The organism is Scytonema sp. UIC 10036 (genome assembly GCF_009725235.1).
In genome coordinates this window covers 1-43643 of the sequence record NZ_WJFC01000107.1, presented here as the reverse complement: position 1 = coordinate 43643, position 43643 = coordinate 1, and the positions used below count along the sequence as shown (strand labels likewise).

Sequence of the window (43643 nt, the reverse complement as noted above, 5' to 3'; positions counted from 1 at the left end):
TATAAGTCCAGTCACCTTTTTCCGCTTCGCTTGTAGTAGATTACTAGAGAGATTTATTATGCTCTATCATTAAGTTTCAGTCCCGTTACCGGGAATCGCTACGTTTCAAGGTGCCAATCATGGCGTGAAAATCATCTCCTAACCATTTGTTTCAGTCCCGTTACCGGAATCGCTACTTTCAAGATTTGAAAATAACGGGTTAGGCTAGCGGTTAGGTTTCAGTCCCGTTACCGGGAATCGCTACGTTTCAAGACTTTTTGAAAGCATTCTTCCCAGTTATGCTTTGAATCTGTTTCAGTCCCGTTACGGAATCGCTACGTTTCAAGCCTGATGGTAGGTTCAGTTTCACCAGAGATGTTCAGTCCCGTTACCGGGAATCGCTACGTTTCAAGTTTCTATAGGTATATAGACGATAGCGTAACTGCGTGTTTCAGTCCCGTTACCGGGATCGCTACGTTTCAAGTACGATTGCGTCATTTTATAGAACTCTTAAGGAGTCTCTGTTTCAGTCCGTTACCGGAATCGCTACGTTTCAAGACGATATAGAAGCAACTTAAATTGATATATTCCTGTTCAGTCCCGTTACGGAATCGCTACGTTTCAAGTAGCAGCTAAACTAAAGTTTTCAATTTGCATATTAGCTGTTTCAGTCCCGTTACGGAATCGCTACGTTTCAAGGTAAGAAACTATTTGAATCAAATCGCTAATCAGAGTTTCAGTCCCGTACGGGAATCGCTACGTTTTCAAGCTTATGCCTATCACAAACCTAAGAGCGCTTCTAGTTGGTTTCAGTCCCGTTACCGGAATCGCTACGTTTCAAGGACTACTCTAGGTCTGAGGGTGTTTCATTATTGGCTAGGTTTCAGTCCGTTACGGGAATCGCTACGTTTCAGCTGCTGAAGATTTACTGCTAATCCTTTAGTTAAACGTTTCAGTCCCGTTACCGGGAATCGCTACGTTTCAAGTCGCCATCTAAAACCTTACGAACAAGGATTCTACAAGCAGTTTTGGCAGATCGAAAAAATGACCACATTTCGCCTCGCTTATTGATAAAACTATCAATAGTACGAATATCAAAACGCTGTAACTATTAATTTGTCTAGGTTCTGGCTGTTTGGCAGAACCCCCAGGTTTTAGCCCTCGCTTTGATCTGCCAAACAAAAGACTACTAACAACTATATAATAATTGCTTCTTGTTGTCGAGCTTTTCCGAACCATGAGGTAATAGTTCGCTTCACTGCACCTGCATCAAGTACGTACACCCGCACTGAATCTTCCTCTGGTTTGATTAACTTTTCAATCTTGATTTGCATCTCGGTAAATTTTACCGCAGTTAAAAAACATTCAAACACACTGTATTGCGTCCAATTTCCATAACCACTCACATTTTGGTAACCGATTTCGACGCTTGTTTTGCCGCTTTTTGTCGGGTAAATCGTAAATAATCAAATAAAATAGTGTTGTCATTGAGGTTTGGAAATTTAGATATTTTATGTGGTGCGGATACCTTCACTTCGTTTTAGAGCAAGCTTGCTCGCGTTGAGTAGAAAAAAAGAACTTTTCGGCTCCTACAGTCAAAATTGCGATTCGCCAAGCGTGGTTTTGTCCAATTCTAACGTAGGTTTTGCTAAAATCCAATTTAACGTAGGTGGTAGAGCGAAGCGCGAAACCCAACAATGCTGATAAATGTTGGGTTTCGTTCCTCAACCCAACCTACGATTTCCGAGATCCTTGCAGGATTGGGCTTTGTCAATCGCCTATCACTACCGCAAAGCAAGTGGTTTGTAGGGAATCCCCTCTTGTAAATGGCGGCTTAGCAACCTGGCTTGAAGCTCGATCGCTCGTCGTAGGTGCAGCGATAATTAAAGATTGGATGGTAAATTCAGTCATCATTTTTCGCTCGAAAGCTTCTAAAAAGTTTTCTTCCAGTATCGGAAAGGCGGTATGCACCTAAACTTCGGTAAAATCTGGGGTTGAATTTCTCGTTTGCTCAATACTCCCAACACGATATTGTCGCGAAATAAGAGCGCGAAATTCTTCCATCAAATCCAATACCATTGCTGGTTGTCCGTGGTGGACTTCATGTAAATAACCAATATAGGGTCAAGTCCCGCTAGATGAACGCAGCAGTGACTTGGGTTTTCAGCAAAGCATAAGAAAAGCTCAATAAAGCATTGACTGGATCGGGTGGATTGCGATTGCGTCCATTGAATGCCATTGTTTACTACCATTTTTGCCAACAGGCAAAATATTCCCTTGCTGCTAAACCTTCGACTCCCCTCACTTGGTCAATGGTTTTTTGATTTTAACAAGATTTTTCCGTTCTTTGAGGGATTGTCCCGTTGATTGTGGCGATAGAGAACGTTGTACTGATTGTGAATTTTTGTAGTCACTATGGCTTTGACTAGTTCCAAACGCTGGGTAGGTCATGATAAACTCGATATTGTGCTATCGTAATGACCATTACGCGAGTATCCAGGAAGAGCAGAACCTAAGTATTTACCCACAAAAGAAAGATAGTGGACGGCATCCCAATTCTAGAGCGTATACCAGAGCATCTCCCGTCACTTGAGGATTGCCCCATGAGAACAACTTGTTCGCAGTTTGGGCTGGTAATAGTTTTTTCTTCCAAGAACCATCTTCTTGTTTGAGAGAGACGGTGAAGGCTTCGTAGACTTTACTTAAAACTGCTTCAGGTTGAGTAAGTAAATTACAGTCATGCGATTTTGGATTTTGGATTTGGATTTTAGATTGTGACTCAGTATTGGGTGGTGCGGGATCTTGCTTGCATTTGTCTAAATAAAAACAAAACATCTTATGCATGTTACTTAAAGCAAGGTACAGATGCTCCCAATACATAAATAGTAGTAGAAAAAACCGAACTATGTAAAAATATGTAAATATGTTAAAAAACCTTACAAAGACCAATGACAAATAACAAATGACGATCCATCTATTGAGAACGCAATGCTTTGACTTCAAAAGTTAGGCAAATTCTCTGTAAGCTACAGGATTGACACTTTTTTGTATTGTTCAATTGGTATCGGCATTTCTCTCGTAGCAGCAAGTGAGCTAGGGCTATGGCATTCTCTGTGGCTTGTCGTAGTTCTGGGTAAAGGCTACGGTTGTCGTCTGCGATTGGTATGGTAAAAATCTCACCGTAAGTAATACCGCGTCCGGTGCGTTCTTCCAAACATAAAGCAGCACCACAGAGTTGAAAATGATCGTTGAGGTGTTGTGCCATCTTGCCCTTTTTTGTATTCCCACTGCACAAGTTGCCCTTCTGACTCTCCACCGCATCGATAATTCCGGCAATTTTCAAGCGATCGCTCCATACCATTGTTGTTGGCGAATTATGGTATCCCCTTCGCGATCGCTAATTCTCATTAATATTACGGTGTAAATGGCGACCTAGAATAATATGCTCGTTATCTCCATTTCCCCCAGCACATATTCAGGTAAAATCGGGCGGGCAATATCCCAAGCGTTAAGATACGCCAGGGTAAATAATTTCAGTCATGCGATTTCAACCTGTCCATACCCATTGCCATTTTTTCTGCCAATTCCAGCAATATGGCAAAGGGCTAAGATAGTGGCAATTCTGGCTTGTTCGCTGTCTGCAAATTATATCGAACCAATCCCTCAGCCACCGATTTCCCGCTCCGCTTCCATTTTCATGGCGTAGGTTTTCAGTTCGTAGCCGGGAAATATAACATTCATTCGACTTTAGGAATTTAAGGCTTCTGGTGCAAATACATTCCAACGTCGAATAATCCGTTAAAAACCAAGTCGGTAGGGGAAAAGGTTGACGTTTTAACTTGTTTGAAGCTGGTGGGAGAGAAATCGCAAATCGATAGTATTTTGGGCTGTAATTGAGCAATTTCTCGAAGCTATTGTTTGGGTAATGTCAATCCAGCCTTCCATTCTACAAGAATTCCTGCTAGGGTCATTTCCTGCCCTAAGTCTGCATTCATCCCCACAATAAAGAGCGAGTAATTCTTTTTGCAACAAGCTGATTTTGAGGAGGATTTTTTTAGGAGAACAATATTCCCATCCAGTTGTTAGGGGTAGGGTTCTTGTTGGTGTATGATTTCGGCTAATTCTGGGCTGTGTTGGCAAACCAGCGAAAACACAATGCTGGATAGCGCGTGCTACAGGGGAGGAAAGGTTGAACTGAATTAACAGCGATTTGAATTCTGTGAAGGAATCGGAATTAACTTCCACACACTGATTTCATAAAGTCTTTGCGCATTCAACCAGTTACTACGCGGCAATTTGCCTCCACAGCATCCCCATACAATTGTCGTATAAATTTGCGTGTGGCAGACAGGCATAATTTTTGTCACGCCATCGGTTTTGCGTGGGTATCCAGATGGTTAATATCATCATGAATATCTTCCTGTTGTAGCCATTCGCTTAAGTTAACTGGAGCGTGTTTATTTGAGTGGGGCGTAGAATTACACTTAGTCCGGCGAAAGTTGGTTCTGTTTTGTTGATTGAGCCAGAAATTCGTAGTTTTTGGAGTTCAGTCTCTTTGGTAGAAGTCATAACGGCACTGTAGAGCGAAGTTAAGGTAAAAATCCTGGTTTGACTTCTACCAAAGAGACTGATACTCCAAAAACTACGAATTCTGGCTCAATCAACCAAAAACAGAACCAACTTTCGCCGGACTAATTGTAATCTACGCCCCACTCAAATAAACACCGCTCCAGTTAACTTAAGCGAATGCTACAACAGGAAGATATTCATGATGATATTAACCCCATCTGGATACCCCTACGCAAAACGATGCGTGAACAAAAATTATGCCTGTACTGCCACACGCAAATTTATACGACAATTGTATGGGGATGTGTGGAGGCAAATTGCGCGTAGTAATCTGTTGAATGGCAACAAGACTTTATGAAATCAGTGGTGTGAAGTTAATTCCGATTCCCTTCACAGAATTCAAATCGCTGTTAATTCAGTTCAACCCTTTCCTCCCACTGTAGCACGCGCTATCCATGCATTGTGTTTTCGCTGGTTGCCAAACACCAGCCAGAATTAGCCGAAATCATACACCAACAAGAAACCCTACCCCTAACAACTGGATGGAATATTGTTCTCCTAAAAAAATCCTCCTCAAAAATCAGCTTGTTGCAAAAGAATTACTCGCTCCTTTTTATGGGGAATGAATGCAGACTTAGGCAGAAATGACCCTAGCGGAATTCCTTGTAGAATGGAAGGCTGGATTGACATTACCCAAACAACTAGCTTCGAGAAAATTGCCTCAATTACCAGCCCAAAATACTATCGATTTGCGATTCTCTTCCCCCACCAGCTTCAAACAAGTTAAAAACGTCCAACCTTTTCCCCTACCCGACTTGGTTTTTAACGGATTATTACGACGTTGAATGTATTGCACCAGAAGCCTTAAAATTCCCTAAAGTCGAATGGAATGTTATTATTTCCGGCTACGAACTGAAAAACCTACGCCATGAAAATGGAAGGCGGAGCGAAATCGGTGCTGAGGATTGGTTCGATATAAATTTGCAGACAGCGAACAAGCCAGATTCCACTATCTTAGCCCACTTTGCCATATTTGCTGGAATTGCAGAAAAACTGCAATGGGTATGGGACAGGTTGAAATCGCTATGACTTGAAATATTTACCCCTGGCGTATCTTAACGCTTGGGAATATTGCCCGCGCCGATATTTACCTAATATGTGCTGGGGGAATGGAAGATAACGAGCATATTATTCTAGTCGCCATTTACACGTAATATTAATGAGGAATTAGCGATCGCCGAAGGGTACCATATTCGCCAACAACAATGGTATGAGCGATCGCTTGAAAATTGCCGGAAATTATCGATGCGGTGGAAGAGTCAGAAGGGCAACTTGTGCCAGGGAATACAAAAAAGCAAGATGGCACAACACCTCAACGATCATTTTCAACTCTGTGGTGCTGCTTATGTTTGGAAGAACGCACCGGACGCAGTATTACTTACGGTGTGATTTTTACCATACCAATCGCAGACGACAAACCGTAGCCTTTACCCCAGAATACGACAAGCCACAGAGAATGCCATAGCCCTAGCTCAACTTGCTGCTACGAGAGAAATGCCGATACCAATTGACAATACCAAAAAGTGTCAATCTGTAGCTTACAGAGAATTTGCTACCTTTGAGTCAAAGCATGCTTTCTCCAATAGATGAGTCGTCATTTGTTATTTGTCATTGGTCATTTGTAAGGGTTTTAACATATTACATATTTTTACATAGTTCGGTTTTCCTACCTACCTATTTATGTATTGGGAGCATCTTGTACCTTGCTTTAAGTAAAATGCATAAGATGTTTGTTTTTATTTAGACAAATGCAAGCAAATCCCGCACCACCCAATACTGAGTCCACCAATCTAAAATCCAAAATCCAAAATCCAAAAATCGGCAATGACTGTAATTTACTTACTCAACCTGAACAATTTTAAAGTAAAGTCTACGAAGCCTTCACCGCTCTCTCAAACAAGAAGATGGTTCTTGGAAAGAAAAAACTATACCAGCCCAAACTGCCGAACAAGTTGTTCTCATGCAATCCTCAATGAACGGAGATAGCTCTGTATACGCTCTAGAATTGGTATGGTGTTGGTCCGTCCACTATCTTTCTTTTGTGGGGTAAATACTCTAGTTTCTGCTCTTCCTGGATACTCGTAATGTCAATATACATTAGCTATCCGAATATTAGTGCATGACCCTACCCAGCCTTTTGGACACTAGTCAAAGCCATAGTGCTACCAAAAATTCACCAATCAGTACAACGTACTCTATCGCCACAATCAAGGGACAAAACATCTCAAAGAACGCAAAAAATCTTGTTAAAAATCAACAAACCATTGACCAAGTGAGGGAGTCGAAGTTTAGCAGCAAGGAATATTTTGCCTTTGCAAAAAATGTAGGTAATAACAAGGACTTCAATGACGCAATCGCAATCCACCCACCGAATCCAGTAATGCTTTATTGAGCTTTCTTTATGCTTTGCTGAACCCAATCAGCTGCCGTTTCATCTAGCGGGACTTGACCCCTATATTGGTTATTTACATGAAGTCCACGGGACAAACCAGGAATGGTATTGGAATTTGATGGGAAGAATTTCGCGCTCTTATTTCCACAAATCTGTTTCGGAGTATCTGAGCAAACGAGAAATTCAACCCCAAGATTTTTACCGAAAGTTAGGTGCCATTACCGCTTTCGATACTGGAAGAAAAACTTTTTAGAAGCTTTCGAGCGAAACAAATGAATGATGAATTGACCCATCCAATCTTTAAATTATCGCTGACCTAACACGGACGAGCCGATCGAAGCTTTCAAGCCAGCGTTTGCTAAGCCGCATTTACAAGAGGGGATTCCCTACAAACACTTTGCTTTGCGGTAGTAGATAAGCGATTGACAAAGCCCAATCTGCAAGTATCTCGAAATGTAGGTTGGTGGGGAACGAAAACCCAAATTTATCCAGCTTTGTTGGGCGCGGTTTCATTCGCTCTACCCAACCTTTCGTAAATGGAAGGCTTTTTAGCAAAACCACGTTAGAATTGGACAAAACCCACGCTTGCGAGCGCAAATTTTGACTGTAGGAGCCGAAAGTTCTTTGTTCTACTCAACGCGAGCAAGCTTGCTTAAACCGAAGTGAAGGTATCCCGCCACCACTTAAATTAATCTAAATTTCCAAACCTCAATGACACACTATTTTATTTGATTATTTACGATTACCCGACACAAGACGGCAAACAAGCGTCGAAATATCGGTTACACAAAATGCTGGAGGGTTATGGAAATTGGAACGCGAATACAGTGTGTTTTGAATTGTTTTTAAACTGCGTTAAATTACCGAATGCAAATCAAGATTGAAAATAATCCAACAGAGGACATTGCAGTGCGTGTTACTACTTGATGCAGGTGCAGTGAAGCGAACTATTACCTGATGGTTCGAAAAAGCCTCGAGACAAAAGCAAATTATTATATATTGGTTAGTAGCTTTATGTGGCAGATCAAAGCGAGGCTAAACCTGGGGGGTCTGCAAAACAGCAGAATAGACAAAATAATGGTAAGCTTTTGAATATCGACTATTGATAGTTATATATATAAGCGAGGCGTGAATGTGTCATTTTCGTTCTGCCAAACTGCTTGTAGAATTCCTTGTTCTGTTTAGGTGTTTAATGGCGACTTGAAAGTACGATTCACCGTAACGCGGACTGAAACGGTTTAACTAAAGGATTAGCAGATAAATCTTCAGCAGTTGAAACGTAGCGATTCCCGGTAACGGGACTGAAACTAGCCAATAATGAAACACCCATCAGACTAGAGTTGTCCTTGAAACTAGCGATTCCCGGTCAACGGAACTGAAAACCAACTAGAAGCCGTCTGGTAGTTGTATAGCATAAGCTGTGAAACGTAGCGTTCCGCGTAACGGGACTGAAACTCTGATTACGATGATTCAAAATAGAGTCTTCTTACCTTGAAACGTAGCGATTCCCGGTAACGGACTGAAACAGCTAATTGCAAATTGAAAACTTTATTTAGCGTACTTGAACGTAGCGATTCCCGGTAACGGGACTGAAAAGAATATATCAAATTTAGAGTTGCTTCTATATCGTCTTGAAAACGTAGGATTCCCGGTAAGGAATGAAACACAGGAGACTCCTAAGAGTCTATAAATGACGCCAATCGTACTGAAACGTAGCGATTCCGGTAACGGGACTGAAAACACGCAGGTTACGCTAAATCTCTATATACCCCTATAGAAACTTGAAACGGTAGCGATTCGTAACGGGAACTGAAACCATCTTCTGCGGTGGAAACTGAACCTACCATCAGCTATGAAACGTTGCGATTCCGGGTAACGGACTGAAACAGATTCAAAGCATAACTGGGAAGAATGCTTTCAAAAAAGTCCTTGAAACGTAGCGATTCCCGGTAACGGGACTGAAACTCAAACGCTAGCCTAAACCCGTTATTTTCAAATCTTGAAACGTAGCGATTCCGGTAACGGGCTGAAACAAATGGTTAGAGATGATTTTCACGCCATGATTGGGACACTTGAAACGTAGCGATTCGGTAACGGGACTGACACTTATGCTTAGCGCAGGTGCGATTCGCGGCTAGTTTTCTCCTTGAAAACGTAGCGAATTTCCCGGTAACGGGACTGAATAGTGCGGCGTGTTGAGTAAGCTTTTGTAAACTTTTCAGTACTTGAAACGTAGCGGATGTCGCGGTAAACGGACTGAAACCCCGTTAATTATCCCTATCAAGCCAGAATGCAATTTATGCTAGAAACGTAGCGATTTCCGTAACGGGAGAAACCTTGGACGTTCCAAACTGGGGGTTACAGCCGCAACGCTGGGGGCTTGAAACCGTAGCGATTCCCGTAACGGACTGAAACCACATCACACATCTTATTATCATGTAGAATCACTTGAAACGTAGGATTCGGTAACGGGACTGAAACTTTTTCTAAAATAAGCAAAGAGATCTGCAATGACACTTGAAAGTAGCATTCCGGTAAGGGACTGAAACAGTTAAGTTCGGATGTCGGAAGCTACATTTAGCCTTGAAACGTAGCGATTCCGTAACGGGACTGAAACAAAGCTCGATAGTTCGCTTCATCAGTTGAACGCTTTTCTTGAAACGTTGCGATTCCCGTAACGGCTGAAAATTTCAGAAGGGTGGTATAGCGCATCTCAAATTCATCTCAACTTGAAACGTAGCGATTTCCCGTAACGCGACTGAACTTTAAATGGAAAAGAAACTATAGAGTCTTATGAGTTCTGAAGACGTGAGCGATTCGGTCACGGGACTGAACATTAGTTACCTACCATCTCAATGAACTGGGTATGTCTTGAAAACGTAGCGATTCCCGGTAAGGACTGAAAACAAAAGGCTTGCGCTGAGCCGGGCTGAGGCTATTTTTTGAGCCTTGAAACGTACGATTCCCGTTAACGGGACTGAAATGATAACATTGCTACTGCGTGTCGCATCAACAGGAACTTGAAACGTAGCGATTCCCGGTAACGGGACTGAAACCCCACACACCCTTTCCAATGCCGTTTGTTCGGCAACTTGAAACGTAGCGATTCCCGGTAACGGGACTGAAACTTGCCTTGATAGCTTCCGACGATCGCGGTGGAAGACTTGAAACGTAGCGATTCCCGGCAACGGGACTGAAATATAGCGGATTCCTCTTTGATGTATTTATAGCGGTTTTCAATTGGGTGCAATACATAAAAAAGTTGTGAAACTGCAGCCTGTAGCGGGCGAACGCGGATGTATCTGTACTTCATTCAAGTGAAAACTGCTATGGTAGCCGATCGCAATCTTCCATCTAGTAATTCTGCGATCGCCAAATGCCAGTTCTTGTTTGATAGGACAAGGATTTGGGTTCTGCAAAGCAGTAAGCGCCATCGCATTACGAGTCTTATTTGCTATCTCATTTTTAATAGTACATTTGCTCTAAAGAAAATTCAAAACCCCTATTAACCTAATCCCGCTTAACGGCTGAAGCAGTTAAGATTCGCCGAGCGCTTACCTCAAGTAATTGGGAATACTAAGTAATAGTGTCAAAAATAAAGGTACAATGCCAGAAAGTACTAATCAACCAAGAGTCGATGATGCTGTCCTTGGTGGTCAAACAGTATCCCCAGCCCCAGTTAATGGTGCTGTTTTAGGAGGGTTAGAAGGTGTTAGAAGACGGTTGGCAAATCCAGTTGTCGAGCAAAAAGTCGCTGCGCTCAAAGAGGCGCTGAAATATGGCGAAGCAGGTTTGAATTTGGTCATTCAGGCATTGGAAGATAAATTATGGATGGTACGGAATGCTGCTTATTTGCTACTTGCTTCTCGAGAAGAGCCTGTAGTGAAACAGATACTTGAGGAATACACTCAAAAAAGCAATAGGTACGATACTTTTGTCGCTATGGGGCGCACTGGAGCAGCATCCGATGTCGATACACTGATGGAAAGTCTAGAGAATGACCAAAACAGTGCCACTTTTAAGCTTGTTGACTATACTCTAGGTTTAGTCAATACACCACAAGGAAAAGAGCGAATTCAACACTACCTTTTCAACGGTACGCAAAGGCAGAGGAATTACGCAGCACTTTACTTTAAGCGACTTGGTGCTAAAGACATTTTAGCTTCTGCGGTAAAGCAGGGCTGTATTGACCGGGTGCAAGCATTTTCCAAATAAAAGAGGTTGGCGGTTATGGATTGTCAACAAAGTCACTTCTTAGATAAATACCCGTGCGATCGCCTGACTGAGTTTCGCCAATTATATATATGTGTTCCTCTGTCTAAAAAAACTTGCAAGTCTTGCTTATTGGTAATAAAGCTTAAGCCACCATATTCATTGTTTGGATATACCAAGGTACTGCCATCGTTAATTCTTGATGAAAATGGAGAATAGGCTTTTGCCGCCTGAGTGATGCGATCGCCAATTTTTTTAACATAACCCTTACTCCCATGCTGTATAATAGCGATCGCTGTCATCATAAAAGCGATAACTGTCATGAAACTGGGAATCAGCAATGAGTTGACAATTGAGATTAAATAATTGGTCAAGTGCAATTGGAGGCAAACAATTTTCAGAAACGTTGAGAGTGTGTAAGTTCTGGATTGTCGGGCATTTGAGTAAATCTGTAACCCCAGCAAAAGTCAACTTTCCCTTCCCCAAATCTAGCACCTTTAAGCGTTTAATAATCTCCGAGCGAGATATGGATCTAGCAATTGCATTTGTATTTTCACTCCCAATCAATCCTAAATAAACCAAATTAGGACACGATTTACCAGATAGAAGAGGAGCTAAACTTTTAACTATTTTCTCAGTATCTCGTCTGCCCAGCCACAATTCAAGATATTCTAGGGATGGATATTCAATCTGGCAAATTTCAGCAATGTGTTCGTCTGTTAAATCTGCTCCTTCAATAATCAACGTTTTTAATTCTTTGTGTGTTTTTTTAGAAACTACTGGAGAACCATCAGGATTGCGAATTTGTAATATTTCTTGCTTTTGATTGTTTTTTAAAATTGGATTGCTAGAGTGACCAAAGAATCCACAAAGATGCAAGACATGCAAATTAGGAAAGGCTTTAAGAATTGGACTAATATTACTTAGACATATTCGGGAGTATCCACGCTCCCATTGTTCGGAATCGCTTGGATCTCCCATAAATAATGCTTTAAGATGAGGTAGCTTATCGCGAGTAGCAACCAGGATATTGACAAAATCTTGAAATTTTCTTTGATGATATGAGGAATTCTTCTCAATTTCACATACTAAAGCTTCTAACTTGGTTATTTGCGGCTCTTGCAACAGATTTTCTAGTTGTTTTTTTGTTCGCACGGCTGTGTCTTGATTCCAGCCCTCTAATGTTGTGAAAAATAACCATGGATCGCAATCTATTAATATCTGCTTTTCCTTTTGACCTCCTTTCTCTCGTAACAATCGAGCAGCCGTAAGTCGCACTTGCTTTGATTCATCTTTCAGCATTTCAAGTATCAGCTTTAGACCTGCTTCTCCATAATTGAGTGCTTCGCCAAGGGCTGCAAGTCGTGCGTCTACAACTGTACTTTTCAATCGACGCTTAACTCCTTCAATTCCTCCCAAAACGACGTTTCCTATGGGAAGCGGGACTCTTTCACCCAATACTACGTCAAATTCACTGGGTTGATTTTGATTGTCTGGCATTGACCCCTCACTTATGCATTACACTAAGGTTATGATTCCCATAAGAGGTTATTACTCCCTTCTCGGTCTAAAATTACCTATAGTGATTTATCTTCTCTCTGCGTCCTCTGCGCCTCTGCGGTTAATTAAATAGGTATTCTTCTGGTTCAAAGGGAGTACGCGCTTTCGCATTACGAGTCCTATTTGCTTATCTCATTTATAGTACAATTGTTCTTAGCAGAAGTCAAAACCCTCCCTAAGATACCTTGGGGAGGGTTTGCTCTATCCTCTTAACAAACCAAATACAGGTGTAATTAAATACAACTTAAGCGTCTTTTTGCTAATAGCCCAGTGACGACTACTAAACTCAAACCAATAAAGTTAGACGGTTCAGCTACCCGTCTTCGTTCCTCATAGTTATACGCAACTTTCACACTTGCTTTAGCATAAGTAGCAACATAAGATGCTACGTTACCCGACCCGCTGACAGATGACTGTGCTTTTGCTGTAAACAACAGGTCTGTATTTCCTAAACCACTAAAGAATTTTAATAAGCTGCTATCAGTGTAAGTTTTGGTATCAGCCAAGGTAGCCGTCAACCCTTCCAAGGTTTTACCAGAAGCCCCATCATAATCAAATACGCAGTCATATTTGGCAACGTTATAACTGTATTTTTTTTGTGGATTCAACTCAAATACAGAGGTATTGTCTGGTAGTTGCAATTGCAGCAAACCCGAAAGGTCTACTGTAACTGTTGACGGTGTTGCGCTTTTGTTTTCAAAGCCTGCATCTCCTTTGATATCACCCAAAAACTCTATCGTTACACTTTTAAGCATACCCAAAGCCGAGTTAAACTTTTTGATACTTAAAGGCGATTTGATGATGTCTGTAAAACCATATCCAGCGTAGGGTGCAGCCTCATCCACAGACGGTTTGTATTCTGCTTTGTACTCCAATATTGCCGCATTCGCAAATTCAGCCTTAGCAAAGATTCCAGTCAATGCGATCGCAGCCGTTAGAAAAGGGAAAAACTTTCTAGGTAAAAACTCTCTGTTCATATATCGTTTTGACGAACCCCGACAGTATGAGTCTCAGTGTATTTCTAACTCTTTTATTCTTTGATGTAGTCTTGATAAACCCACAGCCATGATATTGTTAATTTTTTATAAAATTTTTATGAAGAAAATACGTAATTTTACTGATGAAAGCTTTCATCTGTCTCCAGAAACTTTTACGTCTCGACCCAATCTTGCAAGGGATCTCAAATTTTTGTGTTTTCGGATTTTTGGGTTCATAGCTCCGCTTATTGTCCGATTATAGTACCAATATACTATAAAGCTACTCCGAAACAGAGCAGTAGCGACAATTAAGATAAGCATCTTCATCTTCTTCTTTTTGCTTACGGGCGATCGCTTGAACTTCTAATTGAGACATGCGTTCGATAGTTTCGTCTGAGAGAAAGTTTTCTGAGACATTGAGGATGTCGAGTTCATTCACAACCGGAGAGTTGAGTAACACTTCAGCCCCTTCATCACTCAAAGTACCCATGGATAAATCCAATACGCTAATGGAATTCATTAAGGGCGATTGCACAACAGCATCAGCAATTTCATTAGCAAACTGGCTATTGCGTAGCCCCAAGTAAGTCAAATTCGGGAATACTAAATCATCAAGAATGGGAGTCAAGCTTTCAACCCAGCAATCTCCACCGTAGTTTTCACTCCCAAACCACAGTTCAAGATGCTCTAGGGCTGGTAGTTTCAAGTTACAAATTTGAGCAACTGTTGTCCGACTTAAACCACCCGTTTCAACAATAAGTGCTTGTAAGCGATCGTGTCGTACAGGCGGACAAAATTCTAAACCATCTCCGCCACGAACTTGTAATATTTCTAGCTGTGGATAAGCCCTTAATATAGGGCTAAGATCGGTCTGTTTAATCCAAGAAATTTCACATTCATCGGAGGGAATATCTCCAATGAAGACTGCTTTGAGATTGGAAAGCTGATTTTTTGCATTCACTAAAGCATTTACAACGCTAGGTGGACTTGCAGTGTAGACTTCCTCACTCCACATCCCAAATATTAAAGCTTCCAATTTTGTTGCTTCGGGGTCTTCTAAAAGACTTGCGAGTTTCGCGATCGCATCTTCCTCCGGCTCGTAAGTCCATCGAATCGCATAAGCTGTCCCAATGGGATCGGTGATGCCAATATTAGGGTCAAACTCTGCTACCTGGCGATTGGCAAATCTTGTAGCGTGCATACCTTGATACCCTGGATACTCAGCTAACCGTTCAACCAAATCCCATGGTGTGTATTGTTGTAAAGCTTGCTTGACTTTTTGTTCTTCCCTGTTCCGCAAGAGTCGATAAGCAAAACGCTGTACTTGCTTGGATTCATCCTTCAAAGCCTGAATCGCCACATCTAATCCTGTATCACCATAATTCAGTGCTTCTTCAACTGCAGCCCTTCTAACTTCAACAACCGGATTCCACAAACGACGTTTAACGCCCTCGATTCCTCCTAAAACTGCTCCTTCTACTGGAGGTGGCGATTGTCCTCCGATTACTGCATCATCTTTTTTGGGTTGTTTGTGATTATCGGGCATGATACTTTCTAACTTCTGTACTTTTTACAGGATTCCCACAACCGCAGCTAAGTTAACACGTGGGATTCCTAAGTATTTATAGCTTGCCGTTGAAATATAATCATCTCAGTACCAACAACAGGATTGCGTGCTACTAACCTACCTTGAGAGTCGATAATTTCTAAATGGCTAAAATCCAAGTCCTTTGAGCGCTGTAATATATCAGCCGCTAGTTTGTCCTGTTGCGATTGTTTTAAATTATACCATTCATCGCTAATTTTGATAGTCAGATCGCTGCTGCGGAAGTTAGCTTGAATGGACTGTATCAATCCAGAGGCGAAGCGATCGCTAATTTCTGCGACTTGATTTTCGATAGCTGCAAGCAAAGTTTGTTCTGGAGTTAGTACGATCTCTGGAGTAGGAGTAGGAGTAGGTTCTGGTTCTGGCAATGGGCTTTCCTCAACCTGTGGCGGAACTTCACCTGTAACTGGTGCAGGTGTTTCTTCTGCTTGCGGTGTTGAAGTCTCCTCAGTTTGTGGAACTGGAACTTCACCTGTAACTGGTGCAGGTGTTTCTTCTGCTTGCGGTGTTGGAGTTTCCTCAGTTTGTGGAACTGGAACTTCCTCTGCAACTGGTGGAGTTGTTATTGTTGCAGGAGGTGCTTCTTGAGTTGGTGGAACAGTAGCCACCTCAGTAGGTTTACCAGACAGGATAGAAGAAGTTGTCCAAAACCCAATGACAGCAATCCCAGCAATAATCGCCGTTAAAGCTGTATCTGATAACTTAGTTGATAAATTTCCAGGCAAGAACGAGCGAATTTTGCCTAAAACCGCACTCCAACCTTGTGAAGATGCTCCACCTCTCGTCCCCACAGCCCCGCCAGGAGATTCTGTCTCCAGTTTGTTAACAGTTGCTTCTAAAATTCCAATCGTTCCCCTCAGAATACTAATGATAAAAGACTTCCAAGCGGGTTGAACTTTTTTGGAAGGCTGAGTCACTTGCTCACGCCTTTGCTGGGACTGACTCCCTTGCGGTTCGGGAGAAGAAGGTGGTTGTGGATTTGGATTGTCTTGTGACATAAAACTTCAATTAAAGCCACCGATCAAGGTTGCTACCTCCTCAGCTAATTTAACACTGCTTTGCCTCAGATAATGTTGTTTTCAAGCTATAAAACCAATATTCTCTCAACGTCATAATTAACGAAGTGTAATTTTTTTGTATTTGGCTCGTAGTTGCGCTGTCTTCGCATGCATCGCAACTACACACCAGCATAATTATTTATTATGCAAATAATAATAATTCTTTCTAGAACTGATGTTCTATAAGTATATACTGTTGAATGCGTTGTAAATCAAACAGCTTCATCCAGTAACATACCCCATGCGCCGAGATTCGATATTTTACAAACTGTTTCAACAATCTCCGACCTTGCTCTTTGAACTATTGACAAATCCGCCAAATAATGCAGACGCTTATCAATTTGATTCCGTTGCTGTTAAAGAACCAAAATTTGAAATTGATGGCGTCTTGCTACCACCAGAAAATCAAGGTGCAGGAGTAGTCTATTTTTGCGAAGTGCAGTTTCAAAAAGATGAACGACTTTACGAAAGACTATGTGCAGAATCTTCACTCTATTTCTACCGCAACCGTGACAGGTTTAGCGATTGGCAAGCAGTAATAATTTATCCATCCCGCAGTATCGAACAAAGCGATAGCCACCCCTATCGCGCATTTCTGAACAGCGACCAAGTACATCGGGTGTATTTAAATGAGTTGGGAGATATTCGTCAATTACCGTTATGGGTAGCGCTGATGGTACTGACTACCCTAAAAGATGAACAAGCTATCGAAGAAGCCAGATATTTGTTAACGAGAACCCGCCAAGAACAATCTCAACCATCAAGTCGCGCCATAATAGAGATGGTGACTACAATAATGGTGTACAAGTTTGAACAATTAAGCCGAACAGAGGTAGAGTCTATGCTAGGAATAACATTGCAGGAAACACGAGTTTATCGAGAAATCAAGGAAGAAGCAACAGTAAATCTGGTTGTCCGACAGTTGAACAAGCGCTTTGGAGAAATATCTGAAGAATTGCGGCAACAAATTGCCAATTTACCCTTACCTGTGGTAGAAGATTTGAGCGAAGCACTTTTAGATTTTACGAGTGTGGCTGATTTACAAGCTTGGTTAGAAGCACAATAAATTAGGTTTCACAAAGATGCGACGCCTGAGAGTATTTAGGTCTAAATGACTGACAGCGCTCTCAGACTCATCCTAGTGTATAAGTTTGAAAAATTGAGCCGAACAGAGGTAGAGTCTATGCTAGGAATAACATTGCGGGAAACACGAGTTTATCGAGAAATTAAGGAAGAAGGACGAGAAGAAGCAACAGTAAATCTCGTTGTCCGACAGTTGAATAAGCGCTTTGGAGAAATATCTGAAGAATTGCGGCAACAAATTGCCAATTTACCCTTACCTGTTGTGGAAGATTTGAGTGAAGCACTTTTAGATTTTACGAGTGTGGCTGATTTACAAGCTTGGTTAGAAGCTCGATAAATTTTCTAGGCAAAGATAGGTTATGGTAGTCCATGAAATTCTTCTTGGACTCGAAACTTAATGCGTTTTCGGCAGTTTTTCCCTCAAATCTTTTTTGGAATTACTTTAGCGCTGTGTCTTTCTTTTGGATTGCATGCCTGTCAATCGGTTAAATCGCCACAAATACCTGTCGCAGTACAACCAGAAGAAACCACTGTTTCCCAAACTCAACCTCAAATAGTTTCACAGCCATCTTTACCTCCAGAAACAGCTGCCATTGTCAAAAGTGCTGGCTCGGAGGGTTTGTTCAATCCGAAGCGTGGCGATGTGCGTTTGTTAGCTATCAGCGACCTCAATAGCGCTTATGGTTCGACTGACTACGATCCAGAAGTGGATAAGGGTATGGCATTGATTCCCTTTTGGCAACCCGATCTCGTTTTGTGCGGTGGAGACATGGTGGCTGGACAAAAAGCATCCCTATCAGAAAAGCAAATCCGGGCAATGTGGGCTGCTTTTGATGACCACATTACAGCCCCTCTACGCCGTTCCAAGCTTCCTTTTGGTTTTACTATTGGCAATCATGATGCTTCAAGCTCGTTAGGAGCTAAGGGTAATTTCATTTACCAAAAAGAGCGAGACTTAGCAACAGAATACTGGAACAATCCCAAACACGACCCAGGAGTTCAATTTGTCGATCGCTTTGAATTTCCTTTTTACTACACTTTTGAGTACAAAGATATCTTTTTCTTGGTATGGGATGGTTCTTCCAGCCGCATTCCCAAAGAAAAGTTGGAATGGGTAGAAAAAACTCTTGCTAGTTCCAAGGCACAGGCAGCAAAAATGCGAGTTTTACTCGGTCATTTGCCTTTATATGGAATTGCAGTTGGTCGTAACACTCCAGGAAACGTGATGGATGATGCGGATGGACTGCGGACAATGTTAGAACGGTACAAGGTACACACTTATCTTAGCGGTCATCAGCATGCTTACTATCCCGGACATCGCGGTAACTTACAGCTACTTCACTTAGGGCTTCTCGGTTCTGGACCTCGACCATTAATTGACAGTAGTCCCCGCCGTTTGAAATCTTTAACCGTGATAGATATTAACTTTAATTCACCAGAATTAACTACTTATACAACTTATGACATTCAAACATTAAAAGTTCTTCAATACGAGCAATTCCCGCGCTTTTTAGCAGGTCACAATGGTATCGTTTTACGCCGAGATGTGGAATTGAATGAGTTAACCTCTGAGGAAAAATCTTTTTGTGTCAATCGTTTGGGTAGTAAACTTTGTGGCGCATAAATTTTTTTCCGGGCAAATCTTATGTTGATTGAAATTTATATTGTCATTTGTCATTTGTCCACTAACCACTAACCACTAACCACTTACCACTAACCACTAACCACTAACCACTAACCAAATTTCATGAAACTAAAACGTCGTCAATTTCTCTTTTTTGGTAGTTTAAGTACTCTTGGTGCAGGTATTTTCAGTTTTTTAGGTCGTCAAAATAGCAATTATACTTATACTGCTGCTGTGGCAAATACAGTAGTTGCTGCTAAACCAAAAACAAAAGATTTGTTGCTTCGTTTTGTTTCTGTTGCAGATACAGGAACTGGAGATAGGGGTCAGTATTTTGTAGCTAAGGCAATGACTCAATATCACAGCCAAAACCCCTATGACCTCATTCTACTAGCAGGAGATAATATATATACCAACGGCGAAATCGAAAAAATTAATGAAGTTTTTGAGCGTCCCTATGCATCTTTGCTTCAAAAAGGCGTGAAATTTCAAGCGGTTTTGGGAAATCACGATGTTCGCACGGACAATGGCTATCTCCAAATGAAATATGTTAACTTTAATATGTTAGGGCGCTTCTACACTTTTCGTCGCGATAAGCCGGGTACGGCTTCCGCCAAAGGCGAACGCATACAATTTTTTGCTTTAGATACCAACAACAATGCTGATTGGAAAAATCAGCTAATATGGTTGGAGAATGAATTAAGCCGCTCTAACGCGCCTTGGAAAATTGTATACGGTCATCATCCGATTTATGCATCGGGTGTTTATGGTAGTAATCCAGATTTTATTAAAATATTTACGCCACTGTTTCAAAAATACGGCGTCCAACTCTATATTAACGGTCACGAACACCATTATGAAAGAACAAAAGCTATTAACGGAACAACTTATTTAATTTGTGGAGGGGGTGCGGGAACTCGTCCTGTAGGAAGTTCGGAATGGACAGATTATTCTGCATCTAAGCTAAGTTTTGCCGCTTATGAGGTTTATACGGATAGAATAGAAATTAGTGGTATCGACACCGATAACCGCATTTTTGATAAAGGTATTATTCCACTGAAATCTACTTAATTGCTATGAAAGTCAAGCACCTAAAAATGTCTTCTTTCCGTGGGATCGGTGATTTAACATTGGATTTTTGTGAAACAGGTCCAACTGTACTTATCGGTGTCAATGGTGTAGGAAAATCAAGTATCCTTGATTGTCTTGCTATTCTTTTGTCTCAGATGACAGGACGAATTCAAGATTCCATAGGATTTATGCGTTCTTTAAGCGAAGAAGACATAACCAATGGCAGTCAAGAAACCCAGATTGAAATCACAATTTCTCTAAATGAAGGAAAAGATTTAACCTGGTCTTTGAGCGAGATTAAAGCACAAGAACAATCTCCTGAAAGCTCAGCTGCAAGGAGATTGGAAGAAATCAAAGCTTTACTAGATACGAGAGAACAACCTTTGCAAAGGCGGGCGGGACAAAAAAGTTTAAAACTGGCTTTAGAATCCCTACTAGAAGACTTTAACCAAATAGAAGGTCAGGGGACAAGTGAAGACTTTCTAGAAGATTTAGAAAAAGCAGCTAACGAAATCAGAAATCAGTTAGTATCAAACGAAAATGCCAATATACCCTTAGCAATCTACTATCCAGTGAATCGTGCTGTTCTGGATATGCCTTTAGAAATTGCTGAAACATTTTCGTTTCAACAAACAAATGCTTACGATCAAGCATTAACGGGTGGCAGAATTGATTTTAAAGGCTTTTTTGAATGGTTCCGAAATCGCGAAGATTTAGAAAATGAAATGCGACGGGATGGTGCCGATCGCACAGACAAACAGTTAGAAGCAGTGAGAAATGCAGTTTCCTCAATGCAACCAGATTTTTCTGACTTGCGCGTAGGGCGATCGCCTCTGCGAATGACTGTCAAAAAACAAGGTCGAGAATTCATCGTCAGTCAATTATCTGATGGCGAAAAATGCTTGCTAGCTTTAGTAGGAGATTTAGCAAGGCGGTTGGCAATAGCCAATCCAAGTTTAGACAACCCACTCCAAGGGAATGGTGTTGTTTTAATCGATGAAATTGAACTCCACCTACATCCAAAATGGCAACGGGAAATTATTCCTGCTTTAACCAGAACATTCCCAAATTGTCAATTTATTATCACAACCCACTCACCACAAGTTGTCAGTCACGTTCAAGCTGATAATATCTTTCTTCTAGAAACAACATCCGATGGTATTATTGCCCAACAACCAGAAAGTTCTTTTGGTAGGGATAGCAATACTATTTTAGAAGACATTATGGGTGTTTCTGAAAGACCTCAACAAATTAAAGATGGTCTGGTGCATCTTTTTAGATTAATTGATCGAGGGAATCTCGATAGTGCCAAACAATTGCGCCAAAATTTGGCAGATGAAATCGGAGAAGACGATCCGGAATTTGTACGAGCAGATGTACTCATCCGCCGCAAGGAAATTCTAAACAGATGAAACACATTCAAAAAAGCCGAGAACCAGATAGCTTAACCAAATGGAAGCAGAAGCTTGGGAACCGAATACCTGACTGGAAATCTTTCTCTAAAGGAGTAAAAGACGATGTATACTTCTCGCTTCTGCAAGAGCAAGGTTATATTTGTTGCTACTGTGGTAGACCCATTAGTAGAAAGCAATGCCACATAGAACACTATAGACCCAAGAGTGTCTACAAACATCTCACATTTGAGTACACAAATCTTATAGCTTCTTGTCAGGGAGAAGATGAAGAAAGACCTCGCGTACCAGTGCATTGCGGACACAAAAAGCAGGCTTGGTTTGACGAAGAACTGATGATTTCTCCTTTAGATCCAAACTGTCCGGATTACTTTAAGTACTCTGGATTTGGAGAAATTTTGCCGACAGATGACCCACAAAAACAAGCATCTGCTAAAACGACAATTCAAAAACTGGCACTTGACATTAATAAGTTAAGAAAGTTAAGACGGGCAGCCATTGACGCAGCACTGCAAGCTACGGATGGGTTAACAGGGGCAGAAATACAATTGCTGGCTCAAGCTTATGATAAGCGAGATTCGGGCGGACGGTTTACACCCTTTGCAGCAACAATTACCTATACACTCAAGCAGTATTTTTGAGCGAGGTTAGGGGGTAGGGGTTAGGGACTGAGGTTTTTTCTCGTTCCCAGGCTCAGCCTGGGAATGCAGACTAGCGAGGCTCCGCCTCGCGTTAAAAAATCAATACTGCTCGGATCGGAATTTTTGTAGGATGGGTTGTCAGCTCGTGAAACCCAACCAATTCCTGCAAATGTTGGGTTTCGTTCCTCAACCCAACCTACGTGTGTTCTTTTACTCTTAACCGACAAGTATTGGAGGCGGAGCCTCCGTTAAGGCGTTCCCAGGCTCAGCCTGGGAACGAGTGAACCTCTACCTCTACCCCCTACCCTCTACTGACCCCATTCCAAAGTAATCTCTATATTGGCATTACTTGCACCTTTTACCATTAAAGCCGTTAATTTCCCAGACTCAAGAGCAATATCAACACCAAATCTTACAGTTGCTCTATCTGGCTTGACCTTACGTACTGATTCGGCAATTTCCTTTGTTAAGGATTCAATAGCAGTTGTAACTTCCTCAAAAGGTCGAGACTGAAAATTGATTTTACGATCGCCTATCTGTGTAGCTTCTACTCGAACACTTGTACCATCAGAAAGTTCTACTGTAATAATCTTGGTTTGAAGTTCCATTTTGGCTTTAGTGGATGATGATACCTTTTTATCATTCAATCACCATCAGTCAATATCACTACAGTATCAAGCAACATTTTTCCATTTATCCCCCTCCGACGTTCATAGCTGCTAGAAAAGCCTTCTGGCTAACATCTTTGTAAACTGCGTCTAAATACTTCATCACTACATCAGCAGCCGTTAAGTTTGCTGTTTTTTCCTCTTCTTTAGCTAAAGGAATTGCGCCTAAAGCATCCAAAACAGTTTCGCTACTTGATGGTGCAATCACCACCAAAGAAGATTCAAGAGGTTCGTTATATTGCCAAAAAGAACTCAGTTTTTGTAACCCAGAAGTTGTGTGTCGGGACTCATTTTGCTGAGTTTCTCCATTATCTGGATGTAACGTTTCTACATGACCATCACTACGTAACTCACGTAAACTGCGGATAATCTGCTCTTTGGTACGCCCTCGTAATTGAAACAGAACAAATGGATCTTCACTAAAGCGATCGCCTAACTGATAATACACTGCAGCAACGTGTTTGCACGGATTTGCTTTGTCAGGACAAGAACATTTACTGTGAACATCAGACAAGGTAAAAGGGAAGAGAGAAAGACCATTGGCAGTAAAAACCTCTTCTATATTTTGCGGCATTTCTCCTGCCAACAACTTAGCCGGAAAAATTGCCTTTTGAGACATAGTTTCAGCGAGATAACCCCATTCTTCATTACTAAAGGGGTCGAGGTAAAGAGAAACTTTATAAGGTTCCGTCTCACTCCCTTGAACTTTCGCTAAAACCTTTGCACCTTTAAATTCAATACTGAGAACATTCCCCTCACGTGCATAGATTCTGCCACGTTCCAATCGCTTTTTAAAACGATAGGAATCTAACAAATCCAGCCACCTTTGTGACCACCATTCTCTACTAGCTTGTAGTGTTTGATTTGACATTTGTTGGTTGTTAGTTGTTAGTTGTTGGTTGTTAGTTGTTGGTTGTTAGTTGTTAGTTGTTGGTTGTTAGTTGTTAGTTGCTAATGGCTAATTGTTCAAAAGCCATTAGCCATTAGCCATTAGCCATTAGCCATTAGCTATTAGCCATTAGCCATTAGCCATTAGCCATTAGCCAATCACTCTTCATCTTCTTCAATTACAGCATTGCGATCGAGGAGTAGTAAGTTGCGGAGTTGGTTGGTATCCATTTCTGTTAACCAATCTTCTCCAGCACCTACAACTTGTTCCGCAAGTTGTTTTTTACTTTCAATCATGTCGTGAATTTTCTCCTCAAGAGTTCCGGTACAGACAAATTTATGTACCTGTACGTTGCGTGTTTGACCTATCCGAAAGACTCTATCTGTTGCCTGATTTTCTACTGCTGGATTCCACCATCTATCAAAATGGAAAACGTGGTTTGCTCTTGTCAAATTTAATCCCACACCTCCAGCTTTTAATGAGAGAATCATCACTGGTGGTCCTTGGGGATCGTGTTGAAACCGATCTATCATTTCCTCTCGTTGTTTTTTACTGGTACTGCCATATAAAAACAATGTTTCTCTCTTTAATTGTTTCTCTAAATATGGTTGAAGTAACTTACCCCACTCCGCAAATTGAGTAAATATCAGAGCACGATCGCCTCCTGAGATCGCAACGTCTAACATCTCTTCCAAACGTTGAAGTTTACCGGAATGGTATTTTGCCAAGGAATCCTGCTTCAAATAGTGTGCTGGATGATTGCAAATTTGTTTGAGCTTGCTTAACAAAGCTAAAATCATTCCCCGACGTTGCAAACCTTCTGCTGATTCAATTCCAGCCAAAGATTCTTCTACCACTTTTTGATACAGTTCTGCTTGTTCGGCTGTCAACCCACAAAAGATAGTCATTTCCTGTTTTTCTGGCAAATCTTGAATAATTTCACGATCTGTTTTCAAACGACGGAGAATAAAAGGTTGAACTAATGAACGCAATTGAGTTAATGAAGCAGTATCACCGTATTTCTCAATAGGAATTGCAAAGCGTCTTTGGAAAAATTGTTTGTTGCCCAAATATCCGGTATTGAGAAAATCTAAGATTGACCACAGTTCTTGCAATCTATTTTCTACTGGTGTTCCTGTTAAAGCAATGCGAAATGTTGCTTCTAATTGCCGTACTGCTTGTGACTGTTTTGCTTCAGCATTTTTCACATTTTGCGCTTCATCCAAAACAATCATTTGCCAAGAAACTCCTTGCAAAGATTTAACATCGCGATGCACTAAGGAGTAACTAGTGATAATTAGGTCGTGCTTATTCGCGACTTCTGCAAATGTTTTTCCCTTGGGTCGCTTATCCCCGTGATATTGTAAAACTTTCAAGTTAGGAGCAAATTTTTTTACCTCCCGTTCCCAGTTTCCCAATACTGATGTTGGACAAACGAGTAGGGTTGGTTTTTCCAATGCTTCTTGTTCTTTTAAATGAAGAACAAAGGCAATAAATTGGATAGTGTTATGGCAAATTATGTTGTTAGCAACGAAATTGTGATGCTCCTTCACTTCAAAGTCATAAACCCAACCTTCGTAGTCAACATCCTCTACATTCTCAATTTTGCAATAAAAAACTTCTTGGTCGAGAGGACGTTCCAGAGACTGTTTCGTTAAGCTTAATTGTTGTACATCTAAACATATATAAGCTTCAAGAGTTCGAGTTGTCCATTTAGAGGTTTTAAGTAGTTGATATTGCTGTTGGGCTTCTCCATTGATAATGTGGTTCGTTCCACATATAACTCTTTGTAGACTCTCCCTGGAAAATTGCTGTAAACCATTAACGTAAACTGTATTATGCATTCCAAAATGCCGCAATGGTAATTCAGTTGTTGTAACGATTTGAGCAACAATGTCAGAAACAGGAATTCCCTCAACATTGGTATTGCTAGTTACCTGACATATCTCTTTTAATTTCTGTTGTTTTTCTGGGTTACCATATCCGATTTCTTGCAAGAATCGACGAAGATAATTTTCTCCGATTGTGCCTATATAGTATGTGCGAACAATACGGCTTCCATTCGTAGCACATTTTTGTTTGGGTGATATTCGCAACCAAATACCCAAACGTCTTAGTAATACAGATAATTGCTGAATTAGCAATGGTGAAGCCGTAGCAATTTCGATACTCCGCATCCTGAAGATTACAGCAGATTCAGCATCAAAGTAGTTTCGTAAAAATATCCGTATACTATCCAAATCTGACTGCATGATGAAAGGCGGAATTGATTTTTCTGCTGATAGTTTGCCCCAAATGTAACCTTTGCTTTCTAAAAATTGACGATAGGCTTGGCTACACACTTGGAGACATGAAACTCTGTTGGGGAAGTGGCAAATACTAGGGTTGTTAATCTTGAGTCCGTAGTTTTTGCCAATACGCTGAAATGTATGGTACAGATCCTCTAGTACAAGAATATCTTTTTGTGCTATTCCTACTCTTTCCCCACTTGGTAATTCATGACCTTCAGCAATTTGCCAAGCCAGAAACTTCACCAAATCGGGATCTTCAGGTTTCCCGTTCCAGAGCATTTTAGCCGGTACACAAACGTAATCGCCTACTTTTAAGTCATTAGTCCAGCCAATACTAGTCAATAGCTTATGGCGACGAGTGATAGTAATGGTGCTACCATCTTGTAGCGTCACCTGTCGCAACTTCTCACAAACTTCCTGTCGATAAAGCTTTTGAATAGGAGCTTGTACAAGCTGACCAGTTTTCTCATCTATAGAATTAACCAGTAATTCCTGAGTGGGTTTAGCCCAAAATCCTTCGCCGTCAAACTCTGTTTCTCCTGCAAAAGTTTGCCAAATTTTTTCGGCTGTACGTAGTTCTCCATTCACATAAACTAGTGTATTTTTAGACACGCATTTCCCCAATCCCATATCGTCCGCCAAACAAGCGCCTAAGCCCCAACGTTCCAAGAAAGTAAGCCATGCGACTCCACGTTCCTGATAGGGGCGTAATTTTCCTTGGAAGCTGGCGGGTGCGGGGATTGGTTCAACAGCTTTGTTATTTGTTAAAGTCGTAACGAGTTCTTGCAATGCCCCAGATGCTTCAAAGCTCACCACTGGTAATTTTTCAATCACCTGAGTGTCACCCATACTGATTCGCAAAGCATCTTCTAAAGACAGTGCCATTTGTTCTTTGCGAGAGGCAAAAAAGGTTTGTGCTGTTTTGATATCTTGCGATCGCAATTCTACCCATTCGCCGTTAATCTCAACCAAAGGGCTGTTTAACGCTACCAGTTTGTCAAACTCAGCTTTAGAAAGAGTTTGACCACCAATTGCCAATTCCCACTTAAAGTTTAATAAACTCTGCAAACCCAAGCGTTCCTTTGCTTTTTTTGGTGTTTGAGCAGTAATTTTCAAACCCAAACGATTTGCGATATTTCCTTTGTTTTCCAAAGTAGGAGGCAAAACAACTCCCAAACCGCTATCTTCAAAACGCCACACTATGGATTTGATAAACTCATAGGCTTGCAGGGGATTAAGGCGGCAGAATTCAGGGTTTGGAGTTTCTAAACTGGATGCAATGGGTGAATAAAATCGCGAAGCTAATCCCAAACCCCGCAAAAAAGTTTCTTGTGGTTGTTCAATAGTCCGGTTTTGATAAACCAATTTCTCCACCGATTGATTCCAAATTGTCGCTGCATCCAACAAAAAGTTGGCATTGTCAGCTGCTTGGAGATAATACGCTAAAATCCAATCTTGCTGGTTTAATTCTGGAGGTCGCAGTACAAAACAAGTGCGAAACTGATATTTTGCCCCCACTTGATATTGTAGCGGCAGAGTCCAAGCTTTCAGTCCTGCCTCTAGTCGTTCCACCCCAAATGAATCCCCACTGACGGTGTTAGTTCCAGCCGTTAAAGAATGCAGCCACTGTCGGATTGTGGATGGAAGAGATGCCATAATCCTAGCTTCCACAAGCGCTTGAGAACCTACCATCCCTCGTATTTGGGCATCCACCGTATTGTTAAGAAAATCTAGCAGCAATTCTTGAGGTTCAATTGGCAAATCAACATACACATAAGAGGACAATATAGAAGAATTGTCTCCCTTGTCCCCCTTGTCCATGTGATAAGTTCGACAAGCCAGTGGCATTAACTGAGAAAACTTCTCCAAGCGAGTTCCATCTTGGGCGCTGTCTAAGAGTGCTTGCCATTTAGCGACTGTAGTCTTATCACATTGGTGTTGAAGTGTAGGCAAAAACTTACAGCGAGAAATGAGATCCAAACTCCAGCGAGCAATTTGCGACCAAAAACGTAAATCTCCTCCTAAAAAGTGGCTTGACTCGCCACTTACGTTTAGGGGGAGAGAAGTAAGAAACTTTATTGCTGCTTCGGGGTTGAGACAAAAGCCCTCCACTTTCCAAGGTTGTAAATATTGTGGGGTTTCATTGTCATCTATACCTAATGTGGCAGAATGTGCAGGAGAAATCGACGGTGTTTCCTCGCGATCGCCATTTTGAATACAAGTTGGTAAAGCAATGATTTGGCTGTGAGTTGGTGAATTGATGGTAGTTTCTGTAGATTTTCGCCTTCGCCCATTCTCGGTTGTTTTCTGCCCATTTTGTAGGGGCGTTGTGTTAAGTGTTTCTAAAGTTATGTTACGCGATTGCAACCACTCGAACAATTCCACTGGTGTCATTGCCAATGGGTGCTGTGGTACTTCAGCAAAGGAGGAACTGATACCAGCATCAGTTCCAAGAGTGCGCCAAGTTTCTCCCCAAATAAATAAACAACTACTCCGATCTTTTATTAACCAACTACCGTGTAAAATTGCCATTTGACAAATACTCAGATTTTTAGCGAACTAACTTTTGAATTTTCTTAATCTTTTCCCAAAATTTTTATTTTTCATTTGCTCCTTTCCCAGAACTTAAGCTGTAGGTATTCACAGCAGGGTTTCAGTGTACTTCCATAATGACCTTCAGCCCACCTGACAAGAATCTAAAGATTCCCTGCGCCATTGGGCTGTCACATACACACAAATTCTTATTTTACATCGAACAACTCCAAAGTATTCACACTTCGGCTTGCTGTGTTACGAATTTACATTCAGTAATGGGAATAGTTAAACTTGTTTATCTTTGTGTGCAACTGACACCAGCTACAGTGCATAAATGTTAGGATTGCCACAGAGAGAGATAGCGAAGATAGAAGGAAAAAAAACTGAATGGGAGAATTTGAAAAGTCAATATCCTTTGACGGACGGGATATTCGACTGAAGGTGGGTCAATTAGCTCCCCAATCTGGTGGATCGGTGTTGATACAATCTGGGGATACAGCAGTTTTAGTGACGGCTACACGTTCAGAAGCTAGAGAAGGCATCGATTTCCTCCCCTTAACGGTAGATTACGAAGAAAGACTGTATGCAGCAGGTAGAATTCCTGGAGGCATGCTACGCCGGGAAGGGCGTCCGCCAGAAAAAGCAATTCTGACCAGCCGACTGATTGACCGTCCTTTACGTCCTTTGTTCCCGTCTTGGTTGCGTGACGATTTGCAAATTGTTGCACTGACTCTTTCAATGGATGAGTTAGTACCACCCGATGTACTGGCAGTTACGGGTGCTTCCATCGCTACAATTATTGCCAAGATACCATTTAACGGACCAATGGCAGCAGTCCGGGTTGGGTTAGTTGGTGATGATTTTATCATTAACCCCACTTATGCGGAAGTAGAAGCCGGAGACTTGGACTTGGTTGTAGCTGGGTCACCAGATGGTGTGATCATGGTGGAAGCAGGAGCCAGTCAATTGCCAGAAAGGGACATTATTGAGGCAATTGAGTTTGGTTATGAAGCGGTACAAGACCTCATCAAAGCACAAGAAGACTTGATTGCGGAAATGGGGATAGAAATTATAGCACAAGAACCACCAGAGGTAGACTCAACCCTAGAGAACTACATACGGGAAAGGGCAACCGAAGATATTAAGAAAATCCTGTCACAATTTGATTTGGACAAAACACAGCGCGATGCAGCTTTGGATGAAGTGAAGGCTACCATAGAAACTGCGATCGCCCAACTACCTGAGGAAGACCCCATTCGTATTGCCGCAAAAGTTGATAAGGCGGTTGACAATAACTTTAAGGAATTGACCAAAAAGTTCATGCGCCGTCAAATTATCGAAGACAACATTCGGGTTGATGGGCGCAAGCTGGATGAAGTACGTCCGGTATCTTGCCTGGTAGATCTGTTGCCAAAAAGAGTCCATGGAAGCGGTCTGTTCAACCGAGGGCTAACTCAGGTACTATCTGCTTGTACTCTCGGTACACCGGGAGATATGCAATACCTCAGCGATGACTTGCAACAAGACCAACAAAAGCGCTATATGCATCATTATAACTTCCCACCGTTCTCCGTAGGGGAAACCAAACCCTTGCGTGCGCCCGGTCGTCGGGAAATCGGTCATGGAGCACTTGCAGAAAGAGCCTTGTTGCCAGTACTACCACCAAAAGAACAGTTTCCTTACGTGATTAGGGTAGTTTCGGAAGTCCTTTCTTCCAATGGTTCTACCTCAATGGGTTCCGTGTGCGGTTCCACACTCGCATTAATGGATGCTGGCGTCCCCATTTCTAAACCTGTCAGTGGTGCAGCGATGGGTTTGATTAAGGAAGGCGACGAAGTTCGAGTTCTGACTGATATTCAAGGGATCGAAGACTTTTTAGGCGACATGGACTTTAAAGTCGCTGGGACAGATAGCGGGATTACTGCCTTACAAATGGACATGAAAATCTCCGGTTTGTCCTTAGAAGTTATTGCCCAAGCTATCCACCAAGCAAAAGCAGCACGGTTACACATTCTGGAGAAAATGCTCCAGACTATCGATCAACCCCGTAGTGAAATGTCACCTTTTGCGCCACGTCTCATGACTATTCGGATCGATCCGGATATGATCGGTCTGGTGATTGGACCTGGAGGCAAGACAATTAAGGGCATTACTGAAGAGACTGGAGCAAAAATTGATATCGAAGATGATGGTACGGTAACAATTTCCGCCCTTGATGAAAACAAGGCGAAAAGAGCACGTAACATTATCCAAGGTATGACAAGGAAGCTCAACGAAGGTGATGTTTACGCAGGCCGTGTGACACGTATTATACCAATTGGTGCGTTTGTGGAATTTTTACCTGGTAAAGAAGGTATGATTCACATTTCTCAACTTGCTGACTATCGCGTTGGTAAAGTTGAAGATGAGGTTGCAGTTGGTGATGAAGTGATTGTCAAAGTACGGGAGATTGACAATAAAGGTAGGATTAATCTCACTCGCTTGGGAATTCACCCAGATCAAGCAGCTGCAGCGCGAGAAGCAGCCGCAGTCAATCGGTAATCTGTTACAAGATTTTAAATTTTGAACTTCCAACCGCCTCGCTCCGATGGCTCCGCCTCCTGTATGGTAAGGCAGAGCCTCTAGTAATGTATTCCCAGCCAGAGGCTGGGAATGAGTAGTACGAAAGTACTACTCCCAACTTTCAAGGCAATGCTTCAATTTTTCCGCTAGCACCTTGACATGAGGTTCCTCAAACAAGGTGATATGAGAACCGGGAACAAGATGAACATTTATTTCTCCCGTCACTATATGACTCCAACCAAAGTGCGGATCGTATTTTATACCTACCGCTTTTTCCTTGTCTCGGTGTTTGTCAGAAGTCCGCAAAAGAGTCACTTGACCTGAGTATTTCTTAAAAGTATATTGTTTGACAGCTTCTATGCTAGCCTCTATCAGTGCTACGTGCGAATCGTTGTCAGGCAAAGATTCTGAAATCCTTAAATATTCTAAATACTTATTTGTGATGTTGTGTTGAGTCCATTCCCTCCAACCACGAAACTTTTGGCACAAGTACGCAGGTCCCTCTTCCAAAAAATTACTAATATGTACCAAAGTTCGCTTAAAGAATGGCAACCGACTGCTATACCCAGGAAGGCAGGTATCAAGCATAGCAAGCATTCCAATCTTTTCACCTTGTAAGTAAAATTGCTGAGCCATTTCATAAGCAATAATACCCCCCAAAGAATAACCACTCAGAAAATAAGGACCTTTTGGTTGAATAGACTGAATTTCCCTTATATAAAGTGCTGCCATGTCTTCTATTTTGGTTAAGAAAGGCAGTTTTCCATCTATTCCTTGTGGTTGTATGCCATAAAACGGTCGATCTAAACCAAGGTGCTGTGCTAACGAGTGGTAACACAAAATTTCTCCACCAAGGGGATGAATGCAAAACAGTGGTGGTTTAGAACCTTTGGGTTGAATTGGTACCAAGCAAGACCATCGGACAAATTCTTCTTTAGACTGAGAAAGTATTTTGGCAATGGCTTCTACTGTACCCGATTGAAAAAGAGTGGCAAGAGGCAGTTTTTGGGTATATTTTTGCTCGATCTGCGCGAATAGCTTCAGTGCGAGTAAAGAATGTCCTCCCAGATCAAAAAAATTATCTCTCACACCAACAGGCTGAATACCTAAGACTTGTTCCCAAATCTCTACCAACTCACGTTCCAACTCGTTACGAGGAGCAACAAAAGTTTTCTTTTCTACCTCAGGTATTGGAAGGGCGGCGCGGTTGAGTTTACCGTTAGGAGTGAGGGGTAATGTCTCTAGCATCACAAAGGAAGCTGGAATCATATATCTAGGAAGTCTTTCAGTGAGAAATTGCTTGAGTTCGTTCATTGTGGAACTTTGTTTTTCCTTGAGAACAACGTATGCTACTAACTGCTTGTCACCAGGAATGTCTTCTCTTAGAAGAACAGCAACTTCTCGAACACAGGGATATTGACTCAATACAGCTTCAATTTCGCCCAACTCAATCCGGAATCCACGAATTTTGACTTGATTGTCAATGCGATCGCAAAACTCAAGGTTACCGTTGGGTAAGTAACGTCCCAAATCTCCCGTTTTATAAAGTCGGTCAGTAGCAATCTTAGTAAATGGATTGACAATAAAACGTTCTTGAGTTAAGGCATCGCTGCCAACATAACCAGAAGATAAGTAAGGGGTGCGAACGTAAATCTCTCCGACCTCGCCAATCCCGGCTAACTGCAACGCGTCAGTCAAAACAAGTAACTGTACATTCTCAATACCTCGACCTAGAGGAATTGGGGTATGGGGACTGGGGACTGGGCTACCAACACCACAACCTTCAGGTATAACAAAGTAACCCATAGCTTGGGGTGTTTCAGTAGCACCATAAAAATTGACACAAGTTACGTTGGGAGCAAAACGATAGATATTTGTGACATCTTGTGGCATCAGCACATCACCAGCAAAAAATACATAACGTAAGTCTGTGGTTTGGCTTTCGGTCTTTGCTGTCAGTAGTTGTGCCATTGCTGGTGTCAGATGAGCAACACTAATTTTCATCACTCGCATCCAATCACTCAGCTGTCCTAAGGTCTCAATCTCCTCTTGCTGGGGAATACATAAAGTAGCTCCCAATGACAAGGGTGTGAAAATATCTCTTAACAAAGGGTCATGAGATAAACCAGAAAGCATGCTAAACTTATCAGACTCACACAAACCAAAAGTCTTTTGATGCCATTGCACAAAATGAGATAAAGGTCTGTGGCTACCTTTAATACCCTTAGACTGACCCGTAGAACCAGAGGTAAAAGCAACATAAGCTAAATCATCAAGTTCCACTGTCACTTCTGGGTGACTCTTAGGATAACTTTGTAATGCTGCCAAAATTGAGTCATGAGATATTTCCAAACAGCAAAAACTGTAGCAGTTCTTATCCGAATCAAACACGACTTCATCCTCATCCGCGTCCATCCGCGTCCATCTGCGGTTCCATTCAACCAAAACTTGAGAATCTGAAGCAATTTGCAGCCAAGCACGAGGTTGAACCAATTCAAGACAATCAATCGAGCGACAAGTGGGATAAGCCGGATCGAGAATGACAAAAGCACCACCCGCTTTCAAAACACCCAGAATTGCGACAACTAACAAAGCACTTCTTTGTCCGTAAATAGCAACTACATCTTGAGATTGGATATTATTTGCCAACAGATAGTGAGCCAATTGATTGCTCAGTTCTTCAAGCTTGGCATAAGTCCAAGCAACTCGTGCATCCACAACTGCCAAGTTTTGCGGTACTCTTTGAGCTTGTTGAGAAAATTTAGTATGAACGGCTGCTTCTGACTGTATGCAAAGTGTTTGCTGAGGGTTTGGTAAAAGTAATGCGGCTTTGGAAGTAACCAGCGATAAAGAAGAAAGATTCTGTTGTGGAGTTTCCGCAATCTGAACGAGCAAATGATGGAACTGAGCAAGCATTTCCTCCATTTGATCGGGTACAAATAAATCGGCGTTATAAACTAATTCCAGTTTGATTTCTTGCTGTTGTTCTGTCACATATAGAGTTAAGTCAAACTTAGAAGGAACTTCTGGCATTGAGAAAGGTTCCACAGTCAAATTGGCCAATTCTAATTGAATGTCCTTTAAATTCAGCATATTAAACCACACTTGAAACAGTGGGTTGCGGCTGGTATCTCTTTCTATCTGTAGTTCTTGCACTAATTTCTCAAAAGGCATATCTTGGTGGGTATATGCCCCCAATGCTATGTGACGAACGCGATTCAGTAGGGTAGTAAAATTGGGATTCCCGGAACAATTAATCCGCAAAACTACAGTGTTGATAAAAAATCCAATCAAATCTTCAAGTTCAGTCCGATTGCGACCTGCAATAGGAGAACCAATAAGGATATCTTCTTGTCCGGTATAACGGTGCAAAAGTGTCCCAAATGCTGCAAGCAACGTCATAAACAAGGTCACCCCCTCCTGTTGCGATCGCACTGTCAAAGATGTTGCCAGTGTCTGGGGTAGTATCAAAGATTGCATTGCGCCTCGGTAAGTTTGTACCGGAGGACGTAGTTTATCGGTAGGCAATTCTAGTACAGTATTTGCACCCGCCAACTGTTGTTTCCAGTAGTCTAGCTGTTGGTTGAGTACTCGACTCGATAGCTGTTGACGTTGCCAAATAGCAAAGTCCGCATACTGAATTGGCAGTTTTGGCAATGGATTTGGCAATTTGTTCGCGAAAGCTTTATACACAATTGCCAATTGCCGCCATAAAATACCCATTGACCAGCCATCAGAAGCAATATGATGCATCACCAGCAAAAGCACATGCTCTTGATGGTCTACGTAACACAACGTTGCTCGCAGCATCAAATCAGACGATAAGTTAAAAGGACGCTGTGCTTCCTGGTTGAGGGAATCTAGCAGATGGGAGTTAGTTTTGCTTTTTTGCTCCTGTGTAAAGTCAATGACCTTTAGTTCCACAGAGCGAGGTTCCTGAAAAACTTGTATGGGGCTACCATCAACTGAGACAATAAAATTTGTTCGGAGTGCTTCATGATGAGCAACAATTGCGTCTAAAGACTGCTGCAATACGCCTACATCTAATGTTCCCAGCAACCGAAATGCTTGAGAGATGATGTAAGTCGGGCTGTTTGGCTCCAACTGCGCCAAAAACCAAACTCTCTGCTGGGCAAAGGACAGAGGGGCGGATTGTCGATTGACCAATCGGGGAATTGTACAATCTTTCGAGAAATTAGTTCCTTGGTTTTGAATAAGTAAAACCTGGGGTGCCAAGTCCACTATTGTTGGTCTCTCAAACAGCAATTGTAGTTTAATTTCTACACCCAAAGCCCGACGCATCCGAGATACCACTTGTGTTGCTAGCAGTGAATGTCCCCCCAACTCAAAAAAGTTATCGTGAATACCTATGACTTCCAAACCCAGAACTTCTGCCCAAATGGCTGCCAGAACCCGCTCAAGAGGAGTGCGGGGTTCCACAAAGTTATTTTTGTCACTTCCTTTTTCTGGTGCGGGTAAAGCATGGCGGTCTACCTTACCATTTGGATTTAATGGCATGGTATCTAAAAAGACAAAGCTGGCAGGTACCATGTAGTGAGGCAACTTATCCTGCAAGAAAAGGCGCAACTCAGCAGGACTGGGGCCTTGTGTGGAGTTTTGTTCCGCATTTACCACAACATAAGCCACTAATTGTTTGTTACCTGGAATGTCCTCTCGCGCCATCACTAAAGTTTGTTGCACGGCTGGATGCGTGCCCAGTTTAGCTTCAATTTCTCCTAATTCAATGCGGAAGCCCCGAATCTTAACCTGATGATCGATACGACCTAGAAACTCAAGATTTCCATCAGGTAAATAACGCACTAAATCCCCTGTTTTATAAAGGCGGTCTGAAGAGGTCAATCCAGAAGAATTATTTGCTGTTTTAAAAGGGTTGGGAATAAACTTTTCATCTGTTAGTTCGGGACGGTTAAAATAGCCCCGCGCCAATCCTACACCACCAATATGCAATTCACCCGGTTCGCCAACAGGTACGGGTTGCAAGTTGTCATCTAATATGTAAATTGCTGCATAACTGACTGGGCGACCAATAGGAGCATATATACCATGAGTGCCACGCTGACAAGTCCAGAAAGTTGTATCAATGGAAGCTTCAGTAGGACCGTAGCAGTTATGCAGAACATTCTCCAGATTCAGGCGGGTAAAAAACCGTTCTACCAATTCTATGGGTAAGGCTTCTCCGCCACAAGTTATGTGTCGAAGGCTTTTACAGTTCTCAATTCCCTCTTCTTCTAGCAGCACGCGGAGTATGGAAGGTACTAAAGCGAGAACGGTAATTTGTTTCTCAATCACAGTCTTCACTAAATACGCAGTGTCTTGATGTCCGCCGGGATGGGGTAAGATTAACTGTCCTCCAAACAACAAACACCAAAATATCTGCCATACAGAAGGATCGAAGCTAAAAGAAATAGTTTGTAAAACTTTATCTAATTGGCTTAATCCAAAACTGGTTTGCCTCCAGTAAAGTTGGTTGTATATTCCACGGTGAGGAATCATCACCCCTTTGGGTTGTCCCGTGGAACCAGAGGTATAAATGACGTAAATCAGGTTATCGACTGTTGTTTCGCAAACAAAATTGTCTTGGCTGTTCTGGGCTATTTGTTGCCAATCGCTATCCAAACAAACAATTTCTGCTTTACAAGTGGGTAAATTGTGAACCAAGTGCTTTTGGGTTAGCAGTACTGGTGCTTGAGTGTCCTCAATAATGAAGGCTAAACGCTCTTCGGGATATGCTGGATCGAGAGGTACATATGCCCCTCCCGCTTTTAGAATTCCTAACAGCCCCACTATCATTTCCAAAGAGCGCTCTACACATATCCCAACTAAAACTTCTTTTTCTACACCCAATCCACGCAGGTGATGTGCTAATTGGTTGGCTTGCTGATTTAACTGTCGATAGGTGAGTTGTTTGTTTTGAAATACAACAGCAACAGCATCAGGCGATCGCTCTACTTGCGCCTCAAATAGTTCATGAATACATAACTCTAAGGTGTTATTTATTGGTTTAATGTTGCTCATGGAGATACACTGTCTAACAGCAATTACACGATTTTTAGGAAAAACAAAATTTTGAATGACTGGGTGAATTAGCAAAATCTCTGAAATTCTCTTTGAAGACAAGGACTTTTATGAGCGATCGCAACAGAAATCGAATAACTTTTCATTTTGAAGTTGCTCTTGTGCTAATTCCAAAGCGTAACGAGCATGATTTATATTTTGACTTTCATGATTTTTATTCTCAAAATGTCGTAAATAGGCTTTGAGATACTTAATGCGAAGTTCTAAATTTTCAGTATTGACAAGAAACGGTAAATCTGATTCAACCATAAAGCGAATAGCTAAAATGGGTATAGGACTTTGAAGGGGATAAAAATTGGAGTTATGTAATCCTGGGCTATAATTGCGCTTGTGAAATTCCCCTAACATCAAACCTGAATCCACAAAAAATTCCTTGAGCTTTTGTTGTACACTATCAATAAGTCGAGCAGTATCTTCTAGCTTAATATCAGGAAAAATTAAGAGAATAGTTTGAGTTAACTCAGTGTCTTTGTTTCTTGGCTCTTTTTGCAAAAAAATATCTTTATAGTTTAAAACTAGTTCTTCAATTTCCTGTAACTGCAAATCTTGAGCACGAATCACTCCGAGTTGCATATTGTTTGTCTTAAGTGCATGAGGTACATATGGGCATACAAGACCCGATCTACCCAAATTTGGGTGAGTTTTTATCAAAAAATTTTTAATCCACTGCTGGATTTCAATTAAATAGGGTAGGTCTTGTTGAAAGCGATCTATTTCACTTGGTGTGTAGAGTTGCATTATAATTACATTCCTCCAATTGGTCAACGTAGTTTTTCTTTGAAGCAAAATGTATTTTATGCAGAATGTAACGAATTCTGCTTAAGCATACGAAAGCAAGACTCATTTTTGATAAGGAATGTCTTCCTTATTTCATAGCCATACAATGTATTAGAAAAAATCCCACTTTAGTATTTCTTCAGAAAGAGTGTTTTAGAGGAGACCAAAATAGTTTAAGTTTACTAATCCTTAAACCAAGTTGCTTATTATCAGTCGTGAAATTTTAGTTTGATATGTAGTGATTTCTCTCAAACTAAGATGACATTAACTGAACTCAATCTGAACTTTTACTAAGTTACACGATTATTATTATTCAAATTTTATTAAAGTGTTCTTCATATATTACTTAATATTTTGAAGTTTTTATGTAGAATTTTTTGTTAACTTCAATTGGCTTGAAAAAACCGCTTTCTAAAAAAAGAAAAAAGTAGTTATCTTATTTCTCAGATAACTACTTTTTTTTCTCATTCAACTGTTTTCTTTTTACAACCGATCTAAGAGGTCATTTATAAATCATCTCTAATTTGTAAAAAAATAACTTGTTATTATTTTTTTGACTTAACAGTAAATTTCTACCAAATACATAACACAGCTATGTGAAAATAGTATGTATATCTCGTGGCAATTAGTTGACAAACAGATAAGACAGATAAATATGCTAAATGATTCACAAAAAATGTAATGTTAATTTTTATTTATAGGATTTCTATTTAATTGTTGAAATATAGATAAGTAGGTTATGCCGCAAAAAAGCTGCATATGGTGCGCTTTAGCCCTACCTACAGTGGTACAAATTTTTCACAAATCATTTATGATTCCAATCACCCGTGTTCAGCCACAGTAATTTGTATATAAATATACATTAATTGGAGAAAGCTTTTTCCATTGAATGAACTACAAGCACCCTAACGGGTAAAAATTGTAAATGTTATAAAATCTTGATTTAGTTCAATTCCTACCATTGAGATATTTGGAGCTATGCTGAGTTAATGTAAAGCTATAAGAAGTTAGCTTTACTCTAAAACTTGACAATTAAGCGTTGTGAGTGCCAAGCGTTTACCAGAAACCACTGCCCATGTCAGGATTATCCGTCAATCTTGGCAACAAGGCTATCTTGAAGGTGAAGTTAGAGCAGGCGATTTTGAGTGGCAGTTCCAATGGCATTTCCGTCGCGGGGAACTTGCTGTCAAGCCTTCTCAGGGACGTGCTTTAATTAAAGAACCGTTGGGGCGCTTTTTAGAGCAACGAGACTACCAACTCGAACCGGGCGGAGACTATGCTTTCACGATTCGAGCAGAACTTTGAGAAATTATGAATTATGAATGATGAATGCTGAAAAATTATAAATGCTGAATGCTGAATTGTACTTTCATACTTCATAATTCATACTTCATAATTCATACTTCATAATTCATACTTCATAATTTGTTAGCCGATTTAAATATCTTTCAATTAGCAGGATGGCAACAATATCATCTATTGGTCTTGGGGGTTGTCGCATACCACGTGGTAGCAATCTTGTCAACCCCTTAGGAGGATACATCTGCCAATAGCGATCGCGTGCTTCTAAAGTAGTGTACCTCTCATCTATTAAAATAATGTTTAATGAATTTGTTAATTCTCGAGCGAGTTTTTGTTTCCAACGCTTAGCTGTTGTTTGGTCTCCCATAACCAATAAGGAAATGGGATACTTTTGTCGCAAAGAAGAAATAGCAGCGATCGCACCATCGGCGGGGACAACTTCATGATAGTAAAGTTGCCTATCTACGCCCATGACAGCTAAACCACACTTATCTCGACCTGGATCGAAGCCCAAAATGACTGGTTGCGTTGGTGAAAATTCAGGAATAGTCATTAGTCAGTATTGATTCAAGTACTAAAAATAACTTGCCCGTTCTGAATTGCTATCAGTTTGACTTTGAGTGGTCCGGCGGTGAAAGTGTCCTCTGCGGCAACCGCTTTAACGTCTAGTGGCAAATTATACTGCCTCAATTGGCTCATAAAACGATAAACTGTACTGTCTATTTGAATATCATCTAATATTCCAGCATTACGGGCGCGAAATTGCGAAGCAGAAATTAATAATTCTAGTCGTTGTCGTAATTGATAGGCTGTCATGTTTTGGGGATCGGCTGTTGTAGCAGCTAACACCTCACCTCCTGTAAAGACTTTTTGATTGAGGGTTGCATCGGCAAAAAACTGAATACCATTTTCTCCTCTAACATAGTTACCAGCGCTAAACACTCGTACCACATATTCTCGACCATCTTTGATTTGCTGGCTGAGTTGCTCAATTTGCTCTTGAGTAACAAACAATATCTGTGAATTTTCTGTGTTTGCACCGGGTTCGGTGAGTTTGAGGTTAGCAGTTCGATTGGCTTCTTGTAACAATTGAACGATCGCCTGACGCGCTGCAAGTGGTTGTTCAATACGAACAACTCCAGAGGCGAGAACTTGACCTCGAACCAAGGCAAGTTTTCCCAAACGCAGTTCGCGGTAGGACTGGTAGAATTTTTCCAGCCTCGCAACTTCCTGTTCTAGTTCATGCTGTTGTTTTTCCAGATCTTTAAGTCGAGACTCCCTTTGAGCAATGACTTTTTCTCGTTCCGCAATGGCTTGGTTGCGCTCTTGAATCAGCCGATCTAGGTTATTAATTCTTTTGTCTCGCTGTTCAATACCCTCCTGTCGGTTAGCTAGTTCGCGATCGCGTTTATCAATAGCTTCTTGAGCTTGGGCGATCGCTCTTTTTGCCTCAGCAAACAGTTTTTGCCGTCCTATTCTAAGTTTTTCTACTTCTGCCAGCAGCTTTTTTTTCTCAACATCAACGTTTTGCAGTTCAGCTACAGTTTGTTTGTAGCGTGCAACCACTTGATCGAGTTGGGTTTCCGTATTTTGGAGTTGAGCTTGAATTTGAGCTTGTTGGCCCAGAGTGCGGCTGAGTTGTTCTGTCGTGCGATTCAGTTGCTTTTGCGTTGCTTGTTGTTTTGCGATCGCCTCCTTTAAAGACTCATTCGTTTTTTGCAAGCGTTCTTCTTTCTCTTGTTGTTCTTTTCTAGCTTGCTCTAGTTCTTTCCGCGTGACATCCAGTTGTTGAGTTGTGGATTCAAGACTTTCGCGCTTGCGACGAAGGTCTTTTTGTATATCCTCTAGCTCAAATACTCCTTTACGCAACCCTTCGTCAGCAGCAAACAAAATTGCCAGAGTTGATGCCGAGACTAAAGTTCCTGTCAGAATAGTTACTAGTACTGCTGTGTTTTTGGGACGCAGATTGAAGAGTGAGAGCCGCGCCTTGCCAACTCGGGTGCCAATACGGTCTCCCACTGTGGCAATCGCGCCTCCCAAAATTAATATTGCCAATATTAGGATGTACCCGGTGGTCATCTTTTAGCTACCGACGAAATCCTTCCAGATACAGCCTACTACTTCCAGCCATCATCTGTGGAGAAATTAGAGGACAGTGCTAAGTTCTTAAGAGAGCTTTAAGCATAGCTACAGAGTTGCTTCTGACGAAGTGACTCAACACTCAGCACTATTTTAGGTGAATTGCCGACTTAAAGTGACGGGCTTGTGGACAGTAATCTTTTTCTTATGAATGGAAATCATCTTTTTCTCGCGCAGGTCACCCAGTAGCCTGGTTACGGTAACGCGAGTAGAACCAATTGCTTCCGCTATTGCCTGATGAGATAGCTTCAAATCAATTGTGATTCCATCAGCACAAGGAACGCCAAAATCACGACAGAGAATTAATAAAAAACTCACCAATCGCGAACCCATATCTCGGTGAGCAAGGGTTTCAATCATCATCTCTGTTTGTAAAATTCGCGAAGACAGTCCGCGCAGCATTAACATTGACAACTCTGGGTTTTCCTTGAGTGCTTGCTCCACTTGCTCAATTGGGGCTGACAGCAGTTCAACAGGTGTAAAAGCAACTGCATGGTAAAACCTATCAGATTTGTTTCCTGTTAGCAAGGACAAAACGCCAAAAACACTATTTTCCCGAAGTAGTGCTACGGTTATTTCTTCTCCTGCCTCGTACACCCTGGAGAGTTTAACGGCACCTTTCAATAAGAAATAAACTCGTTCGGCAGGATCGCCAGGGAAAAAGATGGTTTTATTGCGCTCAAACGTCTCCACAACAGGAGGAAACGCTCCTGTTGCCATCTGACGAAAAACATTTGCTAGGGCTTTATCTTGTGTCATCATCTCCCTTCCCCTACCCAATGCCGGAAAAATTAAAACTAATTCCCTAAGAATACACCTGAAAAATCAAGAACACATTGTCAACCTTTCTGTTCTTTCCTATACTTATCCTCTGGTGCTCATAGTTAATTGTTCATTATGATACATAATTTTTCCTATTTAGATCTAGTACTTTTTAATAGTTGATTACAAAAGTTTTTGAAAAACAGTTTTTTGGAAAAAAGCCGAAGATATATTGAGATTCCCCGATGCTTCCAGTAACAATTTTCTGGTAGCTAACAGGTACCCGGATCATGATATTTACTAATACTGCTCAAAACTCCAGACAACTAGCGTCAGATTCTAGTATGCTCAAGCAAGAAAGTTCACATTAAGAATTAATATGCTTGACCTGACGGGAAAAAAAGCTATTGTAACAGGAATTGCAAACAACAGATCCATTGCCTGGGGGATCGCCCAACAACTGCATAAAGCAGGAGCCGATCTGGGAATTACTTACTTACCAGATGAAAAAGGCAAAATGGAAAAGAAAGTTGCTGAACTGGTAGAACCCCTCAATCCCAGCTTGTTTCTTCCTTGTGATGTCCAAAATGACGAGCAGGTTAAGTCAACCTTTGAAGAAATCCAGCAAAAGTGGGGTAAGCTAGATATCCTCATCCATTGCCTCGCCTTCGCTAGCAAAGATGACCTGAGTGGAGACTTCAGCAAAACTTCTCGTTCCGGCTTTAATTTAGCAATGGAAGTGAGTACTTACTCTTTAGTACAGCTAGCAGGGATCGCTAAACCTTTGATGACGGAGGGAGGAAGTATTGTCACTTTGTCTTACCTGGGTGGTGTACGCGCAATTCCCAACTACAATGTTATGGGAGTTGCCAAAGCCGGGTTAGAGGCATGCGTGCGCTACCTTGCGGCTGAAATGGGTTCAGCCAATATTCGGGTAAACGCCATATCCGCAGGTCCTATTCGTACTCTCGCCTCCAGTGCAGTAGGAGGTATTTTAGACATGATTCACCATGTTGAGAAAGTTGCGCCATTAAGACGCACTGTCACTCAACTAGAGGTGGGAAATGCAGCCGCTTTTTTATGTAGTGACTTGTCTAGCGGAATTACCGGACAAATCCTGTACGTCGATGCAGGGTACGAAATCATGGGTATGTAATTATTGGTCATTGGTCATTAGTCATTAGTCATTGGTCATTGGTCATTGGTCATTGGTCATTAGTCATTGGTCATTGGTATTGACAAATGACAACTGACAACTGACAACTGACTAATTGTGTATTTACCATTAGATCTCGATCCTTGGCAAATGGCTCTCACCCCTAACTTGGACATTGGGCATTAAGTATTGGGCAAAAAGGCATAGTTAGTCTTTCCCCCT

At 41.5% G+C, this 43643-nt stretch carries 32 protein-coding genes and 1 CRISPR repeat array; of the genes, 12 read left to right on the top strand and 20 right to left on the bottom strand.

Annotated features, from left to right (window positions below):
- Positions 1 to 1175 precede the first annotated feature (1175 nt).
- The 6 genes from cas2 to F7734_RS36600 form a co-directional block, all read right to left on the bottom strand.
- Complete coding sequence (gene cas2, locus F7734_RS64250; protein ID WP_347566348.1) at positions 1176 to 1385, bottom strand: CRISPR-associated endonuclease Cas2; 210 nt, start codon at positions 1383 to 1385, stop codon at positions 1176 to 1178.
- 364 nt (positions 1386 to 1749) lie between these two features.
- Positions 1750 to 1950, bottom strand: coding sequence for a hypothetical protein (locus F7734_RS64245; RefSeq protein ID WP_243147290.1), 201 nt, complete (start codon positions 1948 to 1950; stop codon positions 1750 to 1752).
- Positions 1951 to 2043, bottom strand: a complete 93-nt coding sequence (locus tag F7734_RS65645) for a hypothetical protein (RefSeq protein WP_279239806.1) — start codon at positions 2041 to 2043, stop codon at positions 1951 to 1953.
- Between the two features lie 70 nt (positions 2044 to 2113).
- Positions 2114 to 2218 carry a CRISPR-associated endonuclease Cas1 gene (locus F7734_RS65640; protein ID WP_279239805.1) on the bottom strand — a complete coding sequence of 35 codons (105 nt, stop codon included), beginning with the start codon at positions 2216 to 2218 and terminating at the stop codon, positions 2114 to 2116.
- A gap of 281 nt (positions 2219 to 2499) precedes the next feature.
- A complete protein-coding gene (locus F7734_RS64235; protein ID WP_243147289.1) occupies positions 2500 to 2814 on the bottom strand; it encodes a hypothetical protein in 315 nt (104 codons plus the stop codon).
- Between the two features lie 139 nt (positions 2815 to 2953).
- Positions 2954 to 3340: a Dna2/Cas4 domain-containing protein gene (locus tag F7734_RS36600; RefSeq protein ID WP_243147288.1), complete on the bottom strand. Its 387-nt coding sequence runs from the start codon at positions 3338 to 3340 to the stop codon at positions 2954 to 2956.
- 1852 nt (positions 3341 to 5192) lie between these two features.
- Between F7734_RS36600 and F7734_RS36595 the strand changes: the two genes are divergently transcribed.
- Complete coding sequence (locus F7734_RS36595; RefSeq protein WP_155749391.1) at positions 5193 to 5393, top strand: hypothetical protein; 201 nt, start codon at positions 5193 to 5195, stop codon at positions 5391 to 5393.
- 444 nt (positions 5394 to 5837) lie between these two features.
- Positions 5838 to 6032: a hypothetical protein gene (locus F7734_RS64230; RefSeq protein WP_243147287.1), complete on the top strand. Its 195-nt coding sequence runs from the start codon at positions 5838 to 5840 to the stop codon at positions 6030 to 6032.
- 3272 nt (positions 6033 to 9304) lie between these two features.
- Positions 9305 to 10199: a CRISPR direct-repeat array (repeat unit 39 nt; unit sequence AACTTGAAACGTAGCGATTCCCGGTAACGGGACTGAAAC).
- Between the two features lie 37 nt (positions 10200 to 10236).
- On the opposite strand, the gene F7734_RS36580 is transcribed toward F7734_RS64230, so the two are convergent.
- Positions 10237 to 10434, bottom strand: a complete 198-nt coding sequence (locus F7734_RS36580) for a hypothetical protein (RefSeq protein WP_155749390.1) — start codon at positions 10432 to 10434, stop codon at positions 10237 to 10239.
- A gap of 172 nt (positions 10435 to 10606) precedes the next feature.
- Here F7734_RS36580 and F7734_RS36575 point away from each other — a divergent pair, with 172 nt between their 5' ends.
- Positions 10607 to 11215 carry a hypothetical protein gene (locus F7734_RS36575; RefSeq protein WP_155749389.1) on the top strand — a complete coding sequence of 203 codons (609 nt, stop codon included), beginning with the start codon at positions 10607 to 10609 and terminating at the stop codon, positions 11213 to 11215.
- 32 nt (positions 11216 to 11247) lie between these two features.
- Here F7734_RS36575 and F7734_RS36570 read toward each other — a convergent pair whose 3' ends face one another.
- The 5 genes from F7734_RS36570 to F7734_RS36550 all read right to left on the bottom strand — a co-directional run bounded on the left by F7734_RS36570 (position 11248) and on the right by F7734_RS36550 (position 16353).
- On the bottom strand, positions 11248 to 11535 hold the full coding sequence (locus F7734_RS36570) for a hypothetical protein (RefSeq protein WP_155749388.1): 288 nt from the start codon (positions 11533 to 11535) through the stop codon (positions 11248 to 11250).
- The gene (locus tag F7734_RS36565; protein WP_155749387.1) at positions 11480 to 12712 is read right to left on the bottom strand and encodes a hypothetical protein; all 1233 of its coding nucleotides are present in this window, start codon (positions 12710 to 12712) and stop codon (positions 11480 to 11482) included. Before F7734_RS36565 ends, F7734_RS36570 begins: the two co-directional genes overlap by 56 nt.
- A gap of 293 nt (positions 12713 to 13005) precedes the next feature.
- Positions 13006 to 13749 carry a choice-of-anchor E domain-containing protein gene (locus F7734_RS36560; RefSeq protein WP_155749386.1) on the bottom strand — a complete coding sequence of 248 codons (744 nt, stop codon included), beginning with the start codon at positions 13747 to 13749 and terminating at the stop codon, positions 13006 to 13008.
- A gap of 280 nt (positions 13750 to 14029) precedes the next feature.
- Positions 14030 to 15295, bottom strand: coding sequence for an STM4015 family protein (locus tag F7734_RS36555; protein ID WP_155749385.1), 1266 nt, complete (start codon positions 15293 to 15295; stop codon positions 14030 to 14032).
- Between the two features lie 68 nt (positions 15296 to 15363).
- Complete coding sequence (locus F7734_RS36550; RefSeq protein WP_155749384.1) at positions 15364 to 16353, bottom strand: hypothetical protein; 990 nt, start codon at positions 16351 to 16353, stop codon at positions 15364 to 15366.
- 301 nt (positions 16354 to 16654) lie between these two features.
- Here F7734_RS36550 and F7734_RS36545 point away from each other — a divergent pair, with 301 nt between their 5' ends.
- From F7734_RS36545 to F7734_RS36520, 6 genes are all read left to right on the top strand, one after another.
- A complete protein-coding gene (locus F7734_RS36545) occupies positions 16655 to 17479 on the top strand; it encodes an Rpn family recombination-promoting nuclease/putative transposase (RefSeq protein ID WP_155749383.1) in 825 nt (274 codons plus the stop codon).
- Positions 17480 to 17596: 117 nt separating this feature from the next.
- The gene (locus F7734_RS36540; protein WP_243147286.1) at positions 17597 to 17833 is read left to right on the top strand and encodes a DUF4351 domain-containing protein; all 237 of its coding nucleotides are present in this window, start codon (positions 17597 to 17599) and stop codon (positions 17831 to 17833) included.
- A gap of 60 nt (positions 17834 to 17893) precedes the next feature.
- Positions 17894 to 19120, top strand: a complete 1227-nt coding sequence (locus tag F7734_RS36535; RefSeq protein ID WP_155749381.1) for a metallophosphoesterase — start codon at positions 17894 to 17896, stop codon at positions 19118 to 19120.
- 123 nt (positions 19121 to 19243) lie between these two features.
- Positions 19244 to 20191, top strand: a complete 948-nt coding sequence (locus F7734_RS36530; RefSeq protein ID WP_155749380.1) for a metallophosphoesterase — start codon at positions 19244 to 19246, stop codon at positions 20189 to 20191.
- Between the two features lie 5 nt (positions 20192 to 20196).
- Positions 20197 to 21603, top strand: coding sequence for an AAA family ATPase (locus F7734_RS36525; RefSeq protein WP_155749379.1), 1407 nt, complete (start codon positions 20197 to 20199; stop codon positions 21601 to 21603).
- On the top strand, positions 21600 to 22244 hold the full coding sequence (locus tag F7734_RS36520) for a retron system putative HNH endonuclease (RefSeq protein WP_155749378.1): 645 nt from the start codon (positions 21600 to 21602) through the stop codon (positions 22242 to 22244). The genes F7734_RS36525 and F7734_RS36520 overlap by 4 nt, the downstream gene beginning before the upstream one ends.
- A 308-nt stretch (positions 22245 to 22552) precedes the next feature.
- Here F7734_RS36520 and F7734_RS36515 read toward each other — a convergent pair whose 3' ends face one another.
- The 3 genes from F7734_RS36515 to F7734_RS36505 all read right to left on the bottom strand — a co-directional run bounded on the left by F7734_RS36515 (position 22553) and on the right by F7734_RS36505 (position 28624).
- Positions 22553 to 22852, bottom strand: coding sequence for a CU044_2847 family protein (locus F7734_RS36515; protein ID WP_155749377.1), 300 nt, complete (start codon positions 22850 to 22852; stop codon positions 22553 to 22555).
- 85 nt (positions 22853 to 22937) lie between these two features.
- Positions 22938 to 23783, bottom strand: a complete 846-nt coding sequence (locus tag F7734_RS36510; protein WP_155749376.1) for an SWIM zinc finger family protein — start codon at positions 23781 to 23783, stop codon at positions 22938 to 22940.
- Between the two features lie 176 nt (positions 23784 to 23959).
- Positions 23960 to 28624, bottom strand: coding sequence for an SNF2-related protein (locus F7734_RS36505; protein ID WP_155749375.1), 4665 nt, complete (start codon positions 28622 to 28624; stop codon positions 23960 to 23962).
- A 390-nt stretch (positions 28625 to 29014) separates the two neighbouring features.
- Here F7734_RS36505 and F7734_RS36500 point away from each other — a divergent pair, with 390 nt between their 5' ends.
- Positions 29015 to 31168, top strand: coding sequence for a polyribonucleotide nucleotidyltransferase (locus F7734_RS36500; protein ID WP_155749374.1), 2154 nt, complete (start codon positions 29015 to 29017; stop codon positions 31166 to 31168).
- Positions 31169 to 31297: 129 nt separating this feature from the next.
- Here F7734_RS36500 and F7734_RS36495 read toward each other — a convergent pair whose 3' ends face one another.
- Positions 31298 to 37225 carry a non-ribosomal peptide synthetase gene (locus tag F7734_RS36495; RefSeq protein WP_155749373.1) on the bottom strand — a complete coding sequence of 1976 codons (5928 nt, stop codon included), beginning with the start codon at positions 37223 to 37225 and terminating at the stop codon, positions 31298 to 31300.
- Between the two features lie 108 nt (positions 37226 to 37333).
- A complete protein-coding gene (locus tag F7734_RS36490; protein ID WP_155749372.1) occupies positions 37334 to 38023 on the bottom strand; it encodes a DUF6875 domain-containing protein in 690 nt (229 codons plus the stop codon).
- 1080 nt (positions 38024 to 39103) lie between these two features.
- Between F7734_RS36490 and F7734_RS36485 the strand changes: the two genes are divergently transcribed.
- Positions 39104 to 39367, top strand: coding sequence for a DUF3146 family protein (locus F7734_RS36485; RefSeq protein WP_166482376.1), 264 nt, complete (start codon positions 39104 to 39106; stop codon positions 39365 to 39367).
- A 106-nt stretch (positions 39368 to 39473) separates the two neighbouring features.
- Here F7734_RS36485 and F7734_RS36480 read toward each other — a convergent pair whose 3' ends face one another.
- From F7734_RS36480 to ntcA, 3 genes are all read right to left on the bottom strand, one after another.
- Complete coding sequence (locus tag F7734_RS36480; RefSeq protein WP_155749371.1) at positions 39474 to 39917, bottom strand: pre-16S rRNA-processing nuclease YqgF; 444 nt, start codon at positions 39915 to 39917, stop codon at positions 39474 to 39476.
- Between the two features lie 14 nt (positions 39918 to 39931).
- A complete protein-coding gene (locus F7734_RS36475) occupies positions 39932 to 41443 on the bottom strand; it encodes a DUF3084 domain-containing protein (protein ID WP_155749370.1) in 1512 nt (503 codons plus the stop codon).
- A 153-nt stretch (positions 41444 to 41596) separates the two neighbouring features.
- Complete coding sequence (ntcA, locus tag F7734_RS36470) at positions 41597 to 42265, bottom strand: global nitrogen regulator NtcA (protein WP_033336565.1); 669 nt, start codon at positions 42263 to 42265, stop codon at positions 41597 to 41599.
- 379 nt (positions 42266 to 42644) lie between these two features.
- Here ntcA and fabI point away from each other — a divergent pair, with 379 nt between their 5' ends.
- On the top strand, positions 42645 to 43421 hold the full coding sequence (gene fabI / locus F7734_RS36465) for an enoyl-ACP reductase FabI (RefSeq protein WP_155749369.1): 777 nt from the start codon (positions 42645 to 42647) through the stop codon (positions 43419 to 43421).
- Positions 43422 to 43643 lie beyond the last annotated feature (222 nt).

What these genes read in the sequence shown, in the direction of transcription:
- F7734_RS65640 (WP_279239805.1), bottom strand. Translation starts at nt 2,218, where the DNA reads ATGGCATTCAATGGACGCAATCGCAATCCACCCGATCCAGTCAATGCT.
- F7734_RS36575 (WP_155749389.1), top strand. Translation starts at nt 10,607, where the DNA reads ATGCCAGAAAGTACTAATCAACCAAGAGTCGATGATGCTGTCCTTGGT.
- F7734_RS36595 (WP_155749391.1), top strand. Translation starts at nt 5,193, where the DNA reads ATGACCCTAGCGGAATTCCTTGTAGAATGGAAGGCTGGATTGACATTA.
- fabI (WP_155749369.1), top strand. Translation starts at nt 42,645, where the DNA reads ATGCTTGACCTGACGGGAAAAAAAGCTATTGTAACAGGAATTGCAAAC.
- F7734_RS36505 (WP_155749375.1), bottom strand. Translation starts at nt 28,624, where the DNA reads ATGGCAATTTTACACGGTAGTTGGTTAATAAAAGATCGGAGTAGTTGT.
- F7734_RS36550 (WP_155749384.1), bottom strand. Translation starts at nt 16,353, where the DNA reads ATGTCACAAGACAATCCAAATCCACAACCACCTTCTTCTCCCGAACCG.
- F7734_RS36495 (WP_155749373.1), bottom strand. Translation starts at nt 37,225, where the DNA reads ATGAGCAACATTAAACCAATAAATAACACCTTAGAGTTATGTATTCAT.
- F7734_RS36510 (WP_155749376.1), bottom strand. Translation starts at nt 23,783, where the DNA reads ATGTCAAATCAAACACTACAAGCTAGTAGAGAATGGTGGTCACAAAGG.
- F7734_RS36525 (WP_155749379.1), top strand. Translation starts at nt 20,197, where the DNA reads ATGAAAGTCAAGCACCTAAAAATGTCTTCTTTCCGTGGGATCGGTGAT.
- F7734_RS36520 (WP_155749378.1), top strand. Translation starts at nt 21,600, where the DNA reads ATGAAACACATTCAAAAAAGCCGAGAACCAGATAGCTTAACCAAATGG.
- F7734_RS36530 (WP_155749380.1), top strand. Translation starts at nt 19,244, where the DNA reads ATGAAACTAAAACGTCGTCAATTTCTCTTTTTTGGTAGTTTAAGTACT.
- F7734_RS36545 (WP_155749383.1), top strand. Translation starts at nt 16,655, where the DNA reads ATGCGCCGAGATTCGATATTTTACAAACTGTTTCAACAATCTCCGACC.
- F7734_RS36490 (WP_155749372.1), bottom strand. Translation starts at nt 38,023, where the DNA reads ATGCAACTCTACACACCAAGTGAAATAGATCGCTTTCAACAAGACCTA.
- F7734_RS36560 (WP_155749386.1), bottom strand. Translation starts at nt 13,749, where the DNA reads ATGAACAGAGAGTTTTTACCTAGAAAGTTTTTCCCTTTTCTAACGGCT.
- F7734_RS36565 (WP_155749387.1), bottom strand. Translation starts at nt 12,712, where the DNA reads ATGCCAGACAATCAAAATCAACCCAGTGAATTTGACGTAGTATTGGGT.
- F7734_RS36570 (WP_155749388.1), bottom strand. Translation starts at nt 11,535, where the DNA reads ATGACAGTTATCGCTTTTATGATGACAGCGATCGCTATTATACAGCAT.
- F7734_RS36500 (WP_155749374.1), top strand. Translation starts at nt 29,015, where the DNA reads ATGGGAGAATTTGAAAAGTCAATATCCTTTGACGGACGGGATATTCGA.
- F7734_RS36515 (WP_155749377.1), bottom strand. Translation starts at nt 22,852, where the DNA reads ATGGAACTTCAAACCAAGATTATTACAGTAGAACTTTCTGATGGTACA.
- F7734_RS36555 (WP_155749385.1), bottom strand. Translation starts at nt 15,295, where the DNA reads ATGCCCGATAATCACAAACAACCCAAAAAAGATGATGCAGTAATCGGA.
- F7734_RS36580 (WP_155749390.1), bottom strand. Translation starts at nt 10,434, where the DNA reads ATGGCGCTTACTGCTTTGCAGAACCCAAATCCTTGTCCTATCAAACAA.
- ntcA (WP_033336565.1), bottom strand. Translation starts at nt 42,265, where the DNA reads ATGATGACACAAGATAAAGCCCTAGCAAATGTTTTTCGTCAGATGGCA.
- F7734_RS36540 (WP_243147286.1), top strand. Translation starts at nt 17,597, where the DNA reads ATGCTAGGAATAACATTGCGGGAAACACGAGTTTATCGAGAAATTAAG.
- F7734_RS64235 (WP_243147289.1), bottom strand. Translation starts at nt 2,814, where the DNA reads ATGTTTTGTTTTTATTTAGACAAATGCAAGCAAGATCCCGCACCACCC.
- F7734_RS36480 (WP_155749371.1), bottom strand. Translation starts at nt 39,917, where the DNA reads ATGACTATTCCTGAATTTTCACCAACGCAACCAGTCATTTTGGGCTTC.
- F7734_RS36535 (WP_155749381.1), top strand. Translation starts at nt 17,894, where the DNA reads ATGCGTTTTCGGCAGTTTTTCCCTCAAATCTTTTTTGGAATTACTTTA.
- F7734_RS65645 (WP_279239806.1), bottom strand. Translation starts at nt 2,043, where the DNA reads ATGGAAGAATTTCGCGCTCTTATTTCGCGACAATATCGTGTTGGGAGT.
- F7734_RS36600 (WP_243147288.1), bottom strand. Translation starts at nt 3,340, where the DNA reads ATGGTATGGAGCGATCGCTTGAAAATTGCCGGAATTATCGATGCGGTG.
- F7734_RS36475 (WP_155749370.1), bottom strand. Translation starts at nt 41,443, where the DNA reads ATGACCACCGGGTACATCCTAATATTGGCAATATTAATTTTGGGAGGC.